General features: G+C 71.3%; 57 protein-coding genes (2 of these 57 only partly in view). 18 read left to right on the top strand and 39 right to left on the bottom strand.

The window, feature by feature from the left end; genetic code table 11:
• Both ACQPXB_RS13160 and ACQPXB_RS13155 read left to right on the top strand, forming a co-directional pair.
• Nucleotides 1-211, top strand: partial view of a DUF899 domain-containing protein gene (locus tag ACQPXB_RS13160; protein WP_366583469.1) — the 3' portion only. Its footprint begins 440 nt before the window's first position; the window shows 211 of its 651 coding nt (coding positions 441-651); its start codon lies off the left edge, out of view; the stop codon is at nucleotides 209-211.
• A 187-nt stretch (nucleotides 212-398) separates the two neighbouring features.
• Nucleotides 399-971: a dihydrofolate reductase family protein gene (locus ACQPXB_RS13155; protein ID WP_366583470.1), complete on the top strand. Its 573-nt coding sequence runs from the start codon at nucleotides 399-401 to the stop codon at nucleotides 969-971.
• A gap of 30 nt (nucleotides 972-1,001) precedes the next feature.
• On the opposite strand, the gene ACQPXB_RS13150 is transcribed toward ACQPXB_RS13155, so the two are convergent.
• The 4 genes from ACQPXB_RS13150 to ACQPXB_RS13135 are packed head-to-tail and all read right to left on the bottom strand — an operon-like array spanning nucleotide 1,002 to nucleotide 6,918.
• A complete protein-coding gene (locus tag ACQPXB_RS13150; protein WP_204090344.1) occupies nucleotides 1,002-1,613 on the bottom strand; it encodes a GTP-binding protein in 612 nt (203 codons plus the stop codon).
• A complete protein-coding gene (locus ACQPXB_RS13145) occupies nucleotides 1,594-2,364 on the bottom strand; it encodes a DUF742 domain-containing protein (protein WP_366583471.1) in 771 nt (256 codons plus the stop codon). The genes ACQPXB_RS13150 and ACQPXB_RS13145 overlap by 20 nt, the downstream gene beginning before the upstream one ends.
• Before the next feature lie 7 nt (nucleotides 2,365-2,371).
• The gene (locus ACQPXB_RS13140) at nucleotides 2,372-2,824 is read right to left on the bottom strand and encodes a roadblock/LC7 domain-containing protein (protein ID WP_220238205.1); all 453 of its coding nucleotides are present in this window, start codon (nucleotides 2,822-2,824) and stop codon (nucleotides 2,372-2,374) included.
• Nucleotides 2,821-6,918, bottom strand: a complete 4,098-nt coding sequence (locus ACQPXB_RS13135) for a nitrate- and nitrite sensing domain-containing protein (protein ID WP_432851786.1) — start codon at nucleotides 6,916-6,918, stop codon at nucleotides 2,821-2,823. The genes ACQPXB_RS13140 and ACQPXB_RS13135 overlap by 4 nt, the downstream gene beginning before the upstream one ends.
• A gap of 979 nt (nucleotides 6,919-7,897) precedes the next feature.
• Between ACQPXB_RS13135 and ACQPXB_RS13130 the strand changes: the two genes are divergently transcribed.
• Together ACQPXB_RS13130 and ACQPXB_RS13125 are read left to right on the top strand one after the other, a co-directional pair.
• On the top strand, nucleotides 7,898-8,326 hold the full coding sequence (locus tag ACQPXB_RS13130) for a DUF485 domain-containing protein (RefSeq protein WP_366583473.1): 429 nt from the start codon (nucleotides 7,898-7,900) through the stop codon (nucleotides 8,324-8,326).
• Nucleotides 8,323-9,921, top strand: coding sequence for a solute symporter family protein (locus ACQPXB_RS13125; RefSeq protein WP_432851784.1), 1,599 nt, complete (start codon nucleotides 8,323-8,325; stop codon nucleotides 9,919-9,921). Before ACQPXB_RS13130 ends, ACQPXB_RS13125 begins: the two co-directional genes overlap by 4 nt.
• A gap of 107 nt (nucleotides 9,922-10,028) precedes the next feature.
• Here the strand turns inward: ACQPXB_RS13125 and ACQPXB_RS13120 are convergent, their stop codons facing one another.
• Entirely contained in the window at nucleotides 10,029-10,592 is a 564-nt protein-coding gene (locus ACQPXB_RS13120; RefSeq protein WP_366583475.1) for a TetR/AcrR family transcriptional regulator, read from the bottom strand.
• A gap of 157 nt (nucleotides 10,593-10,749) precedes the next feature.
• On the opposite strand from ACQPXB_RS13120, the gene ACQPXB_RS13115 reads away from it, so the two are divergent.
• The gene (locus ACQPXB_RS13115) at nucleotides 10,750-12,183 is read left to right on the top strand and encodes an MFS transporter (protein ID WP_432856601.1); all 1,434 of its coding nucleotides are present in this window, start codon (nucleotides 10,750-10,752) and stop codon (nucleotides 12,181-12,183) included.
• Here ACQPXB_RS13115 and ACQPXB_RS13110 read toward each other — a convergent pair.
• The 5 genes from ACQPXB_RS13110 to ACQPXB_RS13090 all read right to left on the bottom strand — a co-directional run bounded on the left by ACQPXB_RS13110 (nucleotide 12,180) and on the right by ACQPXB_RS13090 (nucleotide 15,109).
• The gene (locus ACQPXB_RS13110) at nucleotides 12,180-12,530 is read right to left on the bottom strand and encodes a DUF3817 domain-containing protein (protein ID WP_432851782.1); all 351 of its coding nucleotides are present in this window, start codon (nucleotides 12,528-12,530) and stop codon (nucleotides 12,180-12,182) included. The genes ACQPXB_RS13115 and ACQPXB_RS13110 overlap by 4 nt on opposite strands.
• A gap of 29 nt (nucleotides 12,531-12,559) precedes the next feature.
• A complete protein-coding gene (locus ACQPXB_RS13105) occupies nucleotides 12,560-12,970 on the bottom strand; it encodes a hypothetical protein (RefSeq protein ID WP_366583478.1) in 411 nt (136 codons plus the stop codon).
• A 145-nt stretch (nucleotides 12,971-13,115) separates the two neighbouring features.
• A complete protein-coding gene (locus ACQPXB_RS13100; protein WP_432851780.1) occupies nucleotides 13,116-14,018 on the bottom strand; it encodes a lytic transglycosylase domain-containing protein in 903 nt (300 codons plus the stop codon).
• Between the two features lie 123 nt (nucleotides 14,019-14,141).
• A complete protein-coding gene (locus ACQPXB_RS13095; protein WP_366583479.1) occupies nucleotides 14,142-14,624 on the bottom strand; it encodes a helix-turn-helix transcriptional regulator in 483 nt (160 codons plus the stop codon).
• Nucleotides 14,625-14,941: 317 nt separating this feature from the next.
• Complete coding sequence (locus tag ACQPXB_RS13090; protein ID WP_220238194.1) at nucleotides 14,942-15,109, bottom strand: hypothetical protein; 168 nt, start codon at nucleotides 15,107-15,109, stop codon at nucleotides 14,942-14,944.
• Between the two features lie 173 nt (nucleotides 15,110-15,282).
• Between ACQPXB_RS13090 and ACQPXB_RS13085 the strand changes: the two genes are divergently transcribed.
• Nucleotides 15,283-15,801, top strand: a complete 519-nt coding sequence (locus ACQPXB_RS13085) for a GNAT family N-acetyltransferase (protein ID WP_366583480.1) — start codon at nucleotides 15,283-15,285, stop codon at nucleotides 15,799-15,801.
• Nucleotides 15,802-16,099: 298 nt separating this feature from the next.
• Here ACQPXB_RS13085 and ACQPXB_RS13080 read toward each other — a convergent pair whose 3' ends face one another.
• Together ACQPXB_RS13080 and ACQPXB_RS13075 are read right to left on the bottom strand one after the other, a co-directional pair.
• A complete protein-coding gene (locus ACQPXB_RS13080) occupies nucleotides 16,100-17,236 on the bottom strand; it encodes a CaiB/BaiF CoA transferase family protein (protein WP_432851777.1) in 1,137 nt (378 codons plus the stop codon).
• Nucleotides 17,237-17,265: 29 nt separating this feature from the next.
• Nucleotides 17,266-18,417, bottom strand: coding sequence for an acyl-CoA dehydrogenase family protein (locus ACQPXB_RS13075; protein WP_432851776.1), 1,152 nt, complete (start codon nucleotides 18,415-18,417; stop codon nucleotides 17,266-17,268).
• Between the two features lie 100 nt (nucleotides 18,418-18,517).
• Between ACQPXB_RS13075 and ACQPXB_RS13070 the strand changes: the two genes are divergently transcribed.
• From ACQPXB_RS13070 to ACQPXB_RS13060, 3 genes are all read left to right on the top strand, one after another.
• Nucleotides 18,518-19,129, top strand: a complete 612-nt coding sequence (locus ACQPXB_RS13070; RefSeq protein WP_432851774.1) for a TetR/AcrR family transcriptional regulator — start codon at nucleotides 18,518-18,520, stop codon at nucleotides 19,127-19,129.
• A gap of 97 nt (nucleotides 19,130-19,226) precedes the next feature.
• Entirely contained in the window at nucleotides 19,227-20,006 is a 780-nt protein-coding gene (locus ACQPXB_RS13065; RefSeq protein ID WP_432851772.1) for a hypothetical protein, read from the top strand.
• A gap of 81 nt (nucleotides 20,007-20,087) precedes the next feature.
• A complete protein-coding gene (locus ACQPXB_RS13060; RefSeq protein WP_432851770.1) occupies nucleotides 20,088-21,701 on the top strand; it encodes a succinic semialdehyde dehydrogenase in 1,614 nt (537 codons plus the stop codon).
• Here ACQPXB_RS13060 and ACQPXB_RS13055 read toward each other — a convergent pair whose 3' ends face one another.
• From ACQPXB_RS13055 to pyk, 7 genes are all read right to left on the bottom strand, one after another.
• Complete coding sequence (locus tag ACQPXB_RS13055; protein ID WP_432851768.1) at nucleotides 21,702-22,643, bottom strand: amidohydrolase family protein; 942 nt, start codon at nucleotides 22,641-22,643, stop codon at nucleotides 21,702-21,704. It lies immediately after the preceding gene.
• A gap of 731 nt (nucleotides 22,644-23,374) precedes the next feature.
• Nucleotides 23,375-26,395 (bottom strand): helix-turn-helix transcriptional regulator, encoded by a 3,021-nt coding sequence (locus ACQPXB_RS13050; RefSeq protein ID WP_432851766.1) that lies wholly within the window; start codon nucleotides 26,393-26,395, stop codon nucleotides 23,375-23,377.
• A 71-nt stretch (nucleotides 26,396-26,466) separates the two neighbouring features.
• Nucleotides 26,467-26,676: a hypothetical protein gene (locus ACQPXB_RS13045; RefSeq protein ID WP_366583487.1), complete on the bottom strand. Its 210-nt coding sequence runs from the start codon at nucleotides 26,674-26,676 to the stop codon at nucleotides 26,467-26,469.
• Between the two features lie 172 nt (nucleotides 26,677-26,848).
• Entirely contained in the window at nucleotides 26,849-27,058 is a 210-nt protein-coding gene (locus tag ACQPXB_RS13040) for a DUF397 domain-containing protein (protein ID WP_326837871.1), read from the bottom strand.
• 13 nt (nucleotides 27,059-27,071) lie between these two features.
• Nucleotides 27,072-27,974, bottom strand: coding sequence for a helix-turn-helix domain-containing protein (locus ACQPXB_RS13035; RefSeq protein WP_285969107.1), 903 nt, complete (start codon nucleotides 27,972-27,974; stop codon nucleotides 27,072-27,074).
• Nucleotides 27,975-28,463: 489 nt separating this feature from the next.
• On the bottom strand, nucleotides 28,464-29,360 hold the full coding sequence (locus tag ACQPXB_RS13030) for an acyl-CoA thioesterase (protein WP_386956360.1): 897 nt from the start codon (nucleotides 29,358-29,360) through the stop codon (nucleotides 28,464-28,466).
• Between the two features lie 36 nt (nucleotides 29,361-29,396).
• Nucleotides 29,397-30,821 carry a pyruvate kinase gene (pyk, locus tag ACQPXB_RS13025; protein ID WP_366583489.1) on the bottom strand — a complete coding sequence of 475 codons (1,425 nt, stop codon included), beginning with the start codon at nucleotides 30,819-30,821 and terminating at the stop codon, nucleotides 29,397-29,399.
• A gap of 100 nt (nucleotides 30,822-30,921) precedes the next feature.
• Here pyk and ACQPXB_RS13020 point away from each other — a divergent pair, with 100 nt between their 5' ends.
• Nucleotides 30,922-32,013: a hypothetical protein gene (locus ACQPXB_RS13020; protein ID WP_432851762.1), complete on the top strand. Its 1,092-nt coding sequence runs from the start codon at nucleotides 30,922-30,924 to the stop codon at nucleotides 32,011-32,013.
• A gap of 423 nt (nucleotides 32,014-32,436) precedes the next feature.
• On the opposite strand, the gene ACQPXB_RS13015 is transcribed toward ACQPXB_RS13020, so the two are convergent.
• The 3 genes from ACQPXB_RS13015 to ACQPXB_RS13005 form a co-directional block, all read right to left on the bottom strand.
• The gene (locus ACQPXB_RS13015; protein WP_432851760.1) at nucleotides 32,437-33,102 is read right to left on the bottom strand and encodes a DUF2461 domain-containing protein; all 666 of its coding nucleotides are present in this window, start codon (nucleotides 33,100-33,102) and stop codon (nucleotides 32,437-32,439) included.
• Between the two features lie 110 nt (nucleotides 33,103-33,212).
• Nucleotides 33,213-34,445, bottom strand: coding sequence for a glycoside hydrolase family 18 protein (locus ACQPXB_RS13010; RefSeq protein WP_432851758.1), 1,233 nt, complete (start codon nucleotides 34,443-34,445; stop codon nucleotides 33,213-33,215).
• Nucleotides 34,446-34,663: 218 nt separating this feature from the next.
• Nucleotides 34,664-35,005 carry a winged helix-turn-helix transcriptional regulator gene (locus ACQPXB_RS13005; RefSeq protein ID WP_432851756.1) on the bottom strand — a complete coding sequence of 114 codons (342 nt, stop codon included), beginning with the start codon at nucleotides 35,003-35,005 and terminating at the stop codon, nucleotides 34,664-34,666.
• A 70-nt stretch (nucleotides 35,006-35,075) separates the two neighbouring features.
• Here ACQPXB_RS13005 and ACQPXB_RS13000 point away from each other — a divergent pair, with 70 nt between their 5' ends.
• Complete coding sequence (locus tag ACQPXB_RS13000; RefSeq protein ID WP_432851754.1) at nucleotides 35,076-35,831, top strand: group II truncated hemoglobin; 756 nt, start codon at nucleotides 35,076-35,078, stop codon at nucleotides 35,829-35,831.
• Here ACQPXB_RS13000 and ACQPXB_RS12995 read toward each other — a convergent pair.
• The 3 genes from ACQPXB_RS12995 to ACQPXB_RS12985 form a co-directional block, all read right to left on the bottom strand.
• On the bottom strand, nucleotides 35,828-35,977 hold the full coding sequence (locus tag ACQPXB_RS12995) for a hypothetical protein (protein WP_432851752.1): 150 nt from the start codon (nucleotides 35,975-35,977) through the stop codon (nucleotides 35,828-35,830). The genes ACQPXB_RS13000 and ACQPXB_RS12995 overlap by 4 nt on opposite strands.
• Before the next feature lie 9 nt (nucleotides 35,978-35,986).
• Nucleotides 35,987-37,108: a S41 family peptidase gene (locus tag ACQPXB_RS12990; RefSeq protein WP_432851750.1), complete on the bottom strand. Its 1,122-nt coding sequence runs from the start codon at nucleotides 37,106-37,108 to the stop codon at nucleotides 35,987-35,989.
• Between the two features lie 91 nt (nucleotides 37,109-37,199).
• Entirely contained in the window at nucleotides 37,200-38,225 is a 1,026-nt protein-coding gene (locus ACQPXB_RS12985) for a 6-phosphofructokinase (protein WP_432851748.1), read from the bottom strand.
• A gap of 294 nt (nucleotides 38,226-38,519) precedes the next feature.
• On the opposite strand from ACQPXB_RS12985, the gene ACQPXB_RS12980 reads away from it, so the two are divergent.
• Nucleotides 38,520-39,611 (top strand): 3-deoxy-7-phosphoheptulonate synthase, encoded by a 1,092-nt coding sequence (locus ACQPXB_RS12980; RefSeq protein WP_366583497.1) that lies wholly within the window; start codon nucleotides 38,520-38,522, stop codon nucleotides 39,609-39,611.
• A gap of 2 nt (nucleotides 39,612-39,613) precedes the next feature.
• Here ACQPXB_RS12980 and ACQPXB_RS12975 read toward each other — a convergent pair whose 3' ends face one another.
• The 3 genes from ACQPXB_RS12975 to ACQPXB_RS12965 are packed head-to-tail and all read right to left on the bottom strand — an operon-like array spanning nucleotide 39,614 to nucleotide 41,874.
• Nucleotides 39,614-40,552: a S41 family peptidase gene (locus ACQPXB_RS12975; RefSeq protein ID WP_432851746.1), complete on the bottom strand. Its 939-nt coding sequence runs from the start codon at nucleotides 40,550-40,552 to the stop codon at nucleotides 39,614-39,616.
• A gap of 54 nt (nucleotides 40,553-40,606) precedes the next feature.
• Nucleotides 40,607-41,095, bottom strand: a complete 489-nt coding sequence (locus ACQPXB_RS12970; RefSeq protein ID WP_366583499.1) for a polyadenylate-specific 3'-exoribonuclease AS — start codon at nucleotides 41,093-41,095, stop codon at nucleotides 40,607-40,609.
• A gap of 17 nt (nucleotides 41,096-41,112) precedes the next feature.
• Nucleotides 41,113-41,874 (bottom strand): lysophospholipid acyltransferase family protein, encoded by a 762-nt coding sequence (locus ACQPXB_RS12965; RefSeq protein WP_366583500.1) that lies wholly within the window; start codon nucleotides 41,872-41,874, stop codon nucleotides 41,113-41,115.
• Nucleotides 41,875-42,095: 221 nt separating this feature from the next.
• On the opposite strand from ACQPXB_RS12965, the gene ACQPXB_RS12960 reads away from it, so the two are divergent.
• From ACQPXB_RS12960 to ACQPXB_RS12950, 3 genes are read left to right on the top strand one after another with little or no spacing between them, the layout of a single operon-like run.
• Nucleotides 42,096-42,860: an alpha/beta hydrolase gene (locus tag ACQPXB_RS12960; RefSeq protein ID WP_432856597.1), complete on the top strand. Its 765-nt coding sequence runs from the start codon at nucleotides 42,096-42,098 to the stop codon at nucleotides 42,858-42,860.
• Nucleotides 42,860-43,390 (top strand): hypothetical protein, encoded by a 531-nt coding sequence (locus tag ACQPXB_RS12955; protein ID WP_366583501.1) that lies wholly within the window; start codon nucleotides 42,860-42,862, stop codon nucleotides 43,388-43,390. Before ACQPXB_RS12960 ends, ACQPXB_RS12955 begins: the two co-directional genes overlap by 1 nt.
• A gap of 10 nt (nucleotides 43,391-43,400) precedes the next feature.
• On the top strand, nucleotides 43,401-44,537 hold the full coding sequence (locus ACQPXB_RS12950; RefSeq protein ID WP_366583502.1) for a glutamate--cysteine ligase: 1,137 nt from the start codon (nucleotides 43,401-43,403) through the stop codon (nucleotides 44,535-44,537).
• On the opposite strand, the gene ACQPXB_RS12945 is transcribed toward ACQPXB_RS12950, so the two are convergent.
• Genes ACQPXB_RS12945 through ACQPXB_RS12935 form a run of 3 tightly spaced genes read right to left on the bottom strand, consistent with a single transcriptional unit; the run spans nucleotide 44,534 to nucleotide 46,137 of the window.
• Complete coding sequence (locus ACQPXB_RS12945; RefSeq protein WP_432851743.1) at nucleotides 44,534-45,400, bottom strand: NUDIX domain-containing protein; 867 nt, start codon at nucleotides 45,398-45,400, stop codon at nucleotides 44,534-44,536. The two genes, ACQPXB_RS12950 and ACQPXB_RS12945, sit on opposite strands and share 4 nt — an antisense overlap.
• Nucleotides 45,401-45,460: 60 nt before the next feature.
• Nucleotides 45,461-45,871, bottom strand: a complete 411-nt coding sequence (locus ACQPXB_RS12940) for a hypothetical protein (protein ID WP_432851742.1) — start codon at nucleotides 45,869-45,871, stop codon at nucleotides 45,461-45,463.
• A 2-nt stretch (nucleotides 45,872-45,873) separates the two neighbouring features.
• Nucleotides 45,874-46,137, bottom strand: coding sequence for a zinc finger protein (locus tag ACQPXB_RS12935; RefSeq protein ID WP_432851740.1), 264 nt, complete (start codon nucleotides 46,135-46,137; stop codon nucleotides 45,874-45,876).
• Nucleotides 46,138-46,256: 119 nt separating this feature from the next.
• On the opposite strand from ACQPXB_RS12935, the gene ACQPXB_RS12930 reads away from it, so the two are divergent.
• Nucleotides 46,257-47,096, top strand: a complete 840-nt coding sequence (locus ACQPXB_RS12930) for a helix-turn-helix domain-containing protein (RefSeq protein ID WP_432851738.1) — start codon at nucleotides 46,257-46,259, stop codon at nucleotides 47,094-47,096.
• Entirely contained in the window at nucleotides 47,093-47,260 is a 168-nt protein-coding gene (locus tag ACQPXB_RS12925; protein ID WP_432851736.1) for a DUF397 domain-containing protein, read from the top strand. Before ACQPXB_RS12930 ends, ACQPXB_RS12925 begins: the two co-directional genes overlap by 4 nt.
• A 92-nt stretch (nucleotides 47,261-47,352) precedes the next feature.
• On the opposite strand, the gene ACQPXB_RS12920 is transcribed toward ACQPXB_RS12925, so the two are convergent.
• Genes ACQPXB_RS12920 through ACQPXB_RS12895 form a run of 6 tightly spaced genes read right to left on the bottom strand, consistent with a single transcriptional unit; the run spans nucleotide 47,353 to nucleotide 51,659 of the window.
• Entirely contained in the window at nucleotides 47,353-48,306 is a 954-nt protein-coding gene (locus ACQPXB_RS12920) for an ROK family protein (protein WP_285974727.1), read from the bottom strand.
• Between the two features lie 15 nt (nucleotides 48,307-48,321).
• Nucleotides 48,322-48,798 carry a hypothetical protein gene (locus ACQPXB_RS12915; RefSeq protein WP_432851734.1) on the bottom strand — a complete coding sequence of 159 codons (477 nt, stop codon included), beginning with the start codon at nucleotides 48,796-48,798 and terminating at the stop codon, nucleotides 48,322-48,324.
• The gene (locus tag ACQPXB_RS12910) at nucleotides 48,795-49,955 is read right to left on the bottom strand and encodes an ArsA family ATPase (RefSeq protein WP_432851732.1); all 1,161 of its coding nucleotides are present in this window, start codon (nucleotides 49,953-49,955) and stop codon (nucleotides 48,795-48,797) included. Before ACQPXB_RS12910 ends, ACQPXB_RS12915 begins: the two co-directional genes overlap by 4 nt.
• Before the next feature lie 6 nt (nucleotides 49,956-49,961).
• Nucleotides 49,962-50,399 (bottom strand): SRPBCC family protein, encoded by a 438-nt coding sequence (locus tag ACQPXB_RS12905; protein WP_432851730.1) that lies wholly within the window; start codon nucleotides 50,397-50,399, stop codon nucleotides 49,962-49,964.
• Between the two features lie 27 nt (nucleotides 50,400-50,426).
• Nucleotides 50,427-51,221, bottom strand: coding sequence for a metallophosphoesterase family protein (locus tag ACQPXB_RS12900; RefSeq protein WP_386956069.1), 795 nt, complete (start codon nucleotides 51,219-51,221; stop codon nucleotides 50,427-50,429).
• A 9-nt stretch (nucleotides 51,222-51,230) separates the two neighbouring features.
• Nucleotides 51,231-51,659 (bottom strand): polyketide cyclase / dehydrase and lipid transport, encoded by a 429-nt coding sequence (locus ACQPXB_RS12895; protein WP_432851727.1) that lies wholly within the window; start codon nucleotides 51,657-51,659, stop codon nucleotides 51,231-51,233.
• Nucleotides 51,660-51,773: 114 nt separating this feature from the next.
• On the opposite strand from ACQPXB_RS12895, the gene ACQPXB_RS12890 reads away from it, so the two are divergent.
• A complete protein-coding gene (locus ACQPXB_RS12890) occupies nucleotides 51,774-53,570 on the top strand; it encodes an AMP-dependent synthetase/ligase (RefSeq protein WP_432851726.1) in 1,797 nt (598 codons plus the stop codon).
• A gap of 211 nt (nucleotides 53,571-53,781) precedes the next feature.
• Here the strand turns inward: ACQPXB_RS12890 and ACQPXB_RS12885 are convergent, their stop codons facing one another.
• Nucleotides 53,782-54,240 carry a YbjQ family protein gene (locus tag ACQPXB_RS12885; RefSeq protein WP_432851724.1) on the bottom strand — a complete coding sequence of 153 codons (459 nt, stop codon included), beginning with the start codon at nucleotides 54,238-54,240 and terminating at the stop codon, nucleotides 53,782-53,784.
• Nucleotides 54,241-54,281: 41 nt separating this feature from the next.
• Nucleotides 54,282-54,801, bottom strand: partial view of an FAD-dependent monooxygenase gene (locus ACQPXB_RS12880; RefSeq protein WP_432851722.1) — the final stretch only. It continues 587 nt past the right edge of the window; 520 of the gene's 1,107 nt are visible here — the last part of the coding sequence; its start codon lies beyond the right edge, outside the window — the gene reads right to left on this strand; the stop codon is at nucleotides 54,282-54,284.

Raw genomic sequence — 54,801 nt, 5'->3', positions numbered from 1 at the left:
CGTCGGCCGGTTCTTCGGGACCAGCGTGTTCCTGCGCGACGGCGACGACGTCTACCGCACGTACTTCACCAGCGGCCGCGGTGCCGAGACGTTCTCCGCGGTGCACCGCTACCTCGACATCACGCCGTTCGGCCGGCAGGAGGCGTGGGAGGAGGAGTCGCGCGGCTCCGACGAGCCCGGCGGCTGGTGGCGCAGGCACGACGAGTACTGAGGCGTACCGAGACGGCTTGAAACATCCAGCCGGTATGCGGCGGAAACGGGCCGGTTCCTGGGGGACCGGCCCGTTTCCGCGGGCGGGGCAGGATTCTTTCGGCACCGATGTCCGGTCGCGGCGGCCGGCTCCGACCGTAGGCTGAACGGCGTCCGGCAGGGACGCCACTCGGTGAAGGAGCCCGATCATGGGTGATCTGGTGTACTACGTCCACGTCTCGGTCGACGGCTGCATCGAGGGCCCGAACGGCGAGTTCGACTGGCCGCGGATGGGGCCCGAGCTGTCGGCCCACTCGCACGAGCTCTCCGAGCGCGCCGCCGTGTTCGCCTACGGGCGGCGGGTGTGGGACATGATGGCGGGCTTCTGGCCGCACGCCGAGTCCATCTCGGACGATCCGCACGACATCGGCTTCGCGCCGGTGTGGCGGAAGACCCCCAAGGTCGTCTTCTCGCACACGCTCACCGACCCCGGGTGGGACACCGAGGTGCTCGGCGGCGACCTGACCGAGGAGGTCACGGCACTGAAAGCGCGGCACACCAAGGACATCCTGCTCATGGGCGGCGCGGACGTGCCCGCACAGCTGAGCCGGCTCGGCCTGATCGACGAATACAACGTGCTCGTGCACCCGGTGGTGCTGGGCGGCGACAAGCGGCCGTTCGCCGTCGACGCCGAGCGGCTCGGCCTGCGGCTCGTCCAGTCCCGCGTGATCGACGGTGCCGTGGTGCTGTTGCGGTATCGCCGGGCCACCGAGGAACGGTGACCCGGCCGCCGCAACGCCGAGGGGCCCGCGTCAGCGGGCTTTGGCCGCCCGCAAGGCGATCCACTGCCGCATCGCGTACTCGACGAGCGTGATCAGCGTCTGCTTCGTCGACTCGCGGTCCCGCGCGTCACAACGGACGATGGGGATGCTGGGGTCGATCGACAGCGCCTCGCGCACGTCGTTGATGTCGTGCTCCAGTACCCCGTCGAACGTGTTGATGCCGACGATGTAGGGCAGGCCGCGGTCCTCGAAGAAGTCGATCGGCGCGAACGAGTCCGCCAGGCGGCGGGTGTCGGCCAGCACGACGGCGCCGATCGCGCCGCGGACCAGGTCGTCCCACATGAACCAGAAGCGCTGCTGGCCCGGGGTGCCGAACAGGTACAGGATCAGGTCGGCGTCGAGCGACACGCGGCCGAAGTCCATGGCGACCGTGGTGGTCGTCTTGTTCGGGGTCTGGTCGAGGTTGTCGATGCCGCGGCTCGCGTCGGTCATCATCGCCTCGGTGGTGAGCGGAACGATTTCCGACACCGAACCCACGAAGGTCGTCTTGCCCGCTCCGAAGCCGCCCGCCACCACGATCTTCGCTGATGTCATGGTCGGGGGCGCGGTTTCCCGCGGTGCCTTAAAGCCGACGGAGTCCACTCAAAACCCTTTCCATCAACATCAAGTGTGCTTCGGCGCCGTCATTGCCCGAAATCGTCCGGTGCACGGTGACGAGGCCCGCGTCGGCCGCGTCACTGATCAGCACCCTGGCGACACCCAGTGGCACCCGCAGGGCCGCCGCGACCTCGGCGACCGAGCGCGGGGTCCGGCACTCTTCCATGATCGAGATGCTCTCGATCTGTTCGGCCGCCGCCTCGGGGAAGCCCCCCGCGACGACGTGGTCATTGGTGGAGATCAGCGTCTCCAGCTCGAGCGCGTAGTTCGCTCGGGTCCGGCCGCCGGTGAGAGCGTACGGCCGCACGATCGACGTCTCCTCGGCCGGGTCCACCCGATCGGGGCGGTCCGGCCGGGTGAACGCGGCGGGCATCACGAACTCGCCGCTGGGCGGTCCGGGGTCGAAGAGCCCGCCTGGTCTAGGCCCATCCGCGTCGGTACTGCCCGGTGGAGAGACTAGAGAGGTCACTCGATCTCCTAACTCGGCCGGCGGCTCTGGCGCCGCCGGCGGTTCCTCCGCCGCGTGCGCTCCCGCGGGCGGGGGTTCGGGGGACTGGGACTCCTTACCGGTCTTCTTCCGCTTCTTGCGCGAGCGGCCCGAATCGAGGCTGAAGCCGTTGAGGAGGTCGGCGAAGGTGCCGTCGTCCTCACCGCGGGCAGCACCGGGAGCCCCCGCGCGCGGGGGTTCCTCGCTGTCTCCGGGCTCTCCGCCGAATAATCCGGGCCCCGTGCTCATCGCGTAATCATCCCACCGGTTCACCGATCAGCGACCCACCCGCGCCCTGCAGCTGCGCACGGAGTTCGGGGGTCAGGATCTGCCCCACGCGGTCCACGAGCATCGTCATCTCGTAGGCCACCTGGCCGATGTCGCAGTTGGGCGCCGCGAGGATCGCGAGGCACGAACCGTCGCTGATGGACATCAGCACCATGATGCCGAGCTCCATCTCGACCACGGTCTCGTTCACCGCGCCCGCCTCGAAGCACCGGGCCGCGCCCTGGGTGAGGCTCACGAGCCCGGAGGCAACCGCGGCCAGCTGGTCGGCGCGGTCGAGCGGCAGGCGGTTGGAGGCCGTGAGGAGGAGTCCGTCGGCCGACACCACCACGGCGTGCGCCACACCCGGGACCCGTTCGGCGAAGTCGTTGACCAGCCAGCCGAACTGGTTCTGCTGCGGCTGAGCCGTACTCGGCGAGGTCATTCACCCTCCAGTGTTTCGTGGTTGGTCTCAGTGGCCTGCCCAGTGCGGTGCCGGCCGCGCTGGATGCCCTGTTGGAAACTGCTCAGGCGGCCACGCACGTCGTGCGCGTCGCGGGTCGGACGGGGGTTCGCCGCTCCGGCGGGCGGCGGAGCGCTCCCGGGGAGCAGCTGCTCCCCGCGGCGACGCCGGGGCAATCCTGCCGAAGTGAACGAAGAGGGCGTCGACTGGGACACCGATTGGACCGTCCGCCAGCCCTCGTCGGACCCGAAAGCCCACTCCGTGGCGGGTGTCCCGGCCGCGGCGGCCTCCAGGTTCGCCACCGCGGCGGGCACCTGGTTCGGGTCGACGGCCGGCGGTCCCGGCGGCAGGTTGCTGGCGGCGGGACGCCGGGTGGGCAAGGACTCGGGCGCCGCGGGGCGGCCTGGCACCTCGCCTTCGGGGCGACGCACCGGGCGCGGGGTGGGCGACGGGCGGGCCGCCGTGCCGTTGCCATTGCCATTGCCGTTGCTGCCATTGCCGTTGCCGTTGCCGGTGGTCTCGGCCGGGGCCGTCCATCCACCCTGCGGGTCGAACGCCGGCGGCACCGGCTGGTCGGCCGCGGGCTCGGGCTGAGCGGTGCGGGCCGCACCGAACGCGCTCGCGACGCCGCGGCGGTCCGGCCGGGTCTCGCCGTCCTGCTCGCGCTCGGCCGCGGGCGTCTCCGCCTGGGCCACACCGAAAGCGTTCGCGGCGGCCGGCCGGGAGGGCGCGGCCCCGCTTGTCTGGTCGGTCCGGTCGAGCGGGTTGGCCTGTGCGGCCTGCTCGGCGGCGTCGGCCGCAGCCACCGCCGCGTCGAGGGCACCGACGAAACCGGGGTACTCGGCCGTGGTCTCGTTGTCCCCCACCGGATCCTGCTGGTCCGGACCACCGGTGCCGAACGCCTGCGCGGCACCAGGGCGATCCGCCGGGGTCTGGCCGGCCTGCTCGCCCGCCGGGGCGAAACCAGGGGGCGCGAACCCGGTGCCGGGCTCGCCCTCCAGGCGGTTGAGCGCCGCGGCGCCCAGGCCCTGCTGGTCGGCGGTCGGCTCGACGGCTCCGTCGCGGACGTGCTGCCGGCCGCGGTTCACCCCGCGCTGGAAGCTGGTGAGGCGACCGCGGACGTCGGCCGGGTCGCGGACCGGCAGGCCCGGCTTGGCCGACTCGGCGGCGGGCAGCTCGTCCGGCGTCGCGCTGCCGGGCATGAGCTGTTCGCCGCGGCGACGGCGCGGCAGGCCCGCCTTCGTGAACGCCGTGGGTTCGACCTGCGAGACGGCCTGAACGGTGCGCCAGTTCTCGTCGCTCGCGAAGTCCCAGTTGCGCTCGTCCTGCTCCGGCGTGGTCACCGGGGCGACGCCGGGCTCCGGCTTCGCCACGTCGGCCGGCGGCTGCTCCCCCGCCTTCGGCTCGGTCTTCGCACCGGCCTGGCCGGTGTCCTCACCGGACTCACCGGGCTTTGCGGTCTTCTCGGTCTTCTCGGCCGTGGATTGGTCCGGACCGGTCTTGGCCGCCGTCTCGTCCGCGGGCGGCGCGGGCGAGCGGAACCACGCCGAGAGCATCTCGTCGAAGATCGGCGTGTTCTCGATCGTCGTCTCGGCGGCCGTGGGCGGCGGCACCTCCGGCACCTTCTGCGCCGCTTGGTTCCACCACTCGCTCAGGGTGGTCCCGTTGGCGGAGAACAGGTCCTTGCCCGAGGGCAGCTCGCGGGCGCGCTCGTCGGCGCGCTCGGCGTCCGCCGCGGGTTCCGGCTCCGGCCGCGGCGGCGGCACGTCGACGATCTGCGGCAGCTGCGGCACCGGCGGCTTGACCGGCGGCGCGGCGTCGTCCCGCGGGATCGGGCTGAACAGCGCGGTCCCGGAGATCTCGAGGTCCGACGGCGGGCGCACGCCCGGGTCGACGGTGTGGCCGTTGGCGAACCCGGCGAGGTCGCTCGCCGAGGGCCACAGCTGCTCGTCGGCCCCCTGGATCGGCTGCTGCGGCACGAGCGCGCGGTCCGCGGCCGGGCGCGCCGAGCCGTTGACCGGACGCTGGCGGCGCGGCAGGCCACCGGGGCTCGCGGGCGGCGCGGCGACGCTGCCGAACGGCCCCGCCGACTGCGGCGGATTCTCCAGCGCGGCACCGGTCATGACCAGCTCCGGCGGGACCACCACGGTGGCCCGCACGCCGACGATGTCCTTGCCACCGTGGAGCGAGACGCCGATGCGGTGGCGCCCGGCGAGGCGGCCGACCACGAACAGGCCCATGCGGCGCGAGGTCGCGAGGTCGACCGAGCCGGCCTCGGTGAGGCGGCCGTTGGCCTCGACCACCTCGTACTCGTTCATGCCGATGCCCTTGTCGAGGATGTCGACGTTGAGCGAGCCGTCGTCGGCCAGGCGCGTCGCCACGGTCACCTGCGTCTCCGGTGCGGAGAACGCGGTGGCGTTGTCGAGCAGCTCCGCGATGAGGCGCTGGACGTCGCTCGCGGCGAACCCGACGATCTTCACCGCCGGCGGCTGCTGCACCGAGACCCGTTGGTACTGCTCGATCTCCGACACGGCGGCGCGCAGCACGTCGTGCGCGGGCACGGGCTGGCCCGAGCGGCGGCCCGGCTCGGCGCCGGAGAGGACCATCAGGTTCTCGTTGTTGCGCCGCATCCGGGTGGCGAGGTGGTCGAGCTGGAAGAGCGTGGCGAGCTGGTCGGCGTCCTCTTCGTCGCGCTCCAGCCGCTCGATCAGCTGCAGCTGGCGCTGCACGAGGCTCTGGCTGCGGCGCGAGAGGTTGACGAACACGCTGCTGTAGCCCGCGCGCATCGCGGCCTGCTCGGTCGCGAGCCGCAGCGCCTGGCTGTGCACCTTCTCGAACGCGCGCGCGACCTCGCCGATCTCGTCGGCCACCCGCACGTTCACCGGCTCGACCTCGACGCTCTGCGCGCGGCCCTCCTGGATGTTGCGGACGGCGGCGGGCAGGTCCTTCTCCGCGACGTCCAGCGCGCTGCGGCGCAGTGTCTTCAGCGACCGCAGGATCTGGCGCGTGATGAGGAAGACGACCGCGGCGGCGGCGACCATCGCGGCGAACAGCAGCACGGCGAGCAGCCCGGCGCTGCTGCTGGCGCCTTCGACCAGCGCGGCGGACGCGGCGGTGGCGTCGGCGCCCATGCGGTTGCCGACCTCGGAGAGCTGGCCGACCACCGCGTTGGACGCGTTGTTCCACTCCTGCGACTGGACCTGCGACAGCCCCTGGTCGCTCGAGGGTCCCTGCTCGCCGAGGACGATGCCGACCATGCGCTTGCGGTCGTAGGCGGTGTCGGGCTTGAGGGTGCTCTCGAGGTCCTGGCGCTGCGGCGCGGTGGAGGCCGCGTTGAAGTCGTCGATGCGGTCGTCGTACCGCAGCTCCGCGTCGCGGACGTCGCTGAGCTGCTGCGGTTCCAGCGTGCCCTTCGCGATGCCGTACGACACCAGCGCCTGGCTGACCGAGACCTGCTCCTTGGCGGCCTCGAGGTCGTGCAGCGCGTTCGCCGTGCCGCCCAGCGCGTCGGCGCTCGCGCCCGCGGCCACCGCGGTGTCGGCGCCGATGAGGGCACCGGTCACGGCGTTGTAGTCGCCCACCGCCTCGGCGGCGTCGAGCAGGCCCGCGCCGACCTGCTGGCGGATCACGGCGATCTCGTTGACCTGCGCGGTCGCCGAGTTCACGGCACCGGACACACTGGACTCGGACCCGCCGACGCGGTTCGCCGCCGTGATGAATGGTTCGACCGCCGCGTCGGTGGCCGCGCGGGCGGCCTTCAGCTCGGGCGTGACGCCGGCGGTGCCCGCGGTGAGCTGCGCCGCGGTGAGCGTGCGCTCCTTCTGCAGGCCGTCGGTCAGCTTGCGCAGCTGGGTGCTCAGGCCGACCAGCTTGTCGATCCGCTCGTAGTCACCGGAACGGCTGACCTGTCCCACGATCGCGGTAATGCCGAGCACCAGCGCGAGGACGATGGGGACCAGCGTCACCGCCGAGAGCTTGACCGGAATGCTCCAGTCCCGCCAGCGCAGCGCCGCTCGCCAGCCCGAGGACCGGCTCGGTCGCCGGGGCGGGCGGCCGAGCAGCTTCTCAACAGGCACCTGGCCATCTCCTGCAACGGTCACGAAAGTGACTCCCTGTCCCGCGTCGTGGCTGCCCGTGGGCGGCTTCCGGTGCTCCCGGAACGGTCCACGGCATTCCGCCGACCCGCGCGATCGACCCCGTGAGGACACGACCGTGCAGACCTGACACCGTGATCACCGGCGTGCTGCTTCCCGGGACTTTGCACGTGCACGGCGCAAGTTGCGTACTGCACGGCGGTGGTCGAGGTCAACTTGTCTGTGCCTATCGATCGCTGCGGTCAGCTGGGCCAAAGAATCGTACACCAATCCCGGCCGAGGATATTGTCTTGCGCTTCGCACGGCTGACCAGGGAAAAGTCGATTCGGCCCCGGTCGCGGCCCGGGGATTGGACCCCGAGCGGGGCCGAAGAGGGAATTCCGGTTACCGGTTGCTCCGGGTCACGCCGCCCGCCAGTCACCCGATTAGCCCACGCAGGGTAGTCGAATCCCTCAGAGGATCTACGCTCCGTGCCCCCATCGGGTGGGACGCCTCCGAAGATGAACCCGATGTTGTGGTCTGGCAGCAACTCGCCGCCCGACCCGGTGATTTCTTTCGGGATCCACCACTGGCCTGCGAATCCTCGTCCCGACCCCACCGGAGGGACGCCGGACCGGGGCGTCGGCCCCGCACTTTGACTACCCGGTGTCACGATATTCGTCCGATCATTGTCTGCATCTCAACCATTTGCCGCAGCGTTCCTCAGCTGCGACAACGTGGCGTGACATACGCCCTCACTATTGTGAGTGATCTGTTCGTGATCTTCATTGAAGGTGCCGTTTTCGCACATTTCCAGCCGGAAAACGAATTCCGGAGACCCTTCTCAGGAACCGGCTTTTTCCAGGATGAGACGCCGTCGTTACTATGGCCGCCTCCCAGTCCGCAAGGGCAGACCGGGTGCCACTCGACCGAGGGGCCCCGACCCGGCCACCGCCACGGACGCAAGTTGCCGGAGGCAGCCATGCACAACGTCGCGAACACCCCCGCGGCGAGCACCCCGCTCGAGGAGACCGGACAGCTGCCGGCCATGTTCGCCCGCGAGGGCGCGGAGCCGGCGCCGGCGACCCGGCGCGGTCCCGACTACGACCTCATCCAGCGCAGCCCCGAGTTCACCGCGCTGCGCCGGCGGTTCCGCAGATTCGTCTTCCCGATGAGCGCCGGCTTCTTCGTCTGGTACCTGACCTACGTGGTGCTGGCCGCGTACGCGAACGACTTCATGAGCACCCGCGTGTTCGGGCTCGTCAACGTGGGCATGCTGCTCGGCCTCGCGCAGTTCGTGACCACGGCGCTGATCACGCTCGTCTACGTCCGGTTCGCCAACCGGGAGGTGGACCCGCGGGTCGCCGAGCTGAGGGAACGGGCCGCCGTGACGGAAGGAACCCGCCAGTGACCACCACCGAGCTCGCCGAGAGCACCCCGGCGAGCAACCCGCTCGTGAACGTCGGGGTCTTCGCGCTGTTCGTCGCGATCACCCTGTTCGTCGTGTACCGCGCGGGCAACCGCGGCAAGAAGACCACCGCCGACTACTACGCGGCCGACAGCGCCTTCACCGGGCGGCAGAACGGCATCGCGCTCTCGGGCGACTTCCTGTCCGCCGCGTCGTTCCTGGGCATCGCGGGCGCCATCGCGATCCACGGTTACGACGGCTTCCTGTACTCCATCGGCTTCCTGGTCGCGTGGCTGGTCGACCTGCTGCTGATCGCCGAGCTGCTGCGCAACACCGGCCGGTTCACCATGGGCGACGTGCTGAGCTTCCGGATGAAGCAGCGCCCGGTGCGCGCGGCCTCGGCCGCCTCGACGCTCGTGATCTCGTTCTTCTACATGCTCGCGCAGATGGCGGGCGCCGGCGGTCTCGTCGCGCTGCTCCTCAACGTGCACTCCCGGCTGGGCCAGTCGCTGGTCATCGGCGTGGTCGGCCTGGTGATGGTCGTCTACGTGCTCGTCGGCGGCATGAAAGGCACCACCTGGGTGCAGATCATCAAGGCGAGCATCCTGCTCGTGGCCGCCACGCTGATCACCGTGTTCCTGCTGGGCAAGTACGGGTTCGACTTCTCCAACCTGCTCACCGCGGCCACGGACAACAGCCCGATGGGCACCAGCCTGCTGGAACCGGGCGGCTCGTACGGCGCCAGCGGCACCACGCGCCTGGACTTCGTGTCGCTGTCGCTCGCGCTCGTGCTCGGCGTCGCGTCGCTGCCCCACGTGCTGATGCGCTTCTACACCGTGCCCAACTCGCGCGAGGCGCGCCGCTCGGTGGTCTGGGCCACGGTCTGCATGTTCGTGTTCTACCTGTGCACGCTGGTGATCGGCTTCGGCGCCGCCGCGCTCGTGGGCAGCGACGAGATCAAGGCCGCGCCCGGCGGCGAGAACTCCGCGGCGCCGCTGCTGGCCCTGCACATCGGCGGCACGCTGCTGCTGGGCGTCATCTCGGCCGTCGCGTTCGCCACGATCCTCGCCGTGGTGGCGGGCCTGACGATCACCGCGTCCGCCTCGTTCGCCCACGACGTCTACGCGAACATCTTCAAGCGCGGCAAGGCCGAACCGGCCGACGAGGTCCGCGTCGCGCGCCTGACCGCCCTGGTCGTTGGCGTGATGGCCATCCTCGGCGGCATCCTCGCCAACGGACAGAACATCGCTTTCCTCGTGGCGCTCGCCCTGGCGGTCGCCGCGTCGGCCAACCTGTCGACCCTGCTGTACTCGCTGTTCTGGAAACGGTTCAACACCACGGGCACCCTGTGGAGCATCTACGGCGGCCTCGCGGCGTGCCTGATCCTGGTGCTGTTCTCCCCGGTCGTGTCCGGCGCCGCCGACTCGATCTTCAAGACCGTCGACTTCCACTGGTTCCCGCTCAAGAACCCGGGCCTGGTGTCGATCCCGTTCTCGTTCCTGTGCGGCTTCGTCGGCACACTGGTCGGCCGCTCGAAGGCCGACGGCGCCAAGCACGCCGAGATGGAGGTCCGGTCCTTGACCGGCATCGGGTCTTGACGGCTCTCCGGCTGTGACGAGAAGGGGCGGGTCCTGCGAGGGCCCGCCCCCTTTTTGTCGTCAGCGACGACCGCGGTCGCGACGCACACCGACAAACTTCGCGAAGTTCACCCGCGCAAGCCGTCCAGCATGATCTTCATCAGGCGGGCCGCGTCCTCTTCGGACGCGTTCTTCGAGGCCGTGCCGATGCCGTGGCCGAGGCGCAGGACGTCGATGCCCGTGATGTCGGCGCGGACGTCGCCGGTGGTCTGGGCGGCGGTGACCAGGTCGGCGCACGCGGTGCGCAGGCGGGTCTGGCACCAGAGGAACGTTTCGGAGCCCGAGTCGATCGACGCTTTGAGCAGGGCGGCGAGGCCGTGGCGCTCGATGACGTACGCGACCTGCTCCCCCAGCCACGCCTGGAGCGCCTCCCACGGCGGCAGCTCGGCGGCGAGCACGGCGGCGCGCGAGGCGAGCTGGTCGATCTCGTCGCGGTAGACGGCTTCCATCAGCTTCTCGCGCGTCGGGAAGTGGCGGTACAGCGTGCCGGCGCCGACGCCGGCGCGTTTGGCGATGTCGTCGAGCGGGACGTCGACGCCGTGTTCCGCGAAGGCGTCCTTCGCGGTGGCCACGATGCGGTCGTAGTTCCGCTTCGCGTCCGCCCGCATCGGCCGCGCTGCCTCCGCCGTCATCCACGCACCTCCTCGCACCCGGCTCCCCAGAAAACGGAGAGATTCTCCGAATTCCCTTGCGGAACTGGAGACGCTCTCCATATTATCGCGGACGCAACCAAGTGGAGAGTTTCTCCACTTACTTCGTCCCTCTCTGGGGAGTCCTCCTTTGACCGAGTTGACCGAGCGAATCTCGTCGACCGAGCCTAGGCCGAGACACCGGACCGCCGCGTCCGGGCTCGTCCTCGCCATCGTGCTGACCTGCCAGCTCATGCTGATGCTCGACGCCACCGTGATGAACGTGGCGCTGCCCCGCATCCAGTCCGAGCTGGGCTTTTCCGCCACCGGCCTGTCGTGGGTGATGACCTCCTACAGCCTCGTGTTCGGCGGCCTGCTGCTGCTCGGCGGACGCGCGGGCGACCTGTTCGGCCGCCGCCGGATGTTCGTGCTGGGTACGGCCGTGTTCACGCTCGCCTCCCTGGCCGGCGGGCTGAGCACGTCGGCCGGATTCCTGATCGCCGCCCGCGTGGCCCAGGGCGTCGGCGCCGCGATGGCGGGGCCGAGCACGATCGCGCTGATCACCACCACGTTCACCGAGGCCAAGGCGCGCGTGCGGGCGCTGTCGTTGTTCTCCGCCGTCGCCAGCGGCGGGTTCGCGATCGGCCTGATCGTGGGCGGTCTGCTGACCGAATGGATCTCGTGGCGGGCCGCGCTGTTCATCAACGTCCCGTTCGGGCTGGCCATCGCCGTGCTCGCACCGCGGTTCGTGCCCGCGCCGCCGCGCCGGGCCGCGCACCTCGACGTGCCCGGGGCCGTGCTCGGCACGTTCGGCGTCGCGTCGCTCGTACTGGCCTTCACGCAGGCCGCGTCCGACGGCTGGGGCGCACCGCTCACGCTCGCCGCGCTGGCGGCGGGCGTGGTGCTGCTGATCGCCTTCGTGCTGCTGGAGCGGCGCGTGGCCCATCCGCTGGTACCGCTGTGGCTCTTCGCCGAACGCAACCGGGCCGCCGCCTACGCCAGCTTCTTCCTCGGGCCGATGGCGATGATGTCGATGTTCTTCTTCCTGACGCAGTTCCTGCAGGACGTGCGCCACTTCGCCGCACTGGCCACGGGGTTCGCGTTCCTGCCGATGGCCGCGTCGATCTTCACGCTCAGCCGGCTCATGCCGCGCCTGCTCGCGCGCTTCGGCCCGAAGCCGCTGGCCGTGACGGGCACGGTGCTGATGGTCTCCGGCGTCGCGTGGCTTTCGGCGCTGACGCCGGACAGCGGATACGTCGCTTCGCTGCTCGGGCCGCTGCTGCTGATGGGCGTCGGCGGCGGGCTGGCGTTCTCGCCGCTCAACGTGATCATCATGTCCACCGTGCCCACCGAGGACGCGGGAGCCGCGGGCGGCGTGCTGCAGACCATGCAGCAGGTCGGCAGCACGCTCGGCCTCGGGATCCTGGTGACGGTGTTCGGCGCGGCGACGCGTTCGGCCGCGGCTTCGGGAGCCACCGGCACGCCGTTGCTGGTGGACGGGATGACGGCCGCGTTCCTCGCGGCGAGCGGACTGGCCGCCCTCACCGTCGGGGTCGCGCTGACCTTCCGGCGGGGAAAAGCCGTGCCGGCTTAGAAGATGTCCTGACCCGCGTGCACCCGGTGCGTCACCCGGCGTTCGACGATGAACGAGACGAACGGGACACAACCGGCGAGCAGCACGAGGATTGTGCTCTTGATCGACCAGCGGGCCTTGATCGCGAGGTCGATGCTGCAGGCCAGGTAGATCATGTAGAGGACACCGTGGATCGGCGAGTACACCGCGGCGGGCGTGGCGTTGCCGAAGCCGTACTCGACCACCATGGTCGTGCAGAGCACGAGCAGGCCGACACCGGTGATCCACGCGGTGGTGCGGAACCGCACCAGGGCTCCGTTGAGTCGCGCCGGGCGGGTCTGGGCCGCACCGTCGGTGCTCGTGGTCATGGGTTCGTCCTCACTTCCGAGGTGGTGGTTCAGGCCTGCTGGTCGCGGGCGTTGAGCTCGCGCAGGTAGCGGTTGTACGCGGCGAGCTCGTCGTCCTCTTCGGCCACTGGGCGGGGCGCCGGGGGACGCGCGGGCGTCGAGGGCCTCGGGGCGGGCACGGTCACCTGGACCTGCTCGGCCTGGGCCTCGGCGCTCTCGCCCTGGGACTCTTCCCGTTCGCGCAGCTTCTTGATCCGCCAGAACATGAACGCGGGGAACAGCCCGAACAGCGGCCACTGCAGCACGTAGCCGAGGTTCTGGAACGTGCCGTTGGCGGAGGTGAACCGGTCCCACTGCCACCACGCCAGCCCGCAGCACAGCAGCAGGCTCACCACGCACGTCGCGGCGATCAGGAGCCTGCGCCCGAGCGGGGACACGGCCGGGCCGGAGTTCACTGCCACGGCCCTGACGCTAGCACTGGGAACCAGGGCCGAAGCTGAGAGGCGGGCCCGCACGTGGTCCGGCTCTCAGCCGGTGACCTCGTGGTTCGCACGGATTTCACACCGGCGCGGACGCCGGCCCGCCCGGATTCCGGACCAACGGGCCTCAACCGGCCCGCACGGCCTTCGCCGACTGCGCGTAGCCGTCGGCGAGGCCGAAGACCTTCTGGGCGTATTCGGTGGAGTTGTTGTACGACAGGATCCCCGACCACCAGCCCGACGGCGTGGCCATGTCGCGCCCGCCCGCGCACAGGTAGCGGCCGGCGGCCAGCGCGGCGTCGTCGATCTGCTGCGGGTCGCCGAGGCCGTCGCCGTTGCCGTCGGCGGCCCACTTGCGCCAGGTGCTGGGGATGAACTGCATCGGGCCCACGGCCCGGTCGGCCACGGGGTCGCCGTCGAAGCGGCCGCCGTCGGTGTCGCTGATGGCGCGCACGCCCGACGAACCGTCGAGCGGGACGCCGATGATCGGCTTGGACGGGCGGCCGTCGGCGCCGAGCACCGCGCCGCCGTACTGGCCGTGGTTCGACTCGATGCGGCCGATGCCGGCGAGCGTGGCCCACGAGATGCGGCAGCCCGGGTCGGCCGAGCGCATCGCGAGCTCCGCGTTGCCGTACGCGCGCAGCGCCCGCGCGGGCACTCCGGTGACGGCGGCGATCTTCCTGGCCCAGTCGTCGAGCGGGTCGGCGGTGGAGCGCGCCGACTGCGGGGTGGTCTGCTGGTCCCCACCACCCGCGACGACGGCGCTGACGGGCGCGATCGAGCCCGGGCGCACGTCGGCCGCTTTCACGCTCAACGCGGGGATGTCCGTGGTCGTCGGGCTCGCGACCGGCGCCGACGCCCGAGTGACGAGCCACGTACCTCCACCCGCCACGGCGAGGACCACCAGAACCACCGCGAGCCGCACCGCCACGGCCGCGCCCCCTCGGGAACGGCGTCGGGCAGGTGCGCCCGCGGGGGCGGCCTGCGTCTCGGCTGTGGTCTCGCCGTCGGCGTTTCCGGTGAGGGGCACGAACTCCGGTCCTCCAGCGTGGCGGTCGGTCGATCACACAACGAGCCCGCGCAGGTTAGCGTTACGGACGGGTTCGGATCGCTGCCGCCACGCCGGTTCACCCGGCCGTGTCGAAAGGGTGGTTCAGGCGGACTTCTGCTGCCGCGCGAGACGCGCGACGCACCAGGCCGGGGCGCTGCCGCGGCGCAGGTGCTGGAGCACGGTCATCGGGCCCAGCCGGCGGCTGAGGTCCGAGGGCTGCAGGCCCGCCGCGCGGTAGTCGAGGGCCCGCTGGTCGAGCGGGCTGATGCCGGCGTCCCACCACAGCTCGGCCTCGGCGACGTCGCCGACCATCTGCCACCAGCCGGCGGCGGCCACGAGCAGTTCGTCGGGGACCTCGGGCAGGCGCACGCGCATGGCGTCGAGGTAACCGGGGTCCGCGGCGTCGACCTGCGCCCAGCGCGAAGGACCGGACCTCGCGCGCTGACCGGGGATGCCGGGCGGAGCCTGGGGCGCGTCGGCCAGCCAGGCGGACGTGATGCGGCTGACCTCCTGCTCCTCGGCGGTCTGCTCGCGCTCCGCGGCCCACTGCCGGATCAACGCGTCCACTCCGGGATCTCCGGTCATCCCTGCCTCCTCATTGGTCCCCGACGGGCCGGCCCTGACGCCTGCCCCGTTGCGCGTCCACGACTTGCACCCAATGCGCGTGACCGAGCGGAAAAACCCCGCTGTGACCCGGCTCCCGGGGGACCGGAGAACCGGCTGATCACGCAATGTGAGCACCGTAGGGCCGGGCGCGCTTTCTGCGCCATACCCCGGGCCCCACAAATTCCTTGACCAGGCCCTTTCAGGGGGCAATCCACCCGGATGGTCGAGCGATCAGCCCGGATCTCGGGATCGCGTTACTCTCGGTAATTACCGGCGGGTAACGAGGCCCGCGGTGATCACGCGAACAGGGTCTGGAAGAACGTGATGATGGCTTCGGCCCCGTCGCGCAGCCAGCCGAGGACCTGGTGCACGAGGTTGGCCGACTGGGTGGGCTGGGTGATCAGGAAGAACAGCACGAGGACGACCACCCCGATGACCACGATCTTCTTCACGCCGCCTGACATGGCACCATCCAATCCGCTGGCCGGCTTCAGGACCGGTCGTGCACGCTCACTCTAGTGACGACAGGCCCGCGAGGCCCGCCCGGCGATCGCTCAGCGGGACGCGTGTCACGACCGGGTGACCCCGGCCCGATCGGGTGAGCGGACGCCCCCGCGCCGCCCGCTAGGCTGCCGCGATGGACGACGTGGTGCTCCGCCCGGTGCTCGAAACCGATCTCGATCTCCTCGAGGCACTGATCAACGACCCGGCCACCGCGGGCGAGTTCCAGTGGTTCGGCTGGCACGACGCCGGCTACCTCCACCGCCGCTGGCGCGACAACGCCATTCTCACCACCGAGGGCGGGCTCCTGGTGCCGACCCTCGGCGGCGCCGTCCTTGGTCTCCTGTCGTGGCACCGCTCCCGTTCGGGGCCCAGCTCGTACTGCTGGAACATGGGCCTCGTGCTGCGCCCGGAAGCCCGCGGCCACGGCCACGGCACCGAGGCCCAGCGCCTGCTGGTGCGCTACCTGTTCGCGCACACGCAGTTCAACCGCGTCGAAGCCACCACCGACGTGGACAACCGCGCCGAACAACGCTCCCTGGAGAAGGCCGGCTTCACCCGCGAAGGCGTCCTACGCGGCTACGGCTTCCGCGACGGCGCTTGGCGCGACAGCGTGGTCTTTTCGGTGATCCGGTCGGATCTCGAACCGCGCTGAAACCTCCCGGCCTTTCCGCGCGGCTCGCGGCCGGGCGTGCTTTCGACCCGCGCGAGGGCCGTGGCGCGATGGCCGAAGCCGCGGCATGGTGGCGCGTTCGCCCTCAACCGGGCAGCAGCCCTTCGCCGCCCGGGCGCGGGTGAAAGTCAGGCACGCCGCCACTTCCCGGCCTTCAGGCAACGGCGCCCACCGGACGCACCACCGCTGCGGCGCCAGACTCACGGCACACCCGCGCCCGGCAGCAGCGCAGTCGCCGCCGGCGCGGGTGCAGGGCAGGCACGGCCGCCCGTTCAGTCAGTCAGGCGATGGCGCCCGCCGTGCGCAGGGCCGCCAGGTCGTCCTCGGTGAGGCCGAGGCCGGCCAGCACGTCGGTGGTGTCCGTGCCCGGCTGGTGGGGTGCGTGGGGCGTCGCGGGCGGGGTGCGGTCGAAGCGGGGCGCCGGGGCGGGCTGGACGGTGCCGCCGATGTCGACGAAGGTGCTGCGCGCCGCGTTTTGGGGGTGGGCCGAGGCTTCCCAGGGCGAGAGGACCGGCGTCAGGCAGGCGTCAGTGCCTTCGGCGCGGGCGACGAGGTCGTCGCGGGTGTGCTTGCCGACGGCGTCTGCGATGAGCTGCCGCAGCTTCGGCCACTGCGTCTTGTCCAGGTGCGGCGGCGCGTCCTCCAGGCCGAGCACCTTCACGAGGTCGCCCCAGAAGCGCATCTCGATGGCGCCGATGGCGACGTACTTGCCGTCGGCGGTCTCGTAGGTGTCGTAGAACGGGGCGCCGCCGTCGAGCAGGTTGTCGCCGCGCTCGCCCGACCACGCGCCGGCCGCGCGCAGGCCGTGCAGGCTCGTGGTGAGCAGCGCCGCGCCCTCGACCATGGACGCGTCGACAACCTGGCCGCGGCCCGAGGACGTCCGCTCGTACAGCGCCGCGAGCACGCCCATCGCGAGCATCAGGCCACCGCCACCGAAGTCGCCGACGAGGTTGAGCGGCGGTACCGGCCGTTCGCCGGCCCGCCCGATGGGCTCGAGCGCCCCGGCGATGCCGACGTAGTTGATGTCGTGCCCGGCCGCCTGCGCGAGCGGGCCGTCCTGGCCCCAGCCCGTCATGCGCCCGTAGACGAGCCGCGGGTTGCGCGCGTGGACCACCGAAGGCCCCAGCCCCATGCGTTCCGCGACGCCCGGACGGAAACCTTCGATGAGCACGTCGGCCCGCTCGGCCAGCTTGAGCACCACTTCGACGCCCTCGGGCGTCTTCGTGTTGACGCCGATCGAGCGACGGCCGCGCGCCAGCGGGTCGTTCGGGATGCCGAGCACGTCGGCGCCCGGCGTCGCGCGGTCCACGCGCACGACGTCGGCGCCGAGGTCGGCGAGGATCATGCAGGCGAACGGCGCGGGCGCGAGCCCGGCCAGCTCCACCACCTTCAGCCCGCCAAGGGGTCCGGCTTTCACGGCGGAAGTCCTTTCGTCGGCCGAAAAACTCAGAGCGTGCGCGAGATGATCTCCTTCATGATCTCGCTGGTCCCGCCGAAGATCCGCGAAATCCGGACGTCGGCCCACGCGCGCGCGATCGGGTATTCGGTCATGTAGCCGTAGCCGCCGAACAGCTGCACGCACTCGTCGACGACCTTGTTCACGCGCTCGGTCGTCCACAGCTTCGCCATGGCCGCGCCCTGCACGTCGAGCTCACCGCGCAGGTGCCGTTCGATGCACTGGTCGAGGAACGCGCGCGACACCGCCGCCTCCGTCGCGGCCTCGGCGAGCTTGAACTTCGTGTTCTGGAAGTTGAAGATCGGCCGGCCGAACGCCGTGCGCTCCTTCGTGTAGTCGATCGTGAGGTTCACAGCCGCCTCGAGCCCGGCCACCGCGGTCACGGCGATGATCAGCCGTTCCTGCGGCAGCTGCAGCATCAGCTGGACGAAGCCCTGGCCCTCGGCGTCGCCGAGCAGGTTGGCGGCGGGCACGCGGACGTCGTCGAAGAACAGCTCCGCGGTGTCCTGGCCCTTGAGGCCCACCTTGTCGAGCACACGCCCGCGGCGGAAGCCCGGCGTGTCCGTCTCGACCACGATCAGCGACACGCCCTGCGCGCCCGCGTCCGGGTCGGTCTTGCACGCGACCACCACGAGGTCGGCGTGGAAACCGTTGGTGATGAACGTCTTCGCGCCGTTGAGCACGTAGTGGTCGCCGTCGCGCACCGCGCGGGTCTTGATGCTCTGCAGGTCGGACCCCGTGCCCGGCTCGGTCATCGCGATGGCGCCCACGAACTCGCCGCTGGCGAGCTTCGGCAGCCACTCGCGCTTGCGCTCCTCCGACGCGTACGCCAGCAGGTAGTGCGCCACGATTCCGTTGTGGACGGTCACGCCCCACGCGTTGTCGCCGGAGCGGGCCTGCTCCTCGTACAGCACGGCCTCGTGGGCGAACGTGCCGCCGCCACCGCCGTACTCCTCGGGGATCGACAGGCACAGCAGGCCCACTTCGCCCGCTTTGGTCCAGATCTCGCGGTCGAGCTTCTTCTCCGCCGCCCATCGCTCCTGGTGCGGCACGATCTCCTTCTGCAGGAACGACCGGGAAAGTTCCCGGAGGTCCTCGAGTTCGGTGGTGCTCCACGAGCTCTTCTGGATCTGCAACGGCACGGCGACGCCTCCTGCGAAGCTGGAAAACATTACGCGTGGAAGGTAAGTTCTGTTCGGAATGTACATCCGCGCAGTCCGGTACGTAAAGCGGGAGAGGCGAATGACCGAGGCCACCGCCAAGGCGCACCGCACCCAGGCGCAACGCCGGGAGCAGACGCGCACCGCCCTGCTCGACGCGACCGTCGAGTCTCTCGTGGACATCGGGTACGCCCGCGCGTCGATGCAGGAGATCTGCGCCCGGGCCGGCGTGTCGAAGGGCGCGGTGCAGCACCACTTCGCCACGAAGGCCGAGCTGATGGCGGCCGCCGTCGAGCACCTCACCACGAAACTGCGCACGCAGCTGGCGGCGTCACTGGAAGGCCTGCCGGGTGGCGCGTCGGGCGTCGAGGCCGCGATCGACCTGCTGTGGGCGGGCTACTCGGGCACGCTCTCCACGGCCGTCACCGAGCTGTGGGTGGCCGCGCGCACCGACCCGGAGCTGCGGGCGGCGATCCGGCCCGTGGACCGGGCGCTGGGGCGTGCGACGCTGGCGCACGTGAGCCAGGTGGCCGGCGAACTGCCGAAAGAACGCGCGGAGACGTTGTTCTGGCTGACCGTGAACCTCACCCGTGGCCTGGCGCTCGACGCCGAGCTGGGCGGTGACCCGAACCGGCGGCGCAAGCTGCTGCAGGAGTGGAAGCGGATCGCAGTGCTGATGTACTCGCAGCCCTGAGCCTGGGCCGACCGGTGGCAGGATCACGCCGCCCCTTAGCGGATGAGGGTTCTTCGTGGTGGAATCGCAGATGCCCTGAGCAGGCGAAGGAGCCCCGATGACCAGCGTGCCGCAGTACCCGCCGTCACCCGTCGCCGAGCCGGGCGCCGTGTCGCGGCTGCTGGCCGGGATCCTCGGGGTGTTCTCGGCCGCGCTCGTGGTGGCAGGGACGTTCCTGCCGATCGCGGCTTCGCGGGTGACAGTGGCCGGTCAGCTGCAGAGCGCGTTCGCGGTCACGGCGTGGAACCGCCAGGTCGAAGCGGCGCCGCAGGCCGAGCGCGACCTGTTCGCGATCAGCCACGTCGCCCGCTACGGCATCCCGCTCACGGTGGCGGCCGCGGTGCTGGTCGTCGGCGCGCTGCTCGCGTTCTCGCGCTTCCGCGGCGCGGCCCGCACAGTGCTGATCGCCGGCGGCGCGGCCGTGGTCGCGGCCGTGTGGACGATGAGCATGGACGTGTCGGCGAGCCTCAGCTACGAGCAGAAGGACGCCACCATCGTCGCCCACTACACGACGGGCACCGGGTTCTGGGTGATGCTCGGCGGGGGCGTGATCGCCGCGCTGGTGCTGGCGCTCGCGGCGTTCGGCGGCGGCCGCTGGACCACGCCATGGGCACCGCAGCCGTACTACTACCCGGCCGTGAACGACGAGCCCGTGATCTACTCGCTGGACTCGCCGCCGCCCGATCAATCCTGGGCCGAGCCGCCCGCGCAGGGCGTGCTTACCCCGGAGTCCGAGCCCGCCGAGGAGCCGACCGCCCCGCCGTTCCCGCCGCAGGATGTGCAGCCCGCGCCGGGCGTCGAGCCGCCGGGCCGGCACCGCGACGACTCCGATATGTGAATATAATTCAGCTTTCCCGCTCGACCGCCGTACCGTCGGTATGCTGTACTCGTCGGTAACACCGGTCTGAACGGAGACGGCATGACCAGCACGACACCGGCGAACCTCAGCGGCGAGACGGCCCTGCCCGCGACGATCGGGGGTGTCGCGGGAGCGCCGACGGCGGCGCGCGCGGCCCGGCTCGTCGCCCGCGTGACCGGCGGTGCGGACTCCGCGCCGATCCGCACGACGGCGCCGTTCACCGGGCTGCCGATCACCACGATCCCCCAGGCCACCGACGCCGACGTGCGCGCGGCGTTCACGACCGCGCGCAGGGCCCAGCACGAGTGGGCGGCCCGGCCGGTCGCGCAGCGCCAGCGGTTCCTCGTGCGGCTGCACGACCTGATCCTCGCCCGCCAGGCCGAAGCGCTCGACCTCGTGCAGGTGGAGGCCGGCAAGGCGCGGCTCGACGCGTTCGACGAGGTGAGCGCGGCCGCCCTGGTGGCGGCCTACTACGGCAAGCACAGCGCGAAGATCCTGGCGCCGAAGCGCGCGGCCGGCGTGATCCCGGCCCTGACGAAGGCGGGCGAACTGCGCCATCCCAAGGGGGTCGTCGGCATCATCTCGCCGTGGAACTACCCGGTGGCGCTCACCGCGATGGACGTGTTCCCGGCGCTGGCGGCGGGCAACGCCGTGGTGCAGAAGCCGGACAACCAGACGGCGCTGTCCGCGTTGTGGTTGCAGGAGCTCGCGTCCGAAGCGGGCCTGCCGGACGGGCTGTGGCAGGTGGTGCTCGGCCGCGGTTCGCAGGTCGGCCCGGCGCTGCTCGAAGAGTGCGACTACCTCTGCTTCACCGGCTCCACGCCGACCGGCAAGGACCTGGCGACGCAGATCGCGGCCCGGCTCACGAGCTACTCGCTCGAGCTCGGCGGCAAGAACCCGATGATCGTGCTGCCGGACGCCGACGTCGCCAAGGCCGCGACGGGCGCCGTCAACGCGTGCTTCTCCTCCGCCGGGCAGCTGTGCGTCTCGGTGGAGCGGATCTACGTGCACGAAAGCGTCCGCGAGGAGTTCACCCGCGCGTTCGTGGCGCGCACGGCCGCTTTGAAGCTGGGCGGTGAGCTGGGTTTCGGCCCGCAGATGGGTTCGCTGACGTCGCCGAGCCAGCTCGAGACCGTGTCGGCGCACGTCGAGGACGCGCGGGCCAAGGGCGCGCGCGTGCTCACCGGCGGGCGGGCGCGGCCGGACCTCGGGCCGCTGTTCTACGAGCCGACCGTGCTCACCGACGTCACCCCGGACATGGTGCCGTTCGCCGAGGAGACGTTCGGGCCGGTGGTGTCGATCTACGGCTACACCGACGTCACGGACGCCATCGAGCGCGCCAACGACACCGCCTTCGGTCTCAACGCCAGCGTCTGGTCGCGCAACGGCCGGGCCGGCTGGGAGGTCGCGGCGCGGCTGAAGGCGGGGACGGTGAACGTGAACGAGGGCTACGCGGCGACGTTCGGCAGCGTCGGCGTGCCGATGGGCGGGATGAAGGACTCCGGCGTCGGCCGCCGCAACGGGGCCGAGGGGCTGCTGAAGTACACGGAGGCGCAGTCGATCGCCGTGCAGCGCGGGCTGGCGTTGCGGCCGCCGCGCCGGGTGCCGGGCGGGGTGTGGGCGCGGGTGATGACGTCGAGCATGAAGTTGTTGCGGCACTTGCCCTGGCGGTGATCAGCCGAGGCCGAGGAGCTCCACGGCCGTGCGGTCGAGGATCGCGGTGATGTCGTCGGCGGGCAGGCCGGAGCGTTCGACGTAGGTCACGGCCTCGGTGAACCCGTCGCCCTTCTGGTACGGGTAGTCGGTGCCGAGCACCATGCGGTCGGCGCCGAGCGTTTCGGCCGCGACGCGCAGCGCCGGCACGTGGTTGTGGCCGACGGTGTCGTAGAAGATCCGGCGCGCGGCGAGGCTCGGCTTCTCCGGGGTTTCCGGTGCCTCCCAAGGGTTCTGGCGGTCGATGCGCGGCAGCAGCATCGGCAGCGCGCCGCCGAGGTGCGGCAGGATGATCTTCATGCGCGGGAACCGGCTCGGGATCCCGGCGACGATCAGGTGCAGCACGGCCACGGTGTCCTCGATCGGCGCCCCGATCTGCCACGTCAGGTTCGGCCCGATCAACGGCGACTCGGCCCCGACACCGGCCGGGTGCACGAACAGCACGCTGCCGCGGCGGTCGAGCTCTTCGTAGACGGGCAGGAACGCCGGGTCGCCGAGCGTGCGCCCCAGCACCGAGGTGGTGATCGCGACGCCCAGGAACCCGAGCTCGTCGAGCGCACGCGTGAGCTCGACGAGCGCGGCACCGGTGTGCGGCAGCGGCAGGGACGCGAACGCCTTGAACCGATCCGGGTGCTGCCGGACGAGCTCCGCGTAGTCGTCGTTGACGAACCGCGCGGCCTCCACCGCCGCCCGCTCATCCTCGAAATGCGGCGGCGCGGGCGTGGTCGACAGCACCTGCAGATCGATGCCCGCCGTCGCCATCTGCTCGAACCGCGACCCGAGCTCCGCCTCGGTCGCTCCGGCCCCCAACCGCCCCTGCGCGGCCGCCTTCTCGTTGCCCCACCTGGCCAACACGCCCAGGTACGCCTCGCTCCACAGGTGAGCATGCACGTCGACGCGCATCCCCGGCTCCTCCCCGACGCGGTTAGCATGCTATTTGATCACCAGTGAACCACTGCCGGACAGGTTCGGCACATGGTGGGTCTCGGCGCGGGGTTGGGAGTTGTCCGCGCGCCACAACCGGCCTGCACTCCCCGCGCGGAGCAGGAACGGACAATCACACCGCGAACCGCGAAACCGTCCCGAACGCAGCCGGCGTCGGTCCTTCGCCGCCGGAGCCGACAGCGGCCGGCTGCCGCGACCAGCCCCGGCGTGCCGGTTCGGCGCGCGAGGGCGACAGCCGCCCCGACTCCCGTGCGCGCTAAGCAGGCAACCGACGATCACACGCGAACCGGCGAACCCGCAGGCAGCCCTTGACCGCAAGGGCCAGCAACGGCGGCGACCACGACAACCCCGGCCGACGGTTCGGCGCACAAACGACCCGCGCTCCTCCTCGACACGACGCAGGCAACCGCCAAGCAGATCGCGGACCGGCACAACCGTCCGCGCGGTGCGGGGCGGCCCTTCGCCGCGGAAGCCAGCAGCGGCCGGCAGCCTCGGCGCGGGCAGTTCGGCGCACCAACGACACAACCGGCCCCAAGCCCTCCGCGCGGAACCGCCTAAGCCGCCCGGGCAGCGCGAGTCAGTTCTTCGCCGCCGGAACCCACAAGCTCCCGGCAGCCGCGGCGCGCCAACGACACGACCCACCCCACGACCCCTCCGCGTGGAACCCGCGAAACCCCGGGCGGAGCGGGTCAGTCCCTCGTAGCCGGGGTCGTCAGCAGGCCGCGGTCGTAGGCGATGGCGACGGCTTCGGCGCGGCGGCTGGCGCCCAGTTTGGCCATGACGCGGGAGAGGTGGACGGAGACCGTCTTCTCGCTGATGTAGAGCTCCTCGCCCACCTGGCGGTTGGTGCGGCCGAGGGCGACGCGTTCGAGGACGTCGCGTTCGCGGTCGGTGAGAGGGTTGGGGCCGGTGGGGGTGGCGGCGGCTGGGGTGAGGCCGGGGAGGTCGCTGCGGGCGCGGTGGGCCAGGTCGCGCACGGCGTCGCGGAGGGGCAGCGCGCCGAGGGCGGAGGCGACGGTGTGGGCGGACGCCAGCGCGTCGTCGGCGGGGAGGCCGTGGGCGAGGAGGGCCTGGGCTTCGAAGTAGCGGCACATGGCCTGCTCGTAGACCGCGCCGTAGTCGAAGGCCGTGGCGGCGGCGGACCACAGCGCGGGGTCGGCGGGGCCGTCGAGGCCGGAAGCGGCGGCTTCCAGGCGGGCGAGCCAGGCGTGGCCTTCCAGGCGCAACGTGCCCGAGCGCGGACTGCCCTCGACGGCGGTGCGGCGGCCGTGTTCCAGCAGGCGCCGGCCGACGGAGGCGAAATCGTCGGCGGCGCGCTGGTCGCCGTGCAGGCGGGCGTCGGCGGCGAGGGCCGCGACCGAGGTCATGCCCAGCGCGACGATCCGGATGCCGCCGAGCAGCCAGGGCTCGATCTTTTCCAGCCACGCCACCAAGTCCTCGGTGACGCGCACGGCTTCGGTGTGATCGCCGCGCCAGGTCGCGAGCTCGATGGCGGCGTCGCCGGCCGAGAGGGCGATCTGGATGTCGGCGGACCACTGCTGCCGCAGCCCGGGCAGGAGGCGCGCGGCGTCGTCGAACCGGCCGCGCGCGACGAGGAACAGCACCCAGTTGGCCAGGATCCGGGCGGCGACCGCGCTCGACACCCCGCGTCCCGCGCGCCCCGCCGCGTCCTCCGCGGGCCAGTCGCCGCTGAGGTAACGCAGGTAGAGCTGCCGCGCGCGCAGCTCGAGCCCGAACGAGCTCCACGTGAGCCCCGACTCCTCCGCGCGCGCGACGCCGTTGGCCACGTGGGTGAGGGCTTCGGCCATCTCGGCCTGGTCGTCGTAGCTCAGGGCGAGGAAGTACAGGCCGCGCAGCTCGACGTTGAGGGCCTCGGCCTCGCGCGCCTTGCGGATGCCCTGCCGCAGCCGTTCGCGCGCCAGCGCGGCGTCGCCCGCCGAGTCGGCCAGCGTGCCCAGCGTGATGAGCCCCGACGCCTCGGCCCCGACCGCACCCACGGCCCGCGCGTCGGACACCGACGTGAGCGCGTTGTCCAGCGCCTCGCCCGGCTGGTCGAGCAGCCGCAGGAAGCCCGCGCGCGTCGCCAGCACCCAGGCCCGCGTGGCGCTCGGTTCGCTGTCCTTCACCAGGTCCCACGCCCGGTCGACGGCCAGCGTCGCCTCGTCGAGCGTGCCCTCCAACGCCAGCAGCGCCTCGGCCAGCCGGCGCCACACCTTGGCGGACCGCAGCGTCGGGGCGTCGGGCCCCAGCAGCTCCGCGGCCGAACGCGCGTAGGCCGCCGCGCGCTCCGGCTCCCCCGACGTGCCCGCGAAGTACGAAGCCTCGTGCAGAAGCTTCAGCTCGTCGACGCCCTCGGGCCGGTCCGCGACGGGCACCGCGTCCCAGATGGACAGTGCCTGTTCGGCGTGCCGCAGCGCCGCCCCCGGCGCGCCCAGCTTTTCCGCCTCGTCCATCGCGCGAAGCAGCGCGGGCAACGCGGTGACGAAATCGCGGCTTTCGAGACTGTGGAACGCCAGCTTGGCGTCGTGCCCCCGCCCCTGCGGGATCGCTTGGATGCGGGCCGCGTAGGCGGCGTGCGTGCGGTTGCGTTCGCCCGGCAGCAGATCCGCGTACACCGCTTCCTGCAGCAACGCGTGGCGGAACACGTAGGAGCCGTCCTCGATCACGAGCACGTGGTGCTGCACGGCCTCGCGCAACGCCTCGTCGAGCTCCAGCTCGCCGAGGCCCGCGACCTCAGCGAGCGCGGCGTGCGACACCGGCTCGTTGGCCACGGAGATCACCCGCAGCACGCGCCGCGTCTCCGCCGGGAACCGTTCGAGCCGCGCGAGCAGCACTTCGGCCAGGCCGGCGGGCAGGTCCCGGCAGTCGGCGTCCGTGGCCAGCAGCTCTTCCACGAAGAACGGGTTGCCCTCCGACCGCGCGACGATGTCGGCCACCACGTCGGCCGGCAACGGCTCGTCGGCCAGCGCCTCCACGAACGCCCGCGCGTCGGCGGGCCCGAACGGCGCCAGCGCCACCTGCTCCACCGTGGCCAGGCGCACCAGCTCCGACAGCAGCCCCCGCAGCGGGTGACGCCGGTGCACGTCCTCTTCGCGGTAGCTGCCCACGACCAGCAGCCGCTGCGCGCGCAACCTGCTGGCCAGGAAGGACAGCAGGTTGCGCGTGGAAGAGTCGGCCCAGTGCAGGTCCTCGAGCAGGATCACCACCGGCCGCGACTCGGCGACCTCGGTCAGCACCCCCAGTACCGCGTCGAACAGCTGGAGCTGACCCAGGTCTTGTTCCGGTCGCGGCCGGCGCATGACCTCGCGCTCGCTGGCCGACACCTGGCCGTGTTCCCCCGGTCCCATCGGCTCGGGCTCCCCGCTTTGCGGCAGCAGCCGCGCGAGCGCCGGCCGCGACCGCACCGCGGCGGCGACCACCGGATCCCCCGACGAGCCCAGCGGCGCCAGCGCCTCCGCGAACGGCAGGTACGGCAGACCACCGTCGCGCACGTCGATGCAGCGGCCGGTGAGCACCAGCGCGCCGTTCGACGCGACGTACTCACCGAGCGCGGTGAGCAGCCGGGTCTTGCCGACCCCCGCGTCGCCCGCGATCAGCACGGCGCCGGCCTCGCGCCGCTCCGCCCGAGCGAAGGCAGCGCGAAGCCGCCGCATCTCGTGAGTGCGGGCGACCAGCGGGATTCCGGAGCCTAAGCGGGGCACGAGGAGCATTCTGTCCTACCCCACCGACAGTTCCGCCATGCTTTTCGCCGAGGGCGTGACACCCTCGGCGAACTCGGCGTTCACCGCGCCAGGTGGTCGGCGCGGGAGGCCACCTGCGCGGTCGTGCGGCGTTCCTGCGCCGGCACGGTCACGCTGGTCACCCGGTGGGCCCGCAGCCACCGCACGACGCGGTTCTGCTTGGTCATCCGCGCGGCGCGCCCGGCCTTCCGCAGCTGCTCCTCGCGGTAGGCCACCTCGGCGCTCATCGCGTCCAGGAGCTGGTAACTCATCGCTTCTTCCCCATCCTCTGCGAGTGCCTTCTTCCGTGACACTCACAGTCGTCCTGAGGTGGGGCCCGCGGCATCGGGCGATCACCCCGTCCTGGACGCCAAACGACCCCTTACCCGAGACACCGACCGGCGAAGAGCAGGTCGGCGGGGTAAGGGGTCGTCGGGTGGAACGTCAGTCGCGGGCCGGGCCGCCGGCGCGCACCGCCGCCAGCAGCCCCCGCCAACCCGAAGCAGGGAGGCGGAAAGCACCCCCTTCGGGGTCCTTCGAATCGCGCACCGCGGCGTCGCCGCCGACGAACGCGATCTCGACGCAGTCGTTGCCGCCGCCGCTGTGGCTGCTCTTGCGCCAGGTGGCCCGGGAAAGATCCGCGTCCGGCATCATGTTCCCCACTTCCTCACTGTGTCCTCGGTTCCAGGTGGTGCACTGCAGCCGGCGCGGTTGACCGTTCGGCGAACCGGCCGGCCGCCTCGGTGATCAAGTCGACCGAGTCGTCCGGTTTCAGTGCGGCAGCGCGCAGGTGGTCGAACATCAGCGCGTAGCGCCGGACGTCTTCGGGTTGTTCGAGGTACAGGCCGCTGGACGTGCTGTCGTCCACGTAGACGACGTCGGGGTCGGCCTGCTCGGGGAACCCCATGATGAGGAACGGGCCTTCCATGCCGGGGTGCGCGCCGGCTCCGAAGGGGACCACCTGGATGGTCACGTTGGGCTTCTCGGCGACCGAGGCCATGCGGTAGAGCTGCTCGGCCATCACCTCGGGGCTGTCGACCACGCGGTGCAGCACGGCTTCGTCGACCACCGCCCAGTACTCCGGCGGCGGCGTGTCGCTCAGCAGCTCCTGGCGCGCCATGCGCGCGGCCACGCGACGCCGGATCTCGGCGTCCTCGGCGTCGGGCCGCAGCGCCCTGATCACGGCGTGGGCGTAGCGCTCGGTCTGCAACAGGCCCGGCACGAGCAGCGCCTGGAACGCGCGCAGCGAGGTCGCGTCGGCCTCCAGGCCCACGAACGTGCCGGTGAACACCTCGTTGTACGCGTGCCACCAGCCGCGTTTGCGCGCCTCGCGGGCCAGCTGGACGAGCGCCTCCTGCTCGTCGCCGGTGATCCCGTAAAGCGCCAGCATGTCCCGGGCGTCGCGCGGGGTGACGCCGACGTGCCCGGTCTCGATGCGGCTCACCTTCGAGGCAGAGCACTCGAGCTTCTCGCCCACCTCGTCGATGGTGAGGTCGGCGGCTTCCCGGAGCCGGCGCAGCTCGCTCGCGAGCCTCCGGCGGCGAACGGTGGGTCCCTGGCCTCTCGCCACGACAGCACCTCCGGATCGTCTTACGCGCTGCGCGCACCGTCGGCCAACGCTGCCCGCACCGCATATCTAACCAGCCGTCCGACTAGTCAGTGGGGTATTAACACTTCGGAATTCCCGCCTTCGCGGCGGGGCTCCGCCCTGCAATTTGCAGATTGCGCTTGTACTCTGACACCCGTGTGAACCGGAACCGGTGACGCCGCGCCGCAGGGGCCGGCGGCGGTGATCGTTCCAGGTTCCTGAGCAGCGTAGACGACGACCAGCCGGAAACAGACACCGAGTGCGCGGGCGTTTCCGGCGGAAGGTGTCCGGGGCCGCCCCCCGACCGGTCCCGGGCACCTTCACCTTCCGTTGTCAGTTTTTGTCAGGCCGTCGCAGGCGTACTCCGGCGATTACCCGGCTACGTATTTCGCATTTACCGCCACCCGGAAGTGTGGTTGATTCCGCAAACCTCACTCAGCGAGACACTCTCAGTAGAACCTGCGACCGTCCTCACAGGACGCGCAGCAGTCCTTCCTGGACGACCGTGGCGATGTGCGTGCCGTCCTGCGCGAAGAACCGGCCCGTGGCCAGGCCGCGCGCGCCCGACGCGCTCGGCGAGGTGCTGTCGTAGAGGAACCACTCGTCGGCGCGGAAGGGCCGGTGGAACCACAGCGCGTGGTCCAGGCTCGCGCCGAGGACCTTGTCGACGTCCCAGTACACGCCGTGGCGCGCGAGGATCGAGTCGAGCAGCGTCATGTCGGAGGCGTAGGTGAGCACGCAGACGTGCAGCAGCTGGTCGGCGGGCAGCGTGCCGTCGGCGCGCATCCACACGCGGTTGCTCGCCGGGCGCTCGCCCGTGGCGCGGGTGATCCACGGCGGTTCGCCGACGTAGCGCACGTCGATGGGGCGCGGGCGCTCGGTGAAGCGCAGGCCGAAGCCGGCGGTGCGTTCCTGGAACGTCGGCAGCGTCTCGGGGGCGGGCACGTCGGGCATCGGCTCGCCGTGGTCCAGGCCTTGCTCGTCCTTCTGGAACGAGGCGGACAGCGCGAAGATCGCCTTGCCGTGCTGGATGGCGGTGACGCGGCGCGTGGTGAACGAGCGGCCGTCGCGGATGCGGTCGACCTCGTAGAGGATCGGCACGCTCGGGTCGCCGCCGCGGATGAAGTAGGCGTGCAGCGAGTGCACGGGCCGATCTTCGGGCACGGTGCGCCCGGCCGCCACCAGGGCCTGCCCGGCGACCTGGCCGCCGAACACGCGGACCGGGGAGTGCGCGGGCGAGACCCCGCGGTAGAAGTCCTCTTCCACCTTCTCCAGGTCGAGGAGGTCGACGAGCCGGTCGAGCACCGCCTGCCCGCCGCCGGCGGCCTCGTCGAGCCCGGCGGCGGCGGTCCTGGCGATATCGGTCATGCCCGAACCCTATTCGGTCGGCATGAAGCTCGTCCCTTATGCGTGGTCGTCTTCACCGAGGCGGTGCACGTGGATCAGGTTCGTGGAGCCGACGGTCCCGGGCGGGGAGCCGGCCACGATCACCACGAGGTCGCCACGCTGGTACTTGCCCATCGCGAGCATCGCCTGGTCGACCTGGTGGATCATCTGGTCGGTGGAGTCGACGCGCGGCACGATCGTGGTCACCGTGCCCCAGGTCATCGACAGCTGGCTGCGCACGCAGTCCTCCGGCGTGAACGCCATCAGCGGCAGCCGCGTGTGCAGGCGGGCCAGGCGGCGCACGGTGTCGCCGGACTGGGTGAACGCGACGAGCGCCTTGGCGTTGAGCCGCTCGCCGATGTCGCGGGCGGCGTAGGAGATCACGCCGCGCTTGGTGCGCGGGACGTGCGTGAGCGGCGGGACGACCGGCGAGTCGGTCTCGACCGCCTCGACGATGCGGCCCATCGTCTGGACCGTCTCGATCGGGTAGCGCCCGACGCTGGTCTCGCCCGAGAGCATCACGGCGTCGGTGCCGTCGAGCACCGCGTTGGCGACGTCGGAGGCCTCGGCGCGGGTCGGCCGGGAGTTGTTGATCATCGACTCGAGCATCTGCGTCGCGACGATGACCGGCTTCGCGTTCTCGCGGCAGATCTGGATGGCGCGCTTCTGGACCAGCGGCACCTGCTCCAGCGGCAGCTCGACGCCGAGGTCGCCGCGGGCGACCATCACCGCGTCGAAGGCCAGCACGATCGCCTCGAGGTTGTAGACGGCCTCGGGCTTCTCGATCTTCGCGACCACCGGCAGCCGGCCCTTGCCGACGCGGTCCATGACCTGGTGGACCAGGTCGATGTCGGCCGGCGAGCGCACGAACGACAGCGCGATGAAGTCGACGCCCAGGTGCAGCGCGAACTCGAGGTCCTCGATGTCCTTCTCGCTCAGCGCGGGCACGGACACGTCCATGCCCGGGAGCGAGACGCCCTTGTTGTTGCTGACGGGGCCGCCTTCGGTGACCTCGCAGACCACGTCCTGGCCCTCGACACCCTTGACCACGAGGCCGACCTTGCCGTCGTCCACCAGGAGGCGGTCGCCCGGCTTGGCGTCCTTCGCGAGGCCCTTGTAGGTGGTCGAGACGCGGTCGTGCGTGCCCACCACGTCCTCGACGGTGATCCGGACGACGTCGCCCGTGTGCCACTCGGCCGAGCCGCTGGCGAAGGTGCCCAGGCGGATCTTCGGGCCCTGCAGGTCGGCGAGGATGCCCACCGCCCGGCCACTCTCGGCCGCAGCGGCCCGGACCAGGTCGTAGACCTGCTTGTGGTCGCTGTGGCTTCCGTGGCTGAAGTTCATCCTCGCGACGTCCATTCCGGCGTCGACGAGTGCCCGCATCTTCTCCGGTGTGGAGGTCGCGGGACCCAGCGTACAAACGATCTTCGCGCGTCGGCTCACGTTCGATGAGAGTAGTCCCTCATCCCCCGCACGTCTGTACCGATACCGAAAGTTCGGAGGAAGTGTTCAGAAACCATTCAGATGACTAACCTCCGTGGTTATGACGGTGGTTCGCCGGCTGGTGGTCGCGATCGCGGCGTTCACCCTGGTCGGGGCCTGTTCCGCGCCCGCGGAGCCGCCGTGGCGCCCGGTTGACCTGCCGATTTCCGGTACGCGCGTACTGGGATTCGTCCGAACTTCATCGGGAATCGTCATGACCGGCTCGGTGCCGGGGCCTTCCGGACGGGCTCCGGCGGCGTGGCTGAACGGCGCCGCGATACCCCTTTTCCCGGCGACGGGTTACGGCCGGCAGGCGGAGCTGACGCTGCCCGCCGCCTCGGGTCCCCGGCTGCTCGCGCTGGGCTCCGCGTACGGCGGCGCCCACGCCAACCCGCGCCCGACGATCTGGACCGGGTCGGTGACCGACGGGCTGACCGAGCACGAGCAGCCCGTGGAGTTGCTCGGCGGCGAGCGGGCGGTGACGACGTCGGGCACGGCGGTGTCACCCGCGGGTTACCTGCTGACCGGCCAGTGGGACCACCGGTCCGGCGGGGTCGGCGCGGCGGCGTGGGCTTCGGCGGACGGCGCTTCTTGGGCTTTGCGGGAGGACCCTGCGCTGCTCAGCACCGCCGGCGACCAGACCCGCGCCCTGGCCGCCGCTTTCGACGGACAGGACTACATGGCCGTCGGCGATGCGCGGTCGGGACTCTCCGTGCACCCGGTGGCGTGGACCTCCCGCGACGGATCGGCGTGGCAGCGGGTGGACCTGCCTTCGCCCTCCGCGTCGGCCACTGCCTGGCAGATCAGCTGCACCTCCGGCTGCACCGCCGCGGGAACGACCGCCGAGCAACGCCTGGCGTGCTGGACGGGCCCTCCGTGGACGGCCTTCGCGGGCGGACCGGTGATTCCGCCTTCGCAACTGCTGGAGGTGACCGGCCTGACGGTGGACGCGTCGGGCCACCTGGACGTCGCAGTGAAGGTCGACGGCCGGCCCCGCTTGTGGCGCGTCGGGCGCCACTGCGAGGACTTCGCGGAGCTGCCGCTTCCCGAGCCCGCCGAGTCGCTGGCGTTGCTCGCCGACGGCCCCGACCTGCTGCTCGCCACGACGACGGGGTCGGGGAGCAAGGTTTGGCGGTACCCGCTCCCCCGTTGACGGGTGCGGTCGCCCGCCGCCCCGCCGAGCGCGGCCGGCAAGACCGGCGGCACCCGCGATGCCGACTCACGGACTCCAGCGGCCCACGCCACTGCACAGGCTGGCGCGACCTGCTCCCCGCCAACGGTGAGATCGCTCGCCGACCAGCCGAGACCACCACCGACGGCCGCCGGTGGGACCGGGTCGCGATGCCCGCTCACCCAGTCCCGCGGCGATATCGAGGCAAGGTCTGCCACTCCCGCTGACCAGCCCTAGCGGCGCGCCTGTTCGGCATAAGCCCGGCTCGGCGGCCCAAAACCTCCCAACGCCGGCAACTTCGGAGCCGGCAGCCCGAACCGACGTTGTGCGGCCGCCCGAGAGGTCGCGTGGCCGTTCCGCGCACCGCCCCTCCGGTCCGGCAGTTCGCTCCCCCGTTGACCGGGGCTAGCGGCGCGGCTGTTCGCTCGGCCCGACGTGGTCGCGGGCCCACTCGTTGAAGGCGCGCAGCTGGCGCCAGGACTTGCGGACGCGGTCGAAGGCCTCGCGTTCGTGGAGGAAGTCGGCGGGTTCCCAGGAGCGGGCGGCGTACACGGAGCGGTAGCGCAGCAGGTCGAGGCGGGGGTGGTCCTCGGCGAAGCCGCGGGGGCGGGACTTGAGGCGGTCGCCGAGGATGTCGAAGCCGGCGCGCTCGAGTTTGGCCAGGATCTGTTCCAGGGCGGGGCCGTGGAGCTCCGTGTCGACGGCCGTGCGGAAGCGGGCGATCTGGTCGGAGGCGAGGTGGAAGCAGCCGCCGCCGACGCGCAGGCCCGCGGGGCTCAGCTCGACGTAGTAGGCGCCGCCGCCGCGGCCCGACTCGATGACGCCGCCGCAGTGGGTCTTGTACGGGGTCTTGTCCTTCGCGAAGCGCACGTCGCGGTAGGGCCGGAACACCTTGCCCTCGCCGAAACCGTCGCCGAACTCCGGCTCCAGCTCCTTGAGCAGGGCCTCCATCGGCTCGCGCACGTCGGACTTGTAGGTGGCGACGTGCTGGTCCCAATAGGACTTGGAGTTGTCGGCCTCGAGCCCGTCGTAGAAATCGACGGCGTACTCACCGAATCCCGTGAACTTCACGCCCAGCACGATAATCCGCCCCACCGACAGTTTCTCCGCCGGAGCGGGTCGGTGCCTGGGGACCCGGTGCGGCCGGCGCGCCCCTGCGCCGCCGGCCGCACCGGAAGCGATCACTTCGCGACAGCCGTCACCAGCTCGCCGTTGGCCGTGTCACCGGACAGCTCCCACACCATGGCGCCGCCGAGGCCCTGCTGCTTCGCGTAGCTGATCTTGCCGCCGATCGTCGACGGGGTGTCGTAGCTCCACCAGTTCGACCCGCACTTGGCGTACGCGGTGCCCGCGATCGTGCCGGTCGACGGGCAGCTCGACTTCAGGACCTTGTAGTCCTCGATGCCGTCCTCGAACTTGCCCTTCGCCGGGCCGGTGGCCGTGCCGCCGGGAGCGCTCTGGGTGACGCCGGTCCAGCCGCGGCCGTAGAACCCGATGCCCAGCAACAGCTTCGACGCCGGCACGCCCTTGCTCTTCAGCTTCTGGATCGCCGCGTCGGAGTAGAAGCCGGCGGTGGGGATGCCGGCGTAGGAGGTCAGGGGCGAGTGCGGAGCCGTCGGGCCCTGTGCCGCGAACGCGCCGAAGTAGTCGTAGGTCATCACGTTGTACCAGTTCACGTACTGCGCGGCGCCCGCGTAGTCGGCGGCGTCGATCTTGCCGCCGTTGGTGCCGTCGGCCGTGATCGCCGCGGTGACGAGCTTCGACGAGCCGAACTTGGCGCGCAGCGCGGACATCAGGGTCCTGAACGCGGCCGGACCGCTGGAGTCGCAGCTCAGACCGCAGGCGTTCGGGTACTCCCAGTCGATGTCGATGCCGTCGAACACCCCGGCCCAGCGCGGGTCGTTCACGAGGTTGTAGCAGGAGTTCGCGAACGCGGTGGGGTTCTGCGCGGCCTGGGCGAACCCGCCGGACAGGGTCCAGCCGCCGAACGACCACAGCACCTTGAGGCCGGGATGCTTGGCCTTGAGCTTCTTCAACTGGTTGAAGTTGCCCGCGAGCGGCTGGTCCCACGTGTCCGCCACGCCGTCGACACTGCCCGCGGCGTCGTAGGTCTTCTGGTAGTCGGCGTAGGTGTCGACCATGGCGCAGCCGCCGTTGGTGACGTTGCCGAACGCGTAGTTGATGTGCGTGAGCTTCGCGGCGGAGCCGGAGGTCTCGACGTTCTTCACGTGGTAGTTGCGGTCGTACACACCCCACTCGGTGAAGTAGCCGACCACCTTCCCGACCGACGCCTGCGGGGCGGCCGGCGCTGCTGTGGCGGCGGTGGACACAGGGGCGGCCACGGCCGCCAAGGCGAGTGCGGCGCTGGCCAGGCTGACGAGCGCCAAGAAGCTCTTCCTGCGCGGACGGGGCATGCCGGCTCCCTTCGGGGAGTCACACCAGGTGACCGAACGGGGACAGTGGGGACTCTCACACCGTAAGTGGACTAGACCAATAGGTCAATGGTCCAGTCCAGGGAATCAACCGGACAATTCGACCGCTGATGTCGATCACGCGCGGAGCGAGGACGACCTGGTGACGGTGCGGCGACCACCTGCGTCTGGCGGTCTGTGCGGCGGCCGAGCCGGACTCGTCAGGCAGGCGTCTCGAACGTGATCCCCGCGGCCGCCGCACGGCGTTCGCCCCAGGCGTACAGGGCGGTGAGCGCCGGGCCGAGGGCTTCGCCGTCCGCGGTGAGGCGGTATTCGACGTGGGGGACGCGGCCGTCGAGGGACTGGCGGTGCACGAGGCCGTCGGCGGTGAGCTCGCGGAGCTGCTGGGTGAGCATCTTCTCGCTGATGCCCGGCATGCGGCGGCGCAGCTCGCCGTAGCGGTGCACGCCCTCCTTGAGGTGCGCGAGGATCACCGGCTTCCAGCGGCCGCCGATGACGTCGACGGTGAGCTCCACCGGGCACCAGTACCGCCTGCCCGCCATCACGGCCTCCTCGCTACGCACTGGAAAGTACGTGGTTGCCCGCCCGCGCCGGGTGCGCTCTGCTGGCCTCATGATTGTGGAATACCTGCGCTACACCATCCCGCCCGACCGTGCGGCGGCGTTCGACGCCGCGTACGCCGACGCGGCCGGCTCGCTCGAGAAGGCGCCCCAGTGCGTCGGCTACGACCTCAGCCGCTGCGTCGAAGACCCTACGCGCTACGTGCTCGCGATCCGCTGGACCTCGGCCGAGGCGCACCTCGAAGGCTTCCGCCGCGGCCCGCACTTCCCGCCGTTCTTCGCGGCGATCCGCGACTACGTCGGCGACCTCGACGAGATGCGCCACTACGAGCCGACGGCCGTCAGCGGCCCCCGCCCGCCCACGCTGTACGAATGGGCCGGCGGCGCCCCCGCGCTCGGGCGCCTGACCGAGGCCTTCTACCGCCGCGTGCCCGAAGACCCGCTGCTGGAACCGGTGTTCCGCGGCATGGACGCCCACCACGCCGAGCACGTCGCGGTCTGGCTCGGCGAAGTGCTCGGCGGCCCGGCCGACTACACCGCCCACCACGGCGGGCACCCGCACATGATCGGCCGGCACCTGGGCCGCGGAATCACCGAGGAGCAGCGCCGCCGGTGGGTGTCGCTGCTGCTCGACGCCGCCGACGAGACCGGTCTGCCCGCCGACCCGGAGTTCCGCGCCGCGTTCGCCGGGTATCTGGAGTGGGGCAGCCGGCTGGCCGTCCTGTTCTCCGCGCCCGGCGCCGAGCCGGCGACGGACGAACCGGTACCGCACTGGGACTGGACGATGCCGCCGTGGCAAGGGTCCTAGCCGAGTAGCCGCCGAGCCGTGGCCAGGGCGGTGTCGCTGCCGGCCGCGAGCTCGGCGGGCGTGAACACCGGCGTGCGGATGTCCGGCGCGATGCCGGCACCGTCGTACGTGCGCCCGTGCGGGTCGAGGTACTCCTCGTTGGGCACGACGGCCGTTCAGCCCGGCTGGGGCAGGGTGCGGTCCATGGTGTCGGAGTAGACGCCCTGGGTGTTCTCGCCGATCAGCACCGGCCAGGGCGTGCGGTTGAGCAGGGCCTGGGTGAAGGTCTCTCCCGCCGACACGTCCAGGCTCCCCACGAGGACGGCGAGCGGACCGGTGTAGTGCGGTCCGGTTGACGGGTGCACGAAAACCGGCTGGGGAACGGTGAAACCGGCACCGTCGCGGGCACGCTTGGCGTAGGCGAAGTGCGGTGTGTCGGTCAACCGCGCCGCGACGTCCAGGCCCAGGGCGTCGGCGCCACCGCCGTTCGCGCGCAGGTCCAGCACCAGTCCGCGCAGCGACCGGACCCGCGACGGGGTGAAGATCTCGTCCAGCGCGCCGGCCAGGACCTGCCGGTCGCCGGCGAAGGTGTCCGTGTAGCCCTGGAAACCCGTGATCCGCAGATAACCGACGCCGCCCGGCAATTCCGCGTACGTGATCGCACCCTCCGCCCAGCTCCGCGCCGGAACACCGAGAGCGGCATCCGTGACGGCGACCGCCCGCGGGATGATCGAGGGGTCCGGCGTGCCCGGCCGCGTCGAGGTGCAGCGGCGATCCGGCGTGAGCAGGCCGACGTGCGAGTCGTGCAGCGGTGTGATCAGTCCACAAAGGACGTCGCACAGCCGGTCCGGGTGCGCGGCGACCTCGGCGCGGGCCGCCCTCCCCTGAGCCGGCCAGTCGACGCCCTTGGCCGCGAAGAACGGGTAGTTCTCGGCGTACGTGTGCCAGAAAACGTCGAACGTGGCCAGCGGACTCCGGTCCGGCGGCGCCGAACACGCAGCGGGCAGCCCGCCTGGCACGCGGTGCAGCGACCGGACACCCAGGTCACCGTCGAAGCTCAGCGTGCCGCCTCGGACGGTCGCGACGGTGCCTTCGTTCGTGGCGAACGTCGTCCCGTCTCCGGTTCCGGTCAGCGAACCCGGCAGGCAGCTGACCGCGGTGACGTCGTAGGTGGTCAGTCGGCCACCCGAGATCCGCACGAGCTGCCCGTAGCCCTCGGTCCGCCACACACCGTCCACAGCGGACGAGGGAACCACCACGGCCGAGAGAAAAGCCAAGCCCGCCAAGAGAATGCGCATGGCAGCGACCGTAATGATCCACAACCGCGACCGGGAATCCCGCGTACCCCCGCGCGCCGGGTGGGGCTGGCCCCACCCGGCGCGGAAAGACTCAGCCGAAGAAGACTTCGGCCTCTTCGTAACGCTCCAGCGGCACCGTCTTCAGCTCTTCGGTCGCCTCGGACAGCTTCACGCGCACGATGTCGGTGCCCTTCAGCGCCACCATCACGCCGAAGTCGCCGTCGGCCACCGCGTCCACGGCATGCAGGCCGAAGCGGGTCGCGAGCACGCGGTCGTACGCGGTCGGGGTGCCGCCGCGCTGCACGTGGCCCAGCACGACCGCGCGCGACTCCTTGCCGGTGCGGTGGGCGATCTCGTCGGCCAGCCAGGTGCCGATGCCGCCGAGGCGGACGTGCCCGAAGGCGTCCTTCTCGCCCGTGACCAGCTTCTCCTCGCCGCCCTCGGGCAGCGCGCCCTCGGCGACGACGATGATCGGCGCGTACTCGTTCTCGAAGCGGCGCTCGACCCACTCCACGACCTGGTCCACGGAGAAATGGCGCTCCGGCACCAGGATCACGCTGGCGCCGCCGGCGAGGCCCGAGTGCAGGGCGATCCAGCCGGCGTGGCGGCCCATGACCTCCACGACCAGCGCGCGGTGGTGCGACTCGGCCGTGGTGTGGAGCCGGTCGATCGCCTCGGTGGCGATGGAGACGGCGGTGTCGAAGCCGAACGTGTAGTCGGTGGCGCCCAGGTCGTTGTCGATCGTCTTGGGCACGCCGACGACGCCGATGCCGTCGTCGGTGAGGCGCTTCGCGACGCCGAGGGTGTCCTCGCCGCCGATCGCGATCAGCGCGTCGATCTCCTGCTCGGCGAGCACGGCCTTGATCTTCTCGACGCCGCCCTCGACCTTGTACGGGTTGGTCCGCGACGAGCGCAGGATCGTGCCGCCGCGCGTGAGGATGTCCTCGACGTCGCGCAGGCCCAGCGGCTTGCTCTCGCCCGTGAGCGGCCCCTGCCACCCGTTGCGGAAGCCCGTGAAGTCCCAGCCGTGCACCTCGATGCCCTTGCGGACCACCGCGCGGATCACCGCGTTCAGGCCCGGGCAGTCACCGCCACCCGTCAGCACACCGACACGCATCTCTTGCCTCCGTCTTCGTCACGTTGGAGATCGCAGTCACATTTCGCCGCCAGAGTAGCGGCAATCGTCTGGATCGGTGCAGGGCGTACCACCTGGCGAATCGGTCCTCGCGCCCCGGCGGCGGCCGCGTGTGCTAACTTGATCGGCGTGCAGCGCTATTTCTGGTTTACGAAGCCGGCCCCGGGTGGGCACGGCGGCGTGAACCTGCGCTGAGCCCCCACCCCGAGCCGGATTCGAAAACCGGCTCGGCGAATTACCGCGGGTCGGTGTCCACCAGGAAGGAACCCACCCGCCGTGACCACCCCGCAGCTGACCGCCGGGCCCGCCGACGCGAGCACCCTCGACAACCAGCGCACCACGTCGATCAGCCCGCTGATCTCCCCCGCCTTACTGCGCGAAGACCATCCCGTGGACGCCGCCGTGGCGAAGGTCGTACACGCCGGCCGCACCGAGACCGTCGACATCCTCGACGGCCGCGACGACCGCCTCGCCGTGGTCGTGGGCCCGTGCTCGGTCCACGACCCGGAAGCCGCGATCGAGTACGCCCACAAGCTGGCCGCCAAGGCCGAAGAACTGCGCGCCGACCTGCACATCGTGATGCGCGTGTACTTCGAGAAGCCGCGCACCACGCTGGGCTGGAAGGGCCTGATCAACGACCCCGACCTCGACGGCACCTTCGCCGTCAACAAGGGCCTGCGCCTGGCCCGCAAGCTGCTGCTCGACGTGTCGGCGCTCGGCCTGCCGGTGGGCTGCGAGTTCCTGGACCCGATCACGCCGCAGTTCATCGCCGACATCGTCACGTGGGGCTCCATCGGCGCGCGCACGGCGGCGAGCCAGGTGCACCGCCAGATGTGCAGCGCGCTGTCGATGCCGGTGGGCATCAAGAACTCGGTGGAGGGCGACATCCAGGTTGCGGTGGACGCCACCCGCGCGGCCGCCGCGTCGCACGTGTTCCCGGGCATCAACACCGACGGCCTCGCGGCCCTGCTGACCACCTCCGGCAACCCCGACTGCCACGTCATCCTGCGCGGCAGCTCCCAGGGCCCGAACTACGACGCCGCCTCGGTCACCGAGACCCTCGGCCGGCTGGCCAAGTCGGGCCTGCCCGAACGCGTGATCATCGACGCGAGCCACGGCAACAGCAACAAGGACCACGTCCGCTCCCGCGAGGTCGTGCTGGAGCTGGCCGACCGGATCGCCTCGGGCGAACGCGGGATCGTCGGGCTGATGATGGAGAGCTTCCTGACGGCGGGCGCCCAGAAGCTGGTGCTGGGGCACGCTTCGGAGCTCACGTACGGCCAGTCGATCACCGACGCGTGCCTCGACTGGGACACGACGGCGGATCTGCTGGACACGTTGGCTGGTGCGGTGCGGGCTCGGCGCTGAAGTCAGTTAGCGCAGCCGGGTTGAGTGTGGAGCCACGCTGACGCGGCCGCGATCACCTCGTCGGTGGTCGCGGTCGCGGGTAGTGGGTGGTCGGGTTCGATGGGGGTGTTGCTGTAGGCGCGGCCGGTCCGGTCGACGTCCACGACCGACGTGATCAGCAGTTGGGCGCCGTCGCTCAGCGGAAACACCGCGTTGCCGGTCGCGAAGCCCGCGGTGGGCTGGCCGAAGGTCCGTGCGCGGGCGAGGCCGCGGAAGGCGATGAGGGTCGCTTCGCCGGAGCTGCCGGTGCGGGCCGAGGTGAGGACGGCGACCGGCGGCCTGGGGTTGGCCAGGCGCAACGGGTTGGTTTCGGCTACCGGCGCCGTGCCGATGGTGATGCGGCCGGCGTGCAGGGTCCAGGGGGTCGAGCCGTCCGGGCCCGCGAAGGAGCCCAGCACGCCGTCGTCGAGCAGTGGGGTGACGACGGTGAGCATCGGGTGCATGTCGCCGCCGCCGTTGTCGCGCAGGTCGACGATCCAGCCGCACGGGTGGCTCGCGTCGGCGGAGCGGAGGGCGGCCACCCCCGCGGCGACATAACGGCCTTCCGCGGCCGGGTTCAGGTGGAACTCGGGCACCGTCAGCACGGCCACGTCACCGTGGGTGCGGCTGCTCGGGACGGCGACAGTCGCCGGTGGCGCGGGCACGGCCTGCGCCGGGCCGACCAAGCTGGTGTGGTGATTGCCCAGCTCGGCGATCACGTTGCGGATCGCCGAGTACGTGCCCGCCGGCTCCGTCACGCCCGCGATTCGGCGCAGGGCGTCGGCTTCCGCAGCCGGCCAGTCGACGGAGTCCCGGTCGATCGAGTGAGCGCGGAGCAGGCCGATGGCGTTGAGCAGGTAGTCGCGTGCCGGGTTCGGTGGCGGGGCCGTCGCGGCGGTGGCCAGGCCGAGTACGAGAACCAAGACCACGAGCCCAGCAAGAACCCGACGCACCCAGAACTCCCCCAGGAAGAAAACTCAGCGGCGCCGGAACGCCGGCTCGATGACTTCCCAGCGTTGCAGGTTGTGTTTCGCGTCGGCAAGCGCGTCGTGCTGATCCGTGGGCGCCAAAGGCAGCTTCGGTTTGCCCGCGTCTTCCCAGCGTTGGCGCAGGTCGCGGGTGAAGCGGGGCAGTTGGCGCGGCAACGCCGGCATGGGGCCCCACAGCTGGGCGAGCGCGACGTGGTCGTAGGCGGCGAACCAGGCCCACAGTTCGATGCCGCCCGGGGGCTTGCCGAAGAACTCGAGCAGGTCCGTGCGGATCTGGGAACGGCTGCGCCACGCCTGGTCCGCGGGCGAGGGCAGCTTGGGCAGCACGTTGTCGCGCACCCACGGGCCCGCCTTGGCGGGGTCGAAGTCGGTCGACACGGCGTAGAACTCGCGGCCGCGCTCGTCAACGACACCGATCGAAACCAGGTCGATCGTCACGCCGTCCTCGATGAACTCGGTGTCGTAGAAAAAACGCACCGGTGAACTCTAGTGGCCTAGCCGGCCTTGGTCTCCGGGACCCGGTCGGCGTCGCGGCCCGACGGCTGTGCAGGCACCTTCGGCTTGGCGCCCGCGGCCTCGGCGGCGAGCAGCTCCTTGGCCTTCGCCGCGTAGATGTCCACGTACTCCTGGCCCGAGAGTTCCATCAGGGCGTACATGATCTCGTCGGTGATCGAACGCTCGATGAAGCGGTCGCCGGCCAGGCCGTCGTAGCGGGAAAAGTCGAGCGGCGCGCCGAAGCGGATCTCGAGGCGGCGGGGCCACCACATCTTGGAGCCGATCGGGTTGACCTTGTCCGTGCCGACCATGGCGACGGGCACGACCACGCCCTTCGACTCCAGCGCGATGCGGGCGACGCCGGTCTTGCCCTTGTACAGGCGGCCGTCGGGCGAGCGCGTGCCCTCGGGGTAGATGCCGAGCAGGTGGCCCTGCTTCACGAGGCGGATGGCGGTGTCGAGCGCGGCCTGCGCCGCGTTGCCGCTGGAGCGGTCGATGGGGAACTGGCCGACGCCGGTGAAGAACCACTTCTTGAGCAGGCCCTTGAAGCCCGGCTCGGTGAAGTACTCCGACTTCGCCGGGAACGTGACCTTGCGCTTCACGCGCAGCGGCATGAAAAAGGAGTCGGCCACGGCCAGGTGGTTGCCGGCGAGGATCGCGCCGCCGTCCTCCGGGATGTTTTCGGCGCCGACGACCTTCGTCGGCCACAGCGTCTTGAGCAGTGGTCCGATGAACACGAACTTCATGAGCCAGTACAGCACCGCGCTCTAGTCCTTCCCGAGGCTCGACGTCCGAGTTCCCAGTGGTCAAGCCTACGAAACCTCCAGGTGTGCGCACAATGCGGGACGAGCCGCTACTGGGTGGCAGCGATCGATCTCACAGCGGTACCAGGCAGTTCCGGGCACCGGCCGGGGCCCCACAAGACCACTCGACCGTGAGAGCATGGAAGACCTACACCGCTTCGATCGGAAGGGCGTTCGTCATGGGCGTGCTCGCCGGCGCGGAACCGTTCGCCCACACCGGTTCCTCCGGGGCCGGGTTCCTGCTGTGCCACGGCTTCACCGGGACGCCGGCCGGCCTGCGGGCCTGGGGCGACCACCTGGCCGAGGCCGGGTTCAGCGTGCGCTGCCCGCTGCTGCCGGGCCACGGCACGCGCTGGCAGGACCTGAACCGGACCACGTGGGAAGACTGGTACGGCGCCGTCCGCGAAGAGCTGCTCGCCCTGCTGGCCGAAAACGACACCGTGTTCGTCGGCGGGTTGTCGATGGGTGGCACGCTCACGCTGCGGCTGGCCGAGGAGTTCGGCGACCGGATCGCCGGGATCGTGTTGGTCAACCCGTCGGTCACGCGGCTGAGCGCCGACGCGAAGGTGCTGCCGCTGCTCGCGCGCGTGATCCCGTCGATCCCCGCGATCGCCAACGACATCGCCAAGCCCGGCGTCACGGAGCTGGCCTACCCGCGCACGCCGGTGCGCGCCGCCGCGAGCCTGGCGCGCCTGTGGAAGATCGTGCGCGCCGACCTGGGCAAGGTCACGCAGCCGGTGCTGCTGCTCCACTCCCGCGTCGACCGCGTGGTGGAGCCCGAGAACTCGCGGATCGTGCTGGCCGGCGTCGCCAGCACGGACGTGACCGAGGTGGTGCTCGAGAACAGCTTCCACGTCGCCACTCAGGACAACGACGCGGAACTGATCTTCAGCCGCAGTGTCGACTTCGCCCGGGCGCTGCGGGCGGGACAGGTGGGTGCCTGATGACCCGGGGGAAAGGCACGGACGGGCCCGAGGACGTCGACGCCACGTTCGCCGAGATCGTGGCCGACCTGCGTGCCGAGGGCGTGGGTCTGTTCCTCGAAGAGGACGCGCTCGAGCTCGCCGACGACACGGCGGGCGAACAGGCCGGCGACCCGTCCCCGCCGCCGGTCGCCAAGACCGACCCGAAGCCCGACAAGCCCGAGAAGGCACCCGAGGCCGACAACTGGCGCACCGGCGGCACCACGTGGGACGCCACGATGTTCAGCGACGACCCGGCCGAGGACGACGAGCACTTCGTGCCGCCGGAGCCGCCGCCGCTGCCGCGTCCGCGCAAGGGCGCGTTCGTGGTGCTGCTGTTCTTCGTGGTCGGGTTGCTGCTGCTGATCGTGCCGAACCTGATCGGCGTCGGGCCCGCGCTGGCGACGCCGCTGGGCATCCTCGCGCTCGCCACGGCGATCGCGCTCCTGCTGCTGCGGGTGCGCCAGGGCCCGCCGCCGGGTGCCGACCCGACCAACGGCGCCCAGGTCTGACCGGGCGGGTATGCGGATCGACTTCAGTCCTTCGCGGCGTTCGACGATCGGCGCGGAGTGGGAGCTGGCCCTGGTGGACCGGCGCAGCGGCGAGCTAGCCTCGGTCGCGGAACGGATCCTCGACGCGGTGCGCCCCGACGGCGCCGACGAGCACCCCAAGATCAAGCAGGAGCTGCTGCTCAACACCATCGAGGTGATCAGCGGCGTCTGCTCCACCGTCGCCGAGGTGAAGGCCGATCTGGCCGAGTCGCTCGACGTCGTGCACAAGGTCACCGACCCGCTGGGCGTGGAGCTGTTCTCGGCGGGCACGCACCCGTTCTCCAACTGGTACCGGCAGAAGGTGACCGACAAGGCGCGCTACGCCAAGCTCATCGACCGCACCCAGTGGTGGGGCCGGCAGATGCTGATCTACGGCGTCCACGTGCACGTCGGCCTCGACCACCGCGACAAGGTGCTGCCGGTGCTCGACGCGCTGCTCAACTACGCGCCGCACCTGCAGGCGCTTTCGGCGTCCTCGCCGTACTGGGGCGCGGAGGACACCGGCTACGCGTCGAACCGCGCGCTGATGTTCCAGCAGCTGCCCACCGCCGGGCTGCCGTTCCAGTTCCGCGACTGGGCCGAGCTGGAGCACTACGTCGACGACATGTTCACCACCGGCGTGATCGACCACTTCTCCGAGATCCGCTGGGACATCCGGCCCGCGCCGCACTTCGGCACGATCGAGATGCGCGTGTGCGACGGCCTGCCGACGCTGGAGGAGGTCGGCGCGATCGCGGCGCTCACGCAGTGTCTCGTCGAGGACTTCAGCACGCGCCTCGACCACGGCGAGCGGCTCCCGACGTTGCCGCCGTGGCACGTGCAGGAGAACAAGTGGCGCGCCGCCCGCTACGGCACGGACGCGATCATCATCCTCGACGCCGCCGGCCGCGAACGGCTCGTCACCGACGACCTCACCGACCTGCTGGAGAAACTCGAACCCGTCGCGCGACGGCTCGGCTGTGCGGCCGAACTGCGCGACGTCGAGACGATCCTGAAGTACGGCCCGAGCTACCGGCGCCAGCGCGCGGTGGCCAAGCAGCACAACGGTTCCCTCAAAGCCGTGGTCGCTTCGCTGGTCGCGGAGATGCGCGACGGGATCGCGCGCTAGCCGGCGTCCAGTTCGCGCAGCAGCGTGCCCGGGCCCATGATCGACGCGCCCAGCGCCGTGACCCGGGACCGCAGCTCGCGGTCGGCCGTGACCACCACGACGTGGTCGCCCGGCCGGGCCCGCGCGGTGACCTCGACGATGTGCGAGTCGCCGTCGGCCGGAGCCGTCGCGATCTCCACGCCGGTGACCGGATCGATGCCGCGCGCCTGCCCTTCGACGACGAGGACCACCCGCGGCCACCACTCCCACGCCGGCCCGGCGCCGATGCCCGCGATCGCGTCGGCGATCCCCCGCTCGGCCAGCTTCGCCAGCCGGTCGCGCAGGCGTTCGGCCGCGCCGCGGCGGTCGCGCCACCAGCCGTCGGGCCGGGAGCCCACCACGTTGGCGCCGTCGACGACCAGCACGAGCTCACGGCCGAGCTGTTCACGCAGTCCCGGCCAAGACTCGGCGAAGTCGCGGTGCAACGGCAGCTCGGCCACGTCCTCGGGCGCGACCCAGCGCAGCTCGGAGCTCTCCTGGTTGGCCACGCGCGCGTCGAGCGAACCGTCGGCCACGCCGAGCACGGTGGTGTAGCGCCAGGTCCCGTGGTCGAGCACCGACGCCGACAGCGCACGGAACGCCGTCTTCGGCACATCGGCCTCTTCCCACGCCTCGCGGGCCGCCGCCTCGCGCACGGTCTCGCCCGTCTCCAGCGCGCCGCCGGGCAGGGCCCAGGTGCCGCCGTTGTGCACCCACCAGGCGCGCCGCTGAAGGAGAACCCCGCGGGCGGGATCGGACAGGAGCAGCCCGGCCGCGCCGTGCGCACCCCAGTGCAGCCGTCCGCACGAACACCGCACGAAGCGGTTGGCGGTCATCGGCGTCACCCGGCCAGCCTTCCACAGGAAGCCCGCCGGACGCAGCCTCCTGGTGCAGGACTGTGATCGTCAGCCGCGTTCGCCGAGCCGTTCCGCGACGAACGCCGTGCAGGCGTCGAGGTTGTCCTTCAGCCGGTTCGCGCGCTTGCGCAGCAGTTCCAGTTCGAGCCGGCTCGGCGGCTGGTTCTCCCGGATCCGGAAGACCACCCCCGCCAGGCGGATCGACAGGCCGTAGGTCACGGAGTCGGCCGTGTCCAGGAGTTCCTGCAACACGCGCTGGTCACCAGCGGTGAGTCCCGGGGCACCCGGCCGGGGTTCACGAGTGCCCCGGGACGCGGTGGCCCTGCCGCCACCCGACGTGGCGACAGGGGTCGAGGCGTCCCCAGGTGGTGCGGACGGGGAGGTGTGCGTGGCGTCGGGCGCGGCAGCACCGGGATCGTCCTGCGGGCCCTCGCCCGCGAGGCGGAGTCGTGCGGTCATGGTCAGCCCCGCGCTTTCGAGAGTCCGGCCGGGCGCGACGCGACATCCGGGCGCGCGTCCGGAATCCCCAGCGCGCGACGGAAAGCCGCGTCGCACGGCGGGCAAGTCGGGTCGAGCCAGGGTTTGCCGGGGCTGTGGATGTCGTGCTCCCCGACGGTCGGCTCCGAGCCGCACAAGGCCGCGAACGTCGCCCCGGCATCGAGCGAGCCGAGGTGCACGGCCGCTCTCGCGTGACGCTGTCCTTCCGCTTGCTGCCACACGTACATAGAGCCCTCCCCGGCTGATCGACCACCAATTCTTTGCTGAAGTGAGTCTTTTGTGTGCATGCACACTATGCAAGTTAGTACACCCGATTGTAGTGTCAGTGTGCTGCTAGAGTCTGTGCATGCCCAGCACACGTGCGACACCCCGGCAGGTCGAACTCGGAGCGCTTCTGCGCAGGATTCGCAAGCGCGCCGGTCTGACCCAGCCGCAAGTGGCCGAGCTCGTGAAGCGGTCGCACTCGCACATCTCGCGCCGAGAACGCGGTGAACTCGGGTTCGAAGAACAGGCCGAACTGGAACTAACCCTGACGGTCACCGGCGCCACGAGCGAGGAAACCAGCCAAGCGCTGCGCCTCTTCCGCGGCGGAACGGACCCGAACTGGCTGATCCCCGGCATCGCCCGGGATCTCGTCGTGGTCACCGAATACGAGTCGGTGGCGCACAGCATCTTCGCGTTCCAGCCATCGCTCATCCCGGGGCCGTTGCAGACCAGTGAGTACGCCCGCACAGTCATGTCCAACGGCACGTCGACGGAAGCGCAGATCGAGGACCGGCTCAAATTGCGCATGGCGCGCCGGCAGGGCTATCTGACCGGCACCACTCGGTTCGAGGCGATCATCGGCGAGCAGGCGATCCGCTATCCGGCGTGCCCTCGCGATGTCGCGGTCCGGCAATTGCGAGACCTGTGCGAGGTTGCCGAACTGCCCCAGATCTCCATTCAGGTGCTGCCGTTCCGGCTCGGTTATGACCCGTCGAGAGACGGTGGGTTCGTCCTCATCCGCTCGGATTCGGCGTCCGTGGTCCACGTCGAGCAGTACCGTTCGTCGACTACCCTGACCAACGCGCGAGACGTCAAGGATTACCTGGACGCGGCGGACAGAATCCGTCGTGACGCGGTGGGCGCTGTCGCTACGGCGCGGCTCATCGCGGAGATCGCAGACGAGTTGGAGCGGGCGGAATGAGCGAAGGTGTCTGGCGGACGTCGTCCTACAGCGGCAACCAGGGAGAGTGCGTCGAAGTGCGCACGCTTTCCGAAGAGGCCGGTGTGCGCGACTCCAAGGACCGCGAGGGCGGCTCCCTGCTGATCGCCGGGGAGGCGTGGCGGGCGTTCCTGGAACGCCTCTGACCGTTGCGGTTTGCGGTGGAAGTGCCCCAGCATCCCGACGGTGCTGGGGCACTTCCGCGTCCAGGGTATGTCGGCGTCAGCCGGCGACAGCGTCAGCCGGCGACCTCGGCGACCGGCGCCTTGGCCGCGTCGAGGGCCAGGGCCGCGGCGCCGACGATGGCGGTGTCGTCGCCCAGGTGGGCGGTGCGGATGCGGGCCAGCGGGCGGTAGCGCGCGCCGGTGATGGCGCCCGCGTAGTGCTCGCGGGCCTCGTCGAGGAACAGCGGCGCCGACTCGGACACGCCGCCGCCGATCACGATGATCTCGGGGTCGAACACGTCCGCGACCAGCGCCAACCCTTCGCCGAGCCACTTGGCCAGCTCGGCCATCGCGCGCAACGCGATGGGGTCGCCGTCGCGGGCGGCGCCGGCGACGCGGCGGCCCGTGACCGAGCCCGGGTCGCCCGCGACCTCGCGCGAAAGCACCGTCGAGCGGCCCGGGTAGCGCGCGAGCAGCTCGACGGCGGTGGCGGCCAGCGCCGTGCCGCTGCAGTAGCGCTCCCAGCAGCCGTACTTGCCGCACGGGCACGCGCGCCCGCCCGGCACCACGGTGAGGTGGCCCAGCTCGGGGGCGACGCCGTAGGCGCCGCGGTAGATCTCGCCGTCGAGCAGCAGCCCGGCGCCGATGCCGGTGCCGAGCGCGACCAGCGCCGCCACCTGCGCGCCGCGGGCCGCGCCGAAGCGGTGCTCGCCGACGACGGCCGAGTTCACGTCGTGCTCCAGCGTCACCGGCAGGCCCACGCGCTTCTCGATGCGGTCGGCCACCGGCGCGTCGCGCCACGCGAGGTGCGGCGCGAACATCACCGACCGGCGGTCGCGCGCCACGAACCCGGCTACCGCCAGGCCCACGGCCGCGACGTCGTGGCGGTTGCGCAGGTCCTCGACGACGCCGGCAATGGCGTCTTCGAGGGCGTTCTCTTCACTCGGTGTCCCGACGCGTGCGGTGTCCAGGAGCGATCCCCGCTCGTCCACCACACCGGCGCGCACACTCGTGCCGCCGACGTCCACCCCTATCGTCAGCACTCAGTTCTCCCGCTCCGGCCGCCAGTCTTCCCGCTTGCGGACGGCGATGTGCTGCACCCGGGCGGCGGCTCCCGGGTCGTCCGCGGGGCTGGGCGCAGGTCGGGGCGCGGGCCGGAAACCCGGCATGTGCACACCCTCGTCGGGCTCCCAGCGGTCCGCGAGCACCGCCCGCAGCAACGCCACCAGCTGCGCCGCCTGCTCCAGCAGCCGGGCGGCGAACTCCGGCCGTTCACCTCGCACGACGGCGACGATCGCACACAACGGGCACCAGCCGCACCCCGAAGTCCCGGACACCCCCGAAGCACCCGGCTCGCTGTCGTGGGACGGCTCGTGGACCTCGTCGCGGCCGTGCCCGGCCGCCATCAGGCCTTCCAGCCACGGCGCGGCCCGCTCCACCACCAGCTCCACGAGCAGGCGGATCTCCTCGGCCAGCCGCAGGCCTTCGGCCGCGTACCCGGGCTCGTCCTCTTGGCTCACGAGCGACCCCGGTTCCCGGCCAGGCTGATGACCAGACCATTCGCATCGGACTCGGCGCCGGTGATCCGGCACGGCCGCAGCGTCTCCGGCAGGGCGATCAGCCGGCGGAAGCCGTCGACGGTGATCGCCAGGTCGTCGTCGACGCGGGCGAGGTCCACGTCGGACTCCCGCTGCAGCGGGATCGCGATGCGCAGCCGGAAGCCGTCGGCCTCCGGCGTGACCTGCAGCAGCGGCGTGACGGGCTTTCCCGTGCCGGACAAGGGATCCCGCGTGCCGTAGAGCTCGCGCGCCAGCTCGGCGAGCGCCTCGGCGCCCACCGGTTCGCTCGCCCGGTGCTCGACGCGCGCGAGGTCGGCCGGCCCGAACCCGGCGGCCGCGAGCTCGGCCAGCACGGCGTCCTGCTGGGCGCGCCGCGTGCGCAGCCAGGTGGCCGCGGAACCGCGCCAGAACCCGGGCGCGGGCATGAGGCGGTTGGCGATCAGGCCGTCGACGGCGATGCCGCGCAGGGCCAGCGACGTGAGCGTGCGGCGGGCTTCCGCGACGACCACGCGTTCTGGCGTGAGCACCAGCCGCACGGTGGTCACGGACGGGTCGGTGAGCAGCTCGCGCAGCGAGTCCAGGTGCGCACCCAGGCGCCGCACGGACCCGGCGACGCGGCCGCGGCGGCCGTAGGCCTTGTTCAGGTAGCCCGCGACGGCCTCGGGCAACGCCAGCAGGCGCAGCGTCTCGGCGGTCGGACCACAGTCGACCACCACCGTGTCCCACGGCCCGTGTCCGGCCAGGCGCTGCACCTCGCCGAGGGCGAGCAGCTCGTCGACGCCCGGGAGCACGGTCAGCTCCTCGGCGTCGAGCGCGTCGAGCCCAGCGTCGGCCAGCAGCGTGCGCAGCTGGTCGCGCAGCTCGGGCCACGTCCGGTCGGCCAGCACGCGGGAGTCGACCTGGCCGGCCCACAGGCCGGCCGGTGAGCCGTCGCGGCGGACGTCCACTTCGGACGGTTCCGGGCCCAGCGCCGCGCCGAACGCGTCGCCGAGCGAGTGCGCCGGGTCGGTGGACACCACGAGGGTCTTCCTGCCGCGCCCGGCGAGCGCGGTGGCGGTGGCCGCGGCGAGCGTGGTCTTCCCGACACCCCCCTTGCCGGTGAACAGCAGGATCCGCATGTCGCCCTAGCCTTCGGCCCGTCGCTTCAGCTCCTTGAGCGCCGTGTCCATCACCATCTTCTCGGCCTTGCGCCGGAGCAGGCCGATCATCGGCAGCGCCAGCTCCACCGAGAGCGTGTAGGTGACCTTCGTGCGCCCGTCACGCAGCGCTTCGAGCGCGTAGCGGCCGTTCTGCGCCTTCTGCATCTGGCCCTTGACCAGGTGCCAGCTCACGCCGAGCCCGCTCGCGTCCCAGTCGTACTCGAGCGTGTAGACGTCCTTGATCGGCCCGGCGTCCAGGGTCAGCTTCACCTGCTTGGCCCGTCCGGCGTCGTCGGTGCCCAGCACCTCGACCTCCTGGACGGCCTTCGCCCACTCGGGGTACGCGGGGAAGTCGGCGATCACCGTCATCACCCGTTGGGGCTCGGCGTCGACCTCGATGGACTGCGTGGACTGCTCGGCCATGGGACGAAGCGTAGCCGGAGAGCCACGTCACCAGCGCAGCACGTAGGGCTGCCCGGTCTCCTTGAAGTGACCCACGTTACGACACTCGGTGTGACCGAGCCGCCGCCGAGAGGCCAGCGGCTGGTGCACGTGGCCGAACACCGACCAGCGTGGCCGCTGCTCTCGGATGAGCTCCAGCAGCGCTTGCGAGCCCAGCTCGGCGCGCCGCGCGACCACGTCGTACGTCAGCTCGGCCACGGCCGGCGGGATGTGCGTGCAGAGCACGTCGACGTCCGACAGCTTGGCCACGCCCTCGTCGAACTCCTCGCGGGCCCGCAGGTAGGGCCGCCAGGCGGCGCCCTTGCGCGGGCGCGGCACCACGCCTTCGGGCAGCACCGCTCCCCCGACGAACCCGAACCGCAGGCCGCCGATGGTGGTGACCTCGCCGTCGAGCACTTGCACGCCGTCGCCGACGAACTCGGGCCACAGCGCGGGCGAGTCGACGTTGCCGGGCGTGGCGTAGGTCGGCGCGGTCATCGAGGCGAAGAGCGTGGCGTACTGCTCGCGCACGGCCTCGTCGACGGCCGCGGCCGGGTCGTCGAGCGTGGCCCACAGCGTGCGCGAGTAGGCGACCGTCTCGTCGCGGGTGCCCTCGCGGCGCAGGCGCGCGAACTGCGCGACCTTGTCAGCACCGAACAGGGCGCCCATGATGCCCTTCTCGTGCTCGCGGTAGTCGACGAAGTCCAGCAGGTCGCCGAGCACGACCAGCGCGTCGGCTCCCTCACCCGCCCGCTTCAGCGCGTCGGCGTTGCCGTGCACGTCCGAAACGACGTGAACCCGCACAAGACCCTCCTAGTCAGTGGTCCCGAGGTCTTCGGCCCGCGGCGGGATCCCGGGTTCGCGCCCGTCCTCGAGGACGTGCTTGAGCCCCAGTGCGAGGTGCTTCGCCGCGCGGGCCCGCCGGTCGAACTCCCGGCGCAGCTCACGCGGAGTCAGGGTCCGCGGCGCACCGCCGGGTCCGGAGGGCGTCGCGCGCAGGAAGTAGTGCAGCACGGTGCCGTCGAGCACGGGTTCCAGCCAGACCTCCATCGTACCGACGAGCGCACCCGTCACGGTCCAGCGCAAACCCTTGTCGCCACGGTCGGTGTACACCTGAAGTGACAGGTCCGGCCAGTACCGCCGCCAGGCGGCCGGGTCGGCGAACGCGGCGGCGATCGTGCTCGGCGGTACCACGATGAAGGTCTCGTCCACGAGATCGAGAGCGGGTGGTCCGGGGTTCACAGGCGCAGAATGTCACGACCTCGTCCGGCGGGTCGGCGCGGCGTGGTCTTAAGGTCTACGGCAAGCTAAGTTGACCGGCGGGTAACACCGCACGCGTCGAACACGGAGGTCCACGTGCGCGAATACAGCGCCCCCGCCGGGAAGCCGGTGACCGACGACGAGAACCTGGCCGACGTCGTCTGGGCGAACGCCGAGCGGTTCTCCGACGTCGTGAGCTTCCGCCGGCAGGTCGAGGGCACCTGGCTGGACGTGACGGCCAAGGACTTCGCCGACCAGGTCGCGGCCGTCGCCAAAGGCCTGATCGCCGCCGGCATCGGCCACGGCGACCGCGTCGCGCTCATGTCGAAGACCCGCTACGAGTGGACGCTGATCGACTTCGCGATCTGGGCCGCGGGCGCGGTCACCGTCCCGATCTACGAGACGTCGTCGCCCGAGCAGGTGCACTGGATCCTGTCCGACTCGGCCGCCAAGGCCGTGCTGGTGGAGACCGACACGCACCGCAAGTCCGTGGACGCGATCCGCGACCGGCTCATCACCCTGCAGCACACCTGGCAGATCGAAGGCGCCTCCCCCGCGGTCGACGAGCTGACCGCACTGGGCGCCGAGGTCACCGACGACGACCTGCACGCGCGCCGCCGCGAGGTCGGCGCGGGCGAGCTGGCGACGATCGTCTACACCTCGGGCACCACGGGCCGGCCCAAGGGCGTCGAGCTGACGCACCGCAACCTGCTGGCCGAGATCCGCGCCGACATCGAGGCGTTCCCCGAGCTCATGGAGCAGGGCAACTCGCTGCTGTGCTTCCTGCCGCTGGCGCACATCCTGGCCCGCGCGATCGCCGTGACCGCGCTGTCGGCCCGCGTGACGCTGGGCCACACGCCGGACGTGAAGAACCTCGTCGCGGACCTCGGCACGTTCCGGCCGACGTTCGTGGTCGCCGTGCCGCGCGTGTTCGAGAAGGTCTACAACTCGGCCAAGCAGAAGGCCCACAGCGAGGGCAAGGGCAAGATCTTCGACGCGGCCGAGGCGACCGCGGTCGACTACAGCCACGCCGTGGACAAGGGCAGCGTCGCGTTCGGCCTGCGGGCCAAGCACCTGGTGTTCGACAAGCTCGTGTACAGCAAGCTGCGCGCGGCCCTGGGCGGCCGGTGCGTCGCCGCGGTGTCGGGCGGCGCCCCGCTCGGCGGGCGGCTGGCCCACTTCTTCCGCGGCATCGGCGTGCCGGTGTTCGAGGGCTACGGCCTCACCGAGACCTCGGCGGCGGCCAACGTGAACACCAAGACCGCGTTCCGCGTCGGCACGGTCGGCAAGCCCGTGGCGGGTACTTCGGTGCGCATCGCCGACGACGGCGAGATCCTGCTCAAGGGCAACGTCGTGTTCGGCGCGTACTACAACAACGCCACCGCGACCGCCGAGTCGCTCACCGACGGCTGGTTCCACACCGGCGACCTGGGCGAGCTCGACGACGAGGGCTTCCTCAAGATCACCGGCCGCAAGAAGGAGATCATCGTGACGGCCGGCGGCAAGAACGTCGCGCCGTCGGGCCTCGAGGACACGATGAAGGCGTCGCCGCTGATCAGCCAGGCCATGGTGGTCGGCGACCAGCGGCCGTTCATCGCCGCGCTGGTCACCATCGACGAGGAGTTCTTCCCGTCCTGGAAGACCCAGCACGGCAAGCCCGCGCAGGCCACCGTCTCCGACCTGGCGGCCGACGAGGACCTGCTCAAGGAGATCCAGACGGCGGTCGACGAGGCCAACAAGCAGGTCTCCCACGCCGAGGCGATCAAGAAGTTCACCGTGCTGGCCAAGGACTTCACCGAAGCGAGCGGCGAGATCACGCCCTCGCTGAAGCTCAAGCGCAACGTGGTGAACAAGAACTACGCGGCCGACATCGAGGCCCTCTACAAGCGGTAATTTCGGCCCCGGCTGTATCTTTGGCCCCGGCTCCGCCGGGGCGTGCGAGATCGCCTGGAAGCCGGCTTCCCGATTGTGCGGTCGGATCGGCCGGTGGCCGATCGCACCGCACAATCGGGAAGCCGGCGCGATCTCGCTGCTGGGGCTGAGTCACGAGGCGAAACTGTCGTGGTGCGTTGAACGCAGACAGCGCCGCGTTGGGGTGGTTGGGTCAGGACTGAGGGTAAGCCTGCTGCTGTTGCTGCTGGTACTGGGGCTGGCCTTGGGGTTGCTGCTGCGGAGCGTGCTGGGCCTGCTGCTGTTGCTGCTGCGGCGCGCCGTCGGGGACCACGTAGACGGCGGTGCCGTAGGCGGCGATCTCGCTGGCGGTCTGGGCGATCTCGTTGCAGTCGAAGCGCAGCGCGAGCACGGCGTTGGCCCCGTGCGCCATCGCTTCCTGCGAAAGGCGGCCCAGCGCCTCGTAGCGGGAGTCGGACAGCAGCTTCGACAGGCCCTTGAGCTCACCGCCCGCCATGGCCTTGAAGCCGGCACCGAGGTTGGAGAACATGTTGCGGCTGCGCACGGTGAGGCCGAAAACTTCGCCGAACACGCGAACGACGCGATAGCCGGGCAGATCGTTCATCGTGGACAGCATGATCGGGAACTGCATGGGGGGTGCGGGTTGGGTCATGCGCCGGATCGTAGCCACCGGCGGCGCCGCGCACTTGCAAATCAGCCTGTGATTCGCTCGTTCCAGTCGATGTGGTGGTGGTACAGCCAGCCGGGCTTCTCACCGACGTCCTGGCCCGCGCTCGTCGCCACCAGTTTCTCCACGCGGGTGCGCCGCAGCTTCTCGTAGGCGGCGAACGCGGACGGCGCGTCGGGCAGGTCGCGCAGGCACAGCGCGAGCACCACGCTGTCCTCCAGCGCCATCGACGCGCCCTGCCCGGCGGCCGGGGAAGCCGCGTGGGCCGCGTCGCCGACGAGCACCATCGTGTCGGTGGACCAGACACGGGTGGTGGGCACGTCGTATGAGTGGCCGCCGAAGACGTCTTCGCCGGTCGCGGCCACGATGTCGGCGCACGGCAGCGGGTCGCCGTCGAAGGTCGCGTGGGCGAACTCGCGCCAGCCGGCCGGGGTCACCGCCGCGATCTCGTCGCGCGGGCGTTCGGTGTCGGGGATGCGGGCGAACCAGAAGGTGGCGCCGTCGGGCGCGGTGGTGAAGCCGAAGGCGGCGCGGGTGCCGCGGATC

The organism is Amycolatopsis sp. CA-161197 (genome assembly GCF_050942255.1).
Taxonomy (GTDB): domain Bacteria; phylum Actinomycetota; class Actinomycetes; order Mycobacteriales; family Pseudonocardiaceae; genus Amycolatopsis.
This window is presented reverse-complemented; position numbering and strand designations above follow the sequence as displayed.

Coding starts and splice junctions, on each gene's coding strand:
- ACQPXB_RS13030 (WP_386956360.1), bottom strand. CDS start 29,360: ATGACCGATATCGCCAGGACCGCCGCCGCCGGGCTCGACGAGGCCGCC.
- ACQPXB_RS12955 (WP_366583501.1), top strand. CDS start 42,860: ATGACCCGGGGGAAAGGCACGGACGGGCCCGAGGACGTCGACGCCACG.
- ACQPXB_RS13070 (WP_432851774.1), top strand. CDS start 18,518: ATGACCGAGGCCACCGCCAAGGCGCACCGCACCCAGGCGCAACGCCGG.
- ACQPXB_RS13055 (WP_432851768.1), bottom strand. CDS start 22,643: ATGCGCGTCGACGTGCATGCTCACCTGTGGAGCGAGGCGTACCTGGGC.
- ACQPXB_RS13130 (WP_366583473.1), top strand. CDS start 7,898: ATGCACAACGTCGCGAACACCCCCGCGGCGAGCACCCCGCTCGAGGAG.
- ACQPXB_RS13155 (WP_366583470.1), top strand. CDS start 399: ATGGGTGATCTGGTGTACTACGTCCACGTCTCGGTCGACGGCTGCATC.
- ACQPXB_RS13065 (WP_432851772.1), top strand. CDS start 19,227: ATGACCAGCGTGCCGCAGTACCCGCCGTCACCCGTCGCCGAGCCGGGC.
- ACQPXB_RS13095 (WP_366583479.1), bottom strand. CDS start 14,624: ATGACCGGAGATCCCGGAGTGGACGCGTTGATCCGGCAGTGGGCCGCG.
- ACQPXB_RS13060 (WP_432851770.1), top strand. CDS start 20,088: ATGACCAGCACGACACCGGCGAACCTCAGCGGCGAGACGGCCCTGCCC.
- ACQPXB_RS12905 (WP_432851730.1), bottom strand. CDS start 50,399: ATGGCCGAGCAGTCCACGCAGTCCATCGAGGTCGACGCCGAGCCCCAA.
- ACQPXB_RS13020 (WP_432851762.1), top strand. CDS start 30,922: ATGACGGTGGTTCGCCGGCTGGTGGTCGCGATCGCGGCGTTCACCCTG.
- ACQPXB_RS13040 (WP_326837871.1), bottom strand. CDS start 27,058: ATGATGCCGGACGCGGATCTTTCCCGGGCCACCTGGCGCAAGAGCAGC.
- ACQPXB_RS12885 (WP_432851724.1), bottom strand. CDS start 54,240: ATGACCCAACCCGCACCCCCCATGCAGTTCCCGATCATGCTGTCCACG.
- ACQPXB_RS13000 (WP_432851754.1), top strand. CDS start 35,076: ATGATTGTGGAATACCTGCGCTACACCATCCCGCCCGACCGTGCGGCG.
- ACQPXB_RS12950 (WP_366583502.1), top strand. CDS start 43,401: ATGCGGATCGACTTCAGTCCTTCGCGGCGTTCGACGATCGGCGCGGAG.
- ACQPXB_RS13010 (WP_432851758.1), bottom strand. CDS start 34,445: ATGCCCCGTCCGCGCAGGAAGAGCTTCTTGGCGCTCGTCAGCCTGGCC.
- ACQPXB_RS12930 (WP_432851738.1), top strand. CDS start 46,257: ATGCCCAGCACACGTGCGACACCCCGGCAGGTCGAACTCGGAGCGCTT.
- ACQPXB_RS12960 (WP_432856597.1), top strand. CDS start 42,096: ATGGGCGTGCTCGCCGGCGCGGAACCGTTCGCCCACACCGGTTCCTCC.
- ACQPXB_RS13090 (WP_220238194.1), bottom strand. CDS start 15,109: ATGTCAGGCGGCGTGAAGAAGATCGTGGTCATCGGGGTGGTCGTCCTC.
- ACQPXB_RS13120 (WP_366583475.1), bottom strand. CDS start 10,592: ATGACGGCGGAGGCAGCGCGGCCGATGCGGGCGGACGCGAAGCGGAAC.
- ACQPXB_RS12925 (WP_432851736.1), top strand. CDS start 47,093: ATGAGCGAAGGTGTCTGGCGGACGTCGTCCTACAGCGGCAACCAGGGA.
- ACQPXB_RS12940 (WP_432851742.1), bottom strand. CDS start 45,871: ATGACCGCACGACTCCGCCTCGCGGGCGAGGGCCCGCAGGACGATCCC.
- ACQPXB_RS13005 (WP_432851756.1), bottom strand. CDS start 35,005: ATGGCGGGCAGGCGGTACTGGTGCCCGGTGGAGCTCACCGTCGACGTC.
- ACQPXB_RS12910 (WP_432851732.1), bottom strand. CDS start 49,955: ATGCGGATCCTGCTGTTCACCGGCAAGGGGGGTGTCGGGAAGACCACG.
- ACQPXB_RS13110 (WP_432851782.1), bottom strand. CDS start 12,530: ATGACCACGAGCACCGACGGTGCGGCCCAGACCCGCCCGGCGCGACTC.
- ACQPXB_RS12985 (WP_432851748.1), bottom strand. CDS start 38,225: ATGCGTGTCGGTGTGCTGACGGGTGGCGGTGACTGCCCGGGCCTGAAC.
- ACQPXB_RS13145 (WP_366583471.1), bottom strand. CDS start 2,364: ATGAGCACGGGGCCCGGATTATTCGGCGGAGAGCCCGGAGACAGCGAG.
- ACQPXB_RS12935 (WP_432851740.1), bottom strand. CDS start 46,137: ATGTACGTGTGGCAGCAAGCGGAAGGACAGCGTCACGCGAGAGCGGCC.
- ACQPXB_RS12990 (WP_432851750.1), bottom strand. CDS start 37,108: ATGCGCATTCTCTTGGCGGGCTTGGCTTTTCTCTCGGCCGTGGTGGTT.
- ACQPXB_RS13045 (WP_366583487.1), bottom strand. CDS start 26,676: ATGAGTTACCAGCTCCTGGACGCGATGAGCGCCGAGGTGGCCTACCGC.
- ACQPXB_RS13085 (WP_366583480.1), top strand. CDS start 15,283: ATGGACGACGTGGTGCTCCGCCCGGTGCTCGAAACCGATCTCGATCTC.
- ACQPXB_RS13140 (WP_220238205.1), bottom strand. CDS start 2,824: ATGACCTCGCCGAGTACGGCTCAGCCGCAGCAGAACCAGTTCGGCTGG.
- ACQPXB_RS13050 (WP_432851766.1), bottom strand. CDS start 26,395: ATGCTCCTCGTGCCCCGCTTAGGCTCCGGAATCCCGCTGGTCGCCCGC.